The 53,676-nt window shown below is 70.8% G+C and carries 61 protein-coding genes, 2 tRNA genes and 1 pseudogene (2 of these 64 running past the window's edge); 22 read left to right on the top strand and 42 right to left on the bottom strand.

The features are described from left to right. The 3 genes from F8S09_RS04885 to F8S09_RS04895 all read left to right on the top strand — a co-directional run. A protein-coding gene (locus F8S09_RS04885) for a quinate 5-dehydrogenase (protein ID WP_152869383.1) crosses the window boundary here: on the top strand, positions 1-755 show its 3' portion. Its footprint begins 244 nt before the window's first position; the window shows 755 of its 999 coding nt (coding positions 245-999); its start codon lies beyond the left edge, outside the window; it ends in the stop codon at positions 753-755. 154 nt (positions 756-909) lie between these two features. Continuing rightward, entirely contained in the window at positions 910-1,398 is a 489-nt protein-coding gene (locus tag F8S09_RS04890; protein ID WP_152869385.1) for a general stress protein, read from the top strand. Positions 1,399-1,501: 103 nt separating this feature from the next. Then, positions 1,502-3,064, top strand: coding sequence for an acyl-CoA carboxylase subunit beta (locus F8S09_RS04895; protein WP_152869387.1), 1,563 nt, complete (start codon positions 1,502-1,504; stop codon positions 3,062-3,064). A 65-nt stretch (positions 3,065-3,129) separates the two neighbouring features. Here the strand turns inward: F8S09_RS04895 and F8S09_RS04900 are convergent, their stop codons facing one another. The 6 genes from F8S09_RS04900 to F8S09_RS04925 all read right to left on the bottom strand — a co-directional run bounded on the left by F8S09_RS04900 (position 3,130) and on the right by F8S09_RS04925 (position 6,749). Next, complete coding sequence (locus F8S09_RS04900) at positions 3,130-3,951, bottom strand: CAP domain-containing protein (protein ID WP_194165214.1); 822 nt, start codon at positions 3,949-3,951, stop codon at positions 3,130-3,132. 175 nt (positions 3,952-4,126) lie between these two features. Further along, the gene (locus F8S09_RS04905) at positions 4,127-4,804 is read right to left on the bottom strand and encodes a hypothetical protein (RefSeq protein ID WP_152869391.1); all 678 of its coding nucleotides are present in this window, start codon (positions 4,802-4,804) and stop codon (positions 4,127-4,129) included. Between the two features lie 65 nt (positions 4,805-4,869). Next, positions 4,870-4,944, bottom strand: a tRNA-Glu gene (locus tag F8S09_RS04910). 87 nt (positions 4,945-5,031) lie between these two features. Further along, positions 5,032-5,493, bottom strand: coding sequence for an HD domain-containing protein (locus F8S09_RS04915; protein WP_227978447.1), 462 nt, complete (start codon positions 5,491-5,493; stop codon positions 5,032-5,034). A 97-nt stretch (positions 5,494-5,590) separates the two neighbouring features. Further along, positions 5,591-6,568, bottom strand: a complete 978-nt coding sequence (gene trxB / locus F8S09_RS04920; protein WP_152869395.1) for a thioredoxin-disulfide reductase — start codon at positions 6,566-6,568, stop codon at positions 5,591-5,593. A 107-nt stretch (positions 6,569-6,675) separates the two neighbouring features. Next, positions 6,676-6,749, bottom strand: a tRNA-Gln gene (locus tag F8S09_RS04925). 263 nt (positions 6,750-7,012) lie between these two features. Between F8S09_RS04925 and F8S09_RS04930 the strand changes: the two genes are divergently transcribed. Together F8S09_RS04930 and F8S09_RS04935 are read left to right on the top strand one after the other, a co-directional pair. Further along, positions 7,013-8,788 carry a 30S ribosomal protein S1 gene (locus F8S09_RS04930; protein WP_152870150.1) on the top strand — a complete coding sequence of 592 codons (1,776 nt, stop codon included), beginning with the start codon at positions 7,013-7,015 and terminating at the stop codon, positions 8,786-8,788. A gap of 80 nt (positions 8,789-8,868) precedes the next feature. Further along, the gene (locus tag F8S09_RS04935; RefSeq protein WP_152869397.1) at positions 8,869-9,852 is read left to right on the top strand and encodes a Gfo/Idh/MocA family protein; all 984 of its coding nucleotides are present in this window, start codon (positions 8,869-8,871) and stop codon (positions 9,850-9,852) included. Between the two features lie 6 nt (positions 9,853-9,858). Here the strand turns inward: F8S09_RS04935 and F8S09_RS04940 are convergent, their stop codons facing one another. Further along, a complete protein-coding gene (locus tag F8S09_RS04940) occupies positions 9,859-12,096 on the bottom strand; it encodes a DNA internalization-related competence protein ComEC/Rec2 (protein WP_152869399.1) in 2,238 nt (745 codons plus the stop codon). Continuing rightward, positions 12,096-12,473, bottom strand: coding sequence for a ComEA family DNA-binding protein (locus F8S09_RS04945; protein WP_322618536.1), 378 nt, complete (start codon positions 12,471-12,473; stop codon positions 12,096-12,098). Before F8S09_RS04945 ends, F8S09_RS04940 begins: the two co-directional genes overlap by 1 nt. Positions 12,474-12,612: 139 nt before the next feature. On the opposite strand from F8S09_RS04945, the gene yedA reads away from it, so the two are divergent. Further along, positions 12,613-13,512, top strand: a complete 900-nt coding sequence (gene yedA / locus F8S09_RS04950) for a drug/metabolite exporter YedA (RefSeq protein ID WP_322618537.1) — start codon at positions 12,613-12,615, stop codon at positions 13,510-13,512. A gap of 7 nt (positions 13,513-13,519) precedes the next feature. Here the strand turns inward: yedA and F8S09_RS04955 are convergent, their stop codons facing one another. After that, complete coding sequence (locus tag F8S09_RS04955; protein ID WP_152869403.1) at positions 13,520-14,608, bottom strand: methyltransferase domain-containing protein; 1,089 nt, start codon at positions 14,606-14,608, stop codon at positions 13,520-13,522. A 77-nt stretch (positions 14,609-14,685) separates the two neighbouring features. Between F8S09_RS04955 and F8S09_RS04960 the strand changes: the two genes are divergently transcribed. After that, a complete protein-coding gene (locus F8S09_RS04960; RefSeq protein WP_152869405.1) occupies positions 14,686-16,089 on the top strand; it encodes a TrkH family potassium uptake protein in 1,404 nt (467 codons plus the stop codon). A 39-nt stretch (positions 16,090-16,128) separates the two neighbouring features. Continuing rightward, positions 16,129-16,791 (top strand): annotated as a pseudogene (locus F8S09_RS04965) (potassium channel family protein); the annotation flags it as partial. A 7-nt stretch (positions 16,792-16,798) separates the two neighbouring features. Here F8S09_RS04965 and F8S09_RS04970 read toward each other — a convergent pair. Then, the gene (locus tag F8S09_RS04970) at positions 16,799-17,242 is read right to left on the bottom strand and encodes a hypothetical protein (RefSeq protein WP_322618587.1); all 444 of its coding nucleotides are present in this window, start codon (positions 17,240-17,242) and stop codon (positions 16,799-16,801) included. A gap of 2 nt (positions 17,243-17,244) precedes the next feature. Beyond that, a complete protein-coding gene (gene trpC, locus F8S09_RS04975; protein WP_152869410.1) occupies positions 17,245-18,039 on the bottom strand; it encodes an indole-3-glycerol phosphate synthase TrpC in 795 nt (264 codons plus the stop codon). 83 nt (positions 18,040-18,122) lie between these two features. Between trpC and hpt the strand changes: the two genes are divergently transcribed. Both hpt and F8S09_RS04985 read left to right on the top strand, forming a co-directional pair. Continuing rightward, the gene (hpt, locus tag F8S09_RS04980; RefSeq protein WP_152869412.1) at positions 18,123-18,650 is read left to right on the top strand and encodes a hypoxanthine phosphoribosyltransferase; all 528 of its coding nucleotides are present in this window, start codon (positions 18,123-18,125) and stop codon (positions 18,648-18,650) included. Between the two features lie 21 nt (positions 18,651-18,671). Then, a complete protein-coding gene (locus F8S09_RS04985; RefSeq protein ID WP_322618538.1) occupies positions 18,672-19,076 on the top strand; it encodes a hypothetical protein in 405 nt (134 codons plus the stop codon). Positions 19,077-19,079: 3 nt separating this feature from the next. Here the strand turns inward: F8S09_RS04985 and F8S09_RS04990 are convergent, their stop codons facing one another. Then, on the bottom strand, positions 19,080-19,310 hold the full coding sequence (locus F8S09_RS04990) for a VF530 family protein (protein ID WP_152869414.1): 231 nt from the start codon (positions 19,308-19,310) through the stop codon (positions 19,080-19,082). A gap of 74 nt (positions 19,311-19,384) precedes the next feature. On the opposite strand from F8S09_RS04990, the gene F8S09_RS04995 reads away from it, so the two are divergent. Next, the gene (locus F8S09_RS04995; protein WP_253580185.1) at positions 19,385-19,747 is read left to right on the top strand and encodes a hypothetical protein; all 363 of its coding nucleotides are present in this window, start codon (positions 19,385-19,387) and stop codon (positions 19,745-19,747) included. Between the two features lie 56 nt (positions 19,748-19,803). On the opposite strand, the gene F8S09_RS05000 is transcribed toward F8S09_RS04995, so the two are convergent. Further along, positions 19,804-20,106, bottom strand: coding sequence for a hypothetical protein (locus F8S09_RS05000; protein WP_152869416.1), 303 nt, complete (start codon positions 20,104-20,106; stop codon positions 19,804-19,806). A gap of 105 nt (positions 20,107-20,211) precedes the next feature. On the opposite strand from F8S09_RS05000, the gene F8S09_RS05005 reads away from it, so the two are divergent. Together F8S09_RS05005 and F8S09_RS05010 are read left to right on the top strand one after the other, a co-directional pair. After that, entirely contained in the window at positions 20,212-21,480 is a 1,269-nt protein-coding gene (locus tag F8S09_RS05005) for an MFS transporter (RefSeq protein WP_152869418.1), read from the top strand. 65 nt (positions 21,481-21,545) lie between these two features. Continuing rightward, positions 21,546-22,055, top strand: a complete 510-nt coding sequence (locus F8S09_RS05010; RefSeq protein WP_152869420.1) for a pyridoxamine 5'-phosphate oxidase family protein — start codon at positions 21,546-21,548, stop codon at positions 22,053-22,055. Positions 22,056-22,143: 88 nt separating this feature from the next. Here F8S09_RS05010 and F8S09_RS05015 read toward each other — a convergent pair whose 3' ends face one another. After that, positions 22,144-22,839, bottom strand: coding sequence for a hypothetical protein (locus F8S09_RS05015; RefSeq protein ID WP_152869422.1), 696 nt, complete (start codon positions 22,837-22,839; stop codon positions 22,144-22,146). Positions 22,840-23,147: 308 nt separating this feature from the next. Between F8S09_RS05015 and sdhC the strand changes: the two genes are divergently transcribed. Genes sdhC through F8S09_RS05035 form a run of 4 tightly spaced genes read left to right on the top strand, consistent with a single transcriptional unit; the run spans position 23,148 to position 26,465 of the window. Beyond that, positions 23,148-23,504 (top strand): succinate dehydrogenase, cytochrome b556 subunit, encoded by a 357-nt coding sequence (sdhC, locus tag F8S09_RS05020; protein ID WP_152869424.1) that lies wholly within the window; start codon positions 23,148-23,150, stop codon positions 23,502-23,504. Continuing rightward, positions 23,504-23,881, top strand: coding sequence for a succinate dehydrogenase hydrophobic membrane anchor subunit (locus F8S09_RS05025; protein ID WP_152869426.1), 378 nt, complete (start codon positions 23,504-23,506; stop codon positions 23,879-23,881). Before sdhC ends, F8S09_RS05025 begins: the two co-directional genes overlap by 1 nt. Before the next feature lie 19 nt (positions 23,882-23,900). Continuing rightward, positions 23,901-25,652, top strand: a complete 1,752-nt coding sequence (sdhA, locus tag F8S09_RS05030; RefSeq protein ID WP_152869429.1) for a succinate dehydrogenase flavoprotein subunit — start codon at positions 23,901-23,903, stop codon at positions 25,650-25,652. 60 nt (positions 25,653-25,712) lie between these two features. Then, positions 25,713-26,465, top strand: a complete 753-nt coding sequence (locus F8S09_RS05035; protein WP_152869431.1) for a succinate dehydrogenase iron-sulfur subunit — start codon at positions 25,713-25,715, stop codon at positions 26,463-26,465. A gap of 81 nt (positions 26,466-26,546) precedes the next feature. Here F8S09_RS05035 and F8S09_RS05040 read toward each other — a convergent pair whose 3' ends face one another. The 8 genes from F8S09_RS05040 to F8S09_RS05075 form a co-directional block, all read right to left on the bottom strand. After that, the gene (locus tag F8S09_RS05040; RefSeq protein WP_152869432.1) at positions 26,547-27,032 is read right to left on the bottom strand and encodes a hypothetical protein; all 486 of its coding nucleotides are present in this window, start codon (positions 27,030-27,032) and stop codon (positions 26,547-26,549) included. Positions 27,033-27,109: 77 nt separating this feature from the next. After that, the gene (locus F8S09_RS05045) at positions 27,110-27,649 is read right to left on the bottom strand and encodes a cyclin-dependent kinase inhibitor 3 family protein (RefSeq protein WP_152869434.1); all 540 of its coding nucleotides are present in this window, start codon (positions 27,647-27,649) and stop codon (positions 27,110-27,112) included. Further along, entirely contained in the window at positions 27,646-28,638 is a 993-nt protein-coding gene (gene hemB, locus F8S09_RS05050; protein WP_152869436.1) for a porphobilinogen synthase, read from the bottom strand. The genes F8S09_RS05045 and hemB overlap by 4 nt, the downstream gene beginning before the upstream one ends. A 53-nt stretch (positions 28,639-28,691) precedes the next feature. Beyond that, positions 28,692-28,937 (bottom strand): hypothetical protein, encoded by a 246-nt coding sequence (locus F8S09_RS05055; protein ID WP_152869438.1) that lies wholly within the window; start codon positions 28,935-28,937, stop codon positions 28,692-28,694. Continuing rightward, positions 28,937-29,506, bottom strand: a complete 570-nt coding sequence (locus F8S09_RS05060) for a type 1 glutamine amidotransferase family protein (RefSeq protein ID WP_152869440.1) — start codon at positions 29,504-29,506, stop codon at positions 28,937-28,939. Before F8S09_RS05060 ends, F8S09_RS05055 begins: the two co-directional genes overlap by 1 nt. Next, positions 29,503-29,715 (bottom strand): hypothetical protein, encoded by a 213-nt coding sequence (locus tag F8S09_RS05065; RefSeq protein WP_152869442.1) that lies wholly within the window; start codon positions 29,713-29,715, stop codon positions 29,503-29,505. The genes F8S09_RS05060 and F8S09_RS05065 overlap by 4 nt, the downstream gene beginning before the upstream one ends. Then, on the bottom strand, positions 29,712-30,077 hold the full coding sequence (locus tag F8S09_RS05070) for a DUF3208 domain-containing protein (RefSeq protein WP_152869444.1): 366 nt from the start codon (positions 30,075-30,077) through the stop codon (positions 29,712-29,714). The genes F8S09_RS05065 and F8S09_RS05070 overlap by 4 nt, the downstream gene beginning before the upstream one ends. Then, the gene (locus F8S09_RS05075; RefSeq protein WP_322618539.1) at positions 30,077-32,962 is read right to left on the bottom strand and encodes a hypothetical protein; all 2,886 of its coding nucleotides are present in this window, start codon (positions 32,960-32,962) and stop codon (positions 30,077-30,079) included. Before F8S09_RS05075 ends, F8S09_RS05070 begins: the two co-directional genes overlap by 1 nt. 117 nt (positions 32,963-33,079) lie before the next feature. On the opposite strand from F8S09_RS05075, the gene F8S09_RS05080 reads away from it, so the two are divergent. Next, positions 33,080-33,787: a hypothetical protein gene (locus F8S09_RS05080; protein ID WP_152869446.1), complete on the top strand. Its 708-nt coding sequence runs from the start codon at positions 33,080-33,082 to the stop codon at positions 33,785-33,787. 53 nt (positions 33,788-33,840) lie between these two features. Here the strand turns inward: F8S09_RS05080 and F8S09_RS05085 are convergent, their stop codons facing one another. Next, on the bottom strand, positions 33,841-34,776 hold the full coding sequence (locus F8S09_RS05085; RefSeq protein ID WP_322618540.1) for a diacylglycerol/lipid kinase family protein: 936 nt from the start codon (positions 34,774-34,776) through the stop codon (positions 33,841-33,843). A 91-nt stretch (positions 34,777-34,867) separates the two neighbouring features. Between F8S09_RS05085 and F8S09_RS05090 the strand changes: the two genes are divergently transcribed. Continuing rightward, positions 34,868-35,203, top strand: a complete 336-nt coding sequence (locus F8S09_RS05090; RefSeq protein ID WP_152869448.1) for a DNA-binding protein — start codon at positions 34,868-34,870, stop codon at positions 35,201-35,203. 6 nt (positions 35,204-35,209) lie between these two features. Here the strand turns inward: F8S09_RS05090 and wecB are convergent, their stop codons facing one another. From wecB to F8S09_RS05115, 5 genes are all read right to left on the bottom strand, one after another. Further along, the gene (gene wecB / locus F8S09_RS05095) at positions 35,210-36,355 is read right to left on the bottom strand and encodes a non-hydrolyzing UDP-N-acetylglucosamine 2-epimerase (protein WP_152869449.1); all 1,146 of its coding nucleotides are present in this window, start codon (positions 36,353-36,355) and stop codon (positions 35,210-35,212) included. A gap of 56 nt (positions 36,356-36,411) precedes the next feature. Next, entirely contained in the window at positions 36,412-37,569 is a 1,158-nt protein-coding gene (locus tag F8S09_RS05100) for an MraY family glycosyltransferase (protein ID WP_152869451.1), read from the bottom strand. Positions 37,570-37,642: 73 nt separating this feature from the next. Next, positions 37,643-38,266 carry a uracil phosphoribosyltransferase gene (gene upp / locus F8S09_RS05105; protein ID WP_152869453.1) on the bottom strand — a complete coding sequence of 208 codons (624 nt, stop codon included), beginning with the start codon at positions 38,264-38,266 and terminating at the stop codon, positions 37,643-37,645. A 38-nt stretch (positions 38,267-38,304) separates the two neighbouring features. Beyond that, positions 38,305-39,162 (bottom strand): phosphotransferase family protein, encoded by an 858-nt coding sequence (locus F8S09_RS05110; protein WP_322618541.1) that lies wholly within the window; start codon positions 39,160-39,162, stop codon positions 38,305-38,307. Between the two features lie 42 nt (positions 39,163-39,204). Then, positions 39,205-40,251 (bottom strand): HD-GYP domain-containing protein, encoded by a 1,047-nt coding sequence (locus F8S09_RS05115; RefSeq protein WP_322618542.1) that lies wholly within the window; start codon positions 40,249-40,251, stop codon positions 39,205-39,207. A 34-nt stretch (positions 40,252-40,285) separates the two neighbouring features. Here F8S09_RS05115 and F8S09_RS05120 point away from each other — a divergent pair, with 34 nt between their 5' ends. Further along, on the top strand, positions 40,286-41,053 hold the full coding sequence (locus F8S09_RS05120; protein WP_322618543.1) for a YkgJ family cysteine cluster protein: 768 nt from the start codon (positions 40,286-40,288) through the stop codon (positions 41,051-41,053). Positions 41,054-41,233: 180 nt separating this feature from the next. Here F8S09_RS05120 and F8S09_RS05125 read toward each other — a convergent pair whose 3' ends face one another. From F8S09_RS05125 to F8S09_RS05140, 4 genes are all read right to left on the bottom strand, one after another. Then, the gene (locus tag F8S09_RS05125; protein WP_152869455.1) at positions 41,234-41,878 is read right to left on the bottom strand and encodes a phospholipase A2; all 645 of its coding nucleotides are present in this window, start codon (positions 41,876-41,878) and stop codon (positions 41,234-41,236) included. Positions 41,879-42,031: 153 nt separating this feature from the next. Then, complete coding sequence (locus tag F8S09_RS05130; protein ID WP_152869457.1) at positions 42,032-42,496, bottom strand: phospholipase A2; 465 nt, start codon at positions 42,494-42,496, stop codon at positions 42,032-42,034. Positions 42,497-42,501: 5 nt separating this feature from the next. Then, positions 42,502-43,452 (bottom strand): electron transfer flavoprotein subunit alpha/FixB family protein, encoded by a 951-nt coding sequence (locus F8S09_RS05135; RefSeq protein ID WP_152869459.1) that lies wholly within the window; start codon positions 43,450-43,452, stop codon positions 42,502-42,504. Beyond that, complete coding sequence (locus F8S09_RS05140) at positions 43,449-44,210, bottom strand: electron transfer flavoprotein subunit beta/FixA family protein (protein WP_152869461.1); 762 nt, start codon at positions 44,208-44,210, stop codon at positions 43,449-43,451. The genes F8S09_RS05135 and F8S09_RS05140 overlap by 4 nt, the downstream gene beginning before the upstream one ends. Before the next feature lie 246 nt (positions 44,211-44,456). Between F8S09_RS05140 and F8S09_RS05145 the strand changes: the two genes are divergently transcribed. Beyond that, on the top strand, positions 44,457-45,149 hold the full coding sequence (locus tag F8S09_RS05145) for a hypothetical protein (protein ID WP_152869463.1): 693 nt from the start codon (positions 44,457-44,459) through the stop codon (positions 45,147-45,149). Here the strand turns inward: F8S09_RS05145 and F8S09_RS05150 are convergent. The 3 genes from F8S09_RS05150 to F8S09_RS05160 form a co-directional block, all read right to left on the bottom strand. Then, on the bottom strand, positions 45,146-45,559 hold the full coding sequence (locus F8S09_RS05150) for a carboxymuconolactone decarboxylase family protein (RefSeq protein WP_152869464.1): 414 nt from the start codon (positions 45,557-45,559) through the stop codon (positions 45,146-45,148). The two genes, F8S09_RS05145 and F8S09_RS05150, sit on opposite strands and share 4 nt — an antisense overlap. 79 nt (positions 45,560-45,638) lie before the next feature. Next, complete coding sequence (locus tag F8S09_RS05155; RefSeq protein WP_152869466.1) at positions 45,639-46,115, bottom strand: OmpH family outer membrane protein; 477 nt, start codon at positions 46,113-46,115, stop codon at positions 45,639-45,641. A gap of 106 nt (positions 46,116-46,221) precedes the next feature. Further along, the gene (locus F8S09_RS05160) at positions 46,222-46,719 is read right to left on the bottom strand and encodes an OmpH family outer membrane protein (protein WP_152869468.1); all 498 of its coding nucleotides are present in this window, start codon (positions 46,717-46,719) and stop codon (positions 46,222-46,224) included. A 127-nt stretch (positions 46,720-46,846) separates the two neighbouring features. Between F8S09_RS05160 and F8S09_RS05165 the strand changes: the two genes are divergently transcribed. Next, positions 46,847-47,482 (top strand): CBS and ACT domain-containing protein, encoded by a 636-nt coding sequence (locus F8S09_RS05165; RefSeq protein WP_152869470.1) that lies wholly within the window; start codon positions 46,847-46,849, stop codon positions 47,480-47,482. 66 nt (positions 47,483-47,548) lie between these two features. On the opposite strand, the gene F8S09_RS05170 is transcribed toward F8S09_RS05165, so the two are convergent. The 7 genes from F8S09_RS05170 to F8S09_RS05200 all read right to left on the bottom strand — a co-directional run. Continuing rightward, a complete protein-coding gene (locus F8S09_RS05170; RefSeq protein WP_152869472.1) occupies positions 47,549-48,712 on the bottom strand; it encodes an aminotransferase class V-fold PLP-dependent enzyme in 1,164 nt (387 codons plus the stop codon). Between the two features lie 42 nt (positions 48,713-48,754). Beyond that, the gene (locus F8S09_RS05175; protein WP_227978448.1) at positions 48,755-49,144 is read right to left on the bottom strand and encodes a bleomycin resistance protein; all 390 of its coding nucleotides are present in this window, start codon (positions 49,142-49,144) and stop codon (positions 48,755-48,757) included. A 148-nt stretch (positions 49,145-49,292) separates the two neighbouring features. Next, positions 49,293-50,354, bottom strand: coding sequence for a WD40 repeat domain-containing protein (locus F8S09_RS05180; RefSeq protein ID WP_322618544.1), 1,062 nt, complete (start codon positions 50,352-50,354; stop codon positions 49,293-49,295). 69 nt (positions 50,355-50,423) lie between these two features. Next, the gene (serA, locus tag F8S09_RS05185; protein ID WP_152869474.1) at positions 50,424-52,052 is read right to left on the bottom strand and encodes a phosphoglycerate dehydrogenase; all 1,629 of its coding nucleotides are present in this window, start codon (positions 52,050-52,052) and stop codon (positions 50,424-50,426) included. Positions 52,053-52,094: 42 nt separating this feature from the next. Further along, the gene (gene aat, locus F8S09_RS05190; RefSeq protein ID WP_152869476.1) at positions 52,095-52,736 is read right to left on the bottom strand and encodes a leucyl/phenylalanyl-tRNA--protein transferase; all 642 of its coding nucleotides are present in this window, start codon (positions 52,734-52,736) and stop codon (positions 52,095-52,097) included. Between the two features lie 22 nt (positions 52,737-52,758). After that, positions 52,759-53,169, bottom strand: coding sequence for a PaaI family thioesterase (locus F8S09_RS05195; RefSeq protein ID WP_152869478.1), 411 nt, complete (start codon positions 53,167-53,169; stop codon positions 52,759-52,761). A gap of 23 nt (positions 53,170-53,192) precedes the next feature. Beyond that, positions 53,193-53,676, bottom strand: the 3' end of a protein-coding gene (locus F8S09_RS05200) for a LysM peptidoglycan-binding domain-containing M23 family metallopeptidase (protein ID WP_152869480.1). Its footprint extends 629 nt past the window's final position; 484 of the gene's 1,113 nt are visible here — the last part of the coding sequence; the start codon falls outside the window, past its right edge; its stop codon occupies positions 53,193-53,195.

A 53,676-nucleotide genomic window follows, 5' to 3' on the forward strand; every position in this document is an offset into this window, starting at 1 on the left:
GGCGGCGCTACACCTTCAGCAACGTCCGCAAGCTGGTCTCGCACGCGCGGCTGACGCCCGTGCTGGACGGCAGCGGCCTGAAAAACACCCTGGAGCGCGACGCCATCGCGCAGCTTGACCCGGTGGTGGGGTGGCGGGAGCAGCGGGTGCTGATGGTCAGCGCGGTGGACCGCTTCGGGATGGCGGAGGCGCTGGCCGGGGCCGGGGCGGACGTGGTGTACGGCGACCTCGTCTTTGGCCTCAATGTCAACGTGCCGCTGCGGTCCATCGGGGCGTTGCGGCGGCTGGCGCGGCTGGCGCTTCCGGCCTTGACCCGGCTGCCGCAGGACTGGTTTTACCCGACCGGCGACAAGCAGAACTCCAGCGTGCAGGGCCAGGGCACCCGTTACTACGCCTGGGCCGACGTGATCGCCGGGGACACCCACTACGCCAAGCGCTACGCCCCGCGCGACCTCGCGGGCAAGACGGTCCTCACCCAGACCATCACGGAGGCCGACCGCACCTGGATGGAGGAACGCGGCGTGGCCCGGTTGATCACGACCACCCCGCGCATCGGCAAGCGCAACTTCGCCACCAATGTGCTGGAAGCCTTTTTCGTGGCGCTGAGCGGCAAGCAGGAGGCCCTGAGCGAAGGAGAGTACCTGCGTTATATCCGCGAGGTGGGCTTCCGGCCCGAGGTCACCGAACTGGGGCAACGGGCGCAGGGGCACGGCCCGGCCGTCTCCAGCGCCGTTCCCAGCGCGTCCCCACGCTGAAGCCCGGAGTCTTGTGCCCGGCGCGAGGTCTTCGCCGGGTGAACGGTGACGGGGGCCTGCGTCCCTCCCCTCTCCCCGAGCGTGAGGACCTCTCAACCTGACGCTCAGGTGAAGGCTGTGCCCACTGCCTACGCTAGGGCCAAGGACGTGACCCATGACCCAGCGAGATCCCCGGCTTGACCTGACGCCCGACCAGCGCACCCGCACCAATGTGGCGACCTACCCGACCTACGTGGAGGCGCAGCGGGCGGTGGATTACCTCAGCGACCAGAAGTTCCCGGTCGAGCGCACCGCCATCGTGGGCGAGGGCCTGAAGATGGTCGAGCAGGTCACCGGGCGCCTGAGCTGGGGCCGGGCGGCGGGCCTGGGTTTCGCGCAGGGGCTGATGATCGGTCTGTTCGTGGGCCTGCTGTTTGGGCTGCTGGGCCTCACGGCGGGCAATTTCCTCTTTGCCGTCGCCTACGGTGTGGTGCTGGGCGGTATCACCGGGCTGGTGTGGGGATTGATCGGGTACGCGCTCAGCGGCGGGCGGCGCGACTTCACGTCCGTCGGCGGCATGAAGGCCGACCATTACGTGCTGCTGGCCGACCCCGAGGTGGCCGAACAGGCCCGCAGCCTGCTCTCTGCCATGCCCCTGCGCTGATCGCTCTCACTGCCCCCACGCCCCCCGACACCGGGGGGCTTGTCCATGAACCCAGCCGCTGTTCCCGGCGCAGGAACGGGGCGGGCACGGGTAGCATGGCCGCATGACCCAGGCCGCAACCGAGCTTCAGGAACTTATCGCCGAGATGGAACAGCGCCGCGCCAAGGTCGAGGCGGGCGGCGGCCCCGAGCGTCAGGCCAAGCAGCGCGAGGGCGGCAAGCTGACCGCCCGCGAGCGCATCGAGACGCTGCTGGACCCCGGCTCGTTCCTGGAACTCTCCACCTTCGTCGAGCACGGCCGCAACCGCCTGATGGACGGGGTGGAGGCTCCTGGCGAGGGCGTGGTGACGGGCCGGGGCACCATCCACGGGCGGCAAGTGTTCGTGTTCAGCCAGGATTTCACGGTGCTGGGCGGCTCACTGGGCAAGATGAACGCCGCCAAGGTCACCAAGGTGATGGACCTCGCGGCCAAGACGGGCTGCCCGGTGATCGGCCTGAACGACAGCGCGGGCGCCCGCATTCAGGAGGGCGTGGATTCCCTGTCAGGCTACGGCGAGATCTTCTACCGCAACGCGATCTACTCGGGCAGCGTGCCGCAGATCAGCGCGATCCTGGGGCCGTGCGCGGGGGGCGCGGTGTACTCGCCCGCCCTGACCGATTTCGTCGTGATGAGCCAGGGCAGCTCCTACATGTTCATCACTGGGCCAGAGGTCATCAAGTCGGTCACGCGTGAGGAAGTCACCTTCGACGGGCTGGGCGGTGCGGACGTGCACACCCGCAAGTCGGGCGTGGCCCACCTCTCCTACGAGGGCGACGAGGCCGTCCTCGCGGGCATCCGCGACCTGCTGACCTACCTGCCGCAAAGCGCCCGCGAGGAGACGCCCGCGCAGCCCTGCGCCGATCCCGCCGACCGTCCCACTCCCCGGCTGCTGGAGATCGTGACGCCGGACCAGCGCAAGCCCTACGACATGCACGCGGTGATCGGGGAACTCGTGGACGAAGGCAGCTTTCTCGAAATCCAGCCGAATTGGGCGAAAAACATGATCTGCGGCTTCGCGCGGCTGAACGGCCGCTCGGTCGGCATCGTGGCGAACAACCCCAAGGTGATGGCGGGGACGCTGAACATTGACGCCTCGGACAAGGCCGCCCGCTTTATCCGCACCTGCGACTGCTACAACATTCCGATCCTGACGCTGGTGGACGTGACCGGTTTCCTACCGGGGGTCGCGCAGGAACACGCGGGGATCATCCGGCACGGGGCCAAGATGCTCTACGCCTACGCCGAGGCGACCGTCCCCAAGATCACCCTGATCACCCGCAAGAGCTACGGCGGGGCCTACCTCGCCATGAACAGCCGCGACATGGGCGCGGACGTGGTGTACGCCTGGCCCACCGCCGCCGTCGCCGTGATGGGCGCAGAGGGGGCCGCCAACATCGTCTACCGCCGCGAGATCAAGCGGTCCGAGAACCCGGAAGCCACCCGCGCGGCCAAGATCGCCGAGTACAAGGAGACCTTCGATAACCCCTACGTGGCGGCCGCCAAGGGCTACATCGACGACGTGATTCCGATGGAAGACACCCGCCGCCGATTGATCCAGACGTTCGAGATGCTGCGCGGCAAGGAGGAAGTGCGGCCCTACAAGAAGCACGGGAACATCCCGCTCTGAGCCACCCGGAAAGGAGGCGCGGCGGGGTTGATCAACCCCGCCGCGCCCTTCTTGATCTCAACGCCTCAGCGAGCGCCGAAGTTCTGGACCCAGTAGTGGCGATAGCTGCCGCCCTGGGCGTAGCCCACGCCGAGTTCGCGGAAGCTGGGGTTCATGATGTTGCGGCAGTGGCCCTCGCTGGCGAGCCAGCCCGCCACGACCTGCTCCGGGGTGGTCTGCCCGGCGGCGATGTTCTCGCCAATCGTGCGCCACGCGTACCCGGTCGCGGAGATGCGCTGGGCCATCGTGCGCCCGTCCTGGCTGGTGTGGCTGAAGTAGTTGCGGGTCGCCATGTCGGTCGCGTGGCCCTGCGCGGCCTGCTCGAGCTGCGCGTTGTAGGTCAGCGCGGGCGCTGCCGCGAAGCTGGTCGCGCCGCAGGTGCGGGCCTGGGCACGGGCGGCGTTCGTCAGCTCCAGCACGCGCCCGGCGTAACCACTCGGCGTGGTGGGCGTGGGAGCAGGCGCCGGAGCGGGGGCGGGGGCGGTCGCCGCCGTCACGGTCAGGGTGAAGTCCACGTAGGCGCTGCGGTAAGAGGTCAGAGCAGCACGGATCACAGCGTTTCCGGCACCCCTGGCGGTGACCAGCCCCGTCTGGGACACGGTAGCGACCGCCGCGTTGCTCGTGGTCCAGGTCAGTTCGCCGGGCTGCGCGGGGCGGCCCCCCACGGACACGGTGAGCTGCCGGGTCTGGCCCACGACCAGGGTTCCGGCGCTGGCCTGCGCTTCCAGCCGCGTGGTCACGGCGGGGTTCGCGGCGGGCGCCTGTGCCGAGGGAGCGGAGGGCGCCGAGCCGCACGCCGCGAGTGTCAGGAGGCCACCGACCAGCAGAACTTGCTTCAGAGCAGACATAGGCCCCATCACATCAGGCCAGGGTAGGTAGGGCATGAGTTGAGACTTCTCATCTCTCATGCTGAGCAAACGGTGTTGACGACAGTGACGGCGACCAAAAGCTGGGTTTTTAACTTAAAGAATCTCTAAGCTTCTCACGCAGGCTGTGAACTTTCCACTGCTGGGGCAGGCAAAGTCACGGATTTCCGTCGCCCTTCATGAGGAAGAAGCTCACCTCCTCCGCCTCAACGACCGAGATCGGGGAAGTGGACGGCACGCTGGCGAGCAGGAACTCTCCCAGGGTCGCCGCGCCGTTCAGCAGGGCACCGTCTACCGCCGGGTCCAGGGTGCCCCACAAGTGCGCCCGCCCCCCGGCCCCGGCGGCCTGCCACAGGAGCGCCCCCACCGCCTCGCTCCCTGCATAGGCCAGCAGCAGGGTGTAGTCGCGCCTGCCCTCCAGAACGCGGCCCAGGTGGCGGGCCAGGGCGCTCCCCCACTCGGGCGTGCCGTGGGCCTCGGCGATCACGGCGGCCCAGCGCGGCAGGTGCAAGCGCGACACCTGCTCGGCGGTCAACGGGGAGGGCGAGGGGTCGGCCCGGTAGACTCCGCAGCGCAGGCTGGCGATCTCCTCTCCCGCTCCTCCCACCCGGCCCGGCACGGCGACCAGCGGCGGGTACCCCCGCGACCGCTGCCACGCGGCCGCCTCCCGCAGCCGCTCCGGAGCTGCGCCCGGCAAAAAGGCGGCATTCAGCCCCAGGACATTCACCCCTGGGGTGTGCAGCGCGACCCCGCCCGCCACCTCCGCTCGCTCCGAGGCGAGCGGCCCGAAGTAAGCGAGGAGATCGGCCAGGGCAGGAGGGGCAGGGGGCAGCATCCCCGGCAGCCTAGACAAAAATGAACAAGAACGCGCCGCCTCCGGGTGGGGAGGCGGCGGCGTGGTGGTGACCCCAACGGGACTTGAACCCGTGTCTGCGCCTTGAGAGGGCGCTGTCCTGACCGCTAGACGATGGGGCCGTTCGGTGTGCGGGAAACCGCCCGTGGGCGGGGTCAGGCGCGAAGAGTAAGTGTAGGGGTGCGGGGGCGGAAAAGTCAAGTCCCTCCCTACTCCAGGTCATCGTAATGGTGCAGCAGGGCCGCCTCGGGGTCGGTGCCCGCATGGTGGTGCCGGGCCACCAGGCGGGCCACACGGGGCCGCGCTCCCGCCCGCGCGAGGAGTTCGGCGCCCAGCTCGGGGTGATACGCCCGCACCGACAAGGCCCCGAAAGGAAGCAGCCGGGCCAGCCGGTTGGGCACCAAGCCCACCAGCACCCGCTCGACGACCCGGTAGGGGCGAATGCTCTTGCCACAGTCGTGCAGCAGCGCGGCGGCCACAACCTCGGGAGGGGCGGCGGGGTGGTCGCGCAGCAGGTGGCGGGTGACCCGGCAGGCGTGCTCGCGGTCGCGGGGGTCCATTCCCAGGAAGACGCGGGCCTCCGCCGGGGTGAGGTGTGCCGTGGCCCAGGCGTCCCGCGGGGAGGCGAGGCGGGGGCTGAGGCTGCGGGCCAGCCGACCCGCCTTACCCAAATACCCCCGCGCCTTGCGCTGGACCCGTGCGGGGAGCGACAGACGGGGAACCCGGTCCAGCCCCAGTGCGTCAGCCCCAACCGGGCCGCCGTCCGGGTCAGTCCGCAGCGGCGTCTCCCGCGCTGACCTCCAGCGCCGCCAGCGCCCGCTCCGCGCTCATGGCCGCGCGGGTGCCCGCCCCCACGCTGGTGGCGAGCTGGCGGTACACGTGGTCGGACACGTCGCCCGCTGCAAAAAGCATCGGCACGCTGGTGTAGATCTCGTCGGTGACCTCCACGTAGCCGTCGGAGCGCAGGGCCACCACGTCCTTCACGAAGTCGGTGTTGGGCACGTGCCCGATAAAGATGAACACCCCATCGGTGGGCATCTCGGTGACCTCGCCCGTCTCCAGGCTCTTCAGGCGCACGCCCGTCACGTGGTCCGCCCCCTGAACCTCCTCGACGACCGTATTCCAGATGTACTTCATCTTGGGGTTGGCGAAGGCGCGGGCCTGCGCGACCTTGTTCGCCCGCAGCGTGTCGCGGCGGTGAATCAGGGTGACCTCGTCCGCAAACTTGGTCAGGAAGAGGCCCTCCTCCACCGCCGCGTCCCCGCCCCCGATCACCACGACCTTCTTGCCCCGGTAGAAAAAGCCGTCGCAGGTCGCGCAGGTCGAGACGCCCTTGCCCCAGAAGTGCTCCTCGCCGGGGATGTTCAGGCGCCGGGGGTTGGCCCCGGTCGCCAGAATGACGCTCTTGGCGCGGTAGGTGCCGCCGTAGCCCCGCACCGTGAAGGGGTATTCGTGCGCGTACTCGTCACGCTCGATGGCCTCCACCTCCTCCATCTCGATGCGGGCGCCGAACTTCTCGGCCTGCTGCACCATGCGTTGGGCCAGCTCCATGCCGGGGATCGGCTCGGGAAAGCCGGGGTAGTTCTCGACCTCCTCGGTCTGGGCGATCTGGCCGCCGGGCAGACCCTTTTCCAGCACCAGGGTGCTCAGGCCGCCCCGGCCCGTGTAGATGGCCGCCGTCAGCCCGGCGGGACCGCCGCCGATAATCACCACGTCGTAGTCCTGAGGGGCGGGGGTACTCGTCATGCCTCCGAGCGTACCACCACGCACATTTGGGCATGGTCAGGCAAGCACACTTTATTTTCCAAAGCATCAGCGGCAAAAAAAGCCCCCGCACGCGGCGGGGGGGATATTGGCTGGGGCACAAGGACTCGAACCTTGATTAACGGTGCCAGAAACCGACGTCCTGCCATTAGACGATGCCCCAACGGAGACTGCTCTGGCGCTCGCCCGGCCCCGTAAGGCTGAGCGTGAGGGAGTATAGCGGCCCACCCCAGGGCCGTCAACTGCGGGGCAGCGGGGATGAGCAGGCCACGGCGGCCGGAGTGCGCCCTGGCCGGGGTCGCACCTGCGCTTGCCCCCCCTATGGGGTGATGTTACACTGAGGTGTTGCCGCGCCCAAGCGCAGGTACAGGTATATGTGGGGCCGCACCCGAGCTGGAGGCGGACCCGCAGGAGGAGCAGGAGTTCATGGAAGACCAGACCCAGACCCCCGCCGCAGAGGGCGGGACCACTCAGCCCACGCCGGGCACCGAGCAGACCAGCACCGGGCAGACCGGCAGCGAGCAGACCGCTGCCCCGCAGGCTCAGGCGAGCAGCACCCCGGCCAGCACCGAAGAGCGCGAGTACCCCGCCATGACCATGGAGGACGTGCTTGCCAGCGAGTCGACCGAGCACCAGATGGTGTCTCGCGGCGACATCGTCGACGGCACCGTGGTGTTTATCGGCCAGGAGGGTATCGCGGTGGACGTCGGCGCCAAGGTAGAGGGCACCATTCCCCTCAACCAGATCGGCGACGAGCCCGTCACGCTGGAAGAAGCCCAGCAGATGTACAAGCCCGGTGACAAGATCGAGGCGTACGTCGTGCGGGTGGACCTTGCCAACAGCCAGATCGTTCTTTCCAAGAAGCGGGCCGACCAGGACAAGGGCTGGCGCGTGCTGGAAAAGATGCAGGAGAACGACGAGGCCTTTGAGGTCGAGGTGCTCGAAAAGGTGCGCGGCGGCCTCGTCGCGCAGGTCGAGGGCATCCGGGCCTTCCTGCCCGCCTCGCAGGTCGACACCCGCCGGGTCAACGACCTTGATCCTTACGTCGGCAAGCCCCTGATGGTCAAGCTGATTGAGCTCAACCGCAAGCGCAACCGCGTGATCATCAGCCACCGCGCCATCATGGAAGCCCAGAAGGCCCAGGCCCGCGAGCAGACCGTGGGCAAGCTGGTCCCCGGCGCCCAGTTCGAGGGCGAGGTCGTGGAAATCACCGACTTCGGCGTCTTCGTGAACCTCGGCGGCATCGACGGGCTGGTGCACCGCAGCGAGCTGACCTACGGCCGCTTCAACCACCCCCGCGACGTGGTCAAGGTGGGCGACAAGGTGCAGGTGCAGGTCATTGACGTGGACGAGGGCCGCGAGCGCATCAACCTCTCCATGAAGGCCCTGACCCAGGACCCCTGGGAGGGCGCGGTGGACCGTTACTCCATCGGCCAGCGCGTGAAGGGCAAGGTCACCAACCTGACCAACTTCGGCGCCTTCGTGGAGCTGGAGAGCGGCCTCGAAGGGCTGGTGCACGTCAGCGAGATGAGCTGGACCAAGCGCGTGCGTCACCCCAACGAGGTCATGAAGGAAGGCGACGAGGTCGAGGCCGTCATCTTGCGTATCGATCCCAAGGAGCGCCGCATCTCGCTCGGGATTCGTCAGACCACCGACGATCCCTGGAGTGCGCTGCCCGACCGTTACCCGCCCGGCACGCCCGTCAAGGGCAAGATCACCGGCATGACCGACTTCGGCGTCTTCATGGAGATCGAGGAGGGCATTGAGGGCCTGATTCACATCAGCGAACTCGACACGCAGCGCGTGAACAACCCCGCCGACCTCTTCAAGAAGGGCGACGAGATCGAGGCCGTGATCCTGAACATCGACCCCGTCGAGCAGCGGGCGAGCCTCTCGCGCCGCCGGGCGATGGGCGGCGGTGGCCCCGTGCGCGACTTCGTCAGCCAGGGCGGCGGCAGCCGCAGCGACCGTTACAGCGGTGGCGGCCAGGGCGGCGGACGCAGCGGCGGCCGTGGTGGGCGCGGTGGCGGCGCCGACTACAACTACAACGCCAAGGACGCCCAGCAGGGCGGCAAGATCAGCACGAAGCTGGGCGACGTGTACGCCGACCTCTTCGCGCAGTTCGGCCTCGGCAGCGACAAGAAGGACGAGGGCAGCGCCCCCGCCGACACTGCGGAAGGCACCGAGAAGCAGGGCGAGTAATCCCCTGACGTTCGGCGAGAGGCCCACGGGAGCGATCCCGGCGGGCCTCTCCCCTTTGGGCTTTCGGGTACGCTCGCCGCATGACCATCATGACCTGGGGCCTCCTGGGCGCGGCCCGCATTGCCCGTGCCCTCATCCCGGCCATCCGCGCTGCCGGGGGCGAGGTGACGATGCTGGGTGCCCGCAAGCCGGACTCGGAACGGGTACAGGCCTTCGCGCGGGAGTGGGGCATCGGGAGGGTGGGCACTTACGCCGACGTAATCGCCTCGGACGTGGGGGCCGTTTACAATCCGCTGCCGAACGATGCCCACCTCCCCTGGACCCTGGCCGCGCTGCGGGCGGGCAAACACGCGCTGACGGAAAAGCCGCTGACGCTGAACGAGGGAGAAGCGCAGACGTTGGCGGACACCGCTGACGAGACGGGCCGGGTGCTGCTGGAAGCCTTCGCCTACCGCTTTCAGCCTCACGTGGCCCGCCTGCGCGAGATCGTGGCGTCGGGGGAACTGGGCGAGGTGCGGGCCTTCCGGGGGGCCTTCGGCTTTCCGCTGACGAACCCGGACGACTTTCGCTGGGAGGCTGAGATGGGCGGGGGAGCTCTCTATGACGTGGGCTGTTACCCAGTCAGCCTGGCCCGGCTGCTGCTGGGCGAGCCGCGAGCGGTGACAGCGCAGGCCCGGTGGACGTCGGGGGGCGTGGACCTGGGCCTGAGCGGAACGATGGATTTCGGGGGGGCACTGGCGAGTATCGACTGCGCCTTCGACTGGGGTCCGGCAGCCACACAACGGCTCACGGTGGTGGGGACACTGGGAAGCCTGGAGATGGACGGTGCCTTCGAAAGCCACAATGGAGTGCCCCTGACTCTGCGGGTCCGTACCGGTGCGGGTGAACGTACCGAAACGTTCGCTCCCCACAACGGCTACGCGGCGATGGTGGCGCACTTTGGGCGGGCGGCGCAGGGCGAGGAAACGCCCCTTTTCCCGCCGCAGGACGCCGTGCGGCAGGCGCGGGTGCTGGACGCACTGTTCGCGGCGGCGCGGGAGGGGCGGACGGTCACGCTGGAGTGACGACCTTTACGGCAGCGGCCAGCGCACGGTCCCAAGTTGATCGGTCCGCCAGACCTTCGCCCCCGCAACGGTCAGACGTTCCAGCACATCCGGGTGCGGGTGCCCGTAGGTGTTGCGGCCCACGCTGATCAGCACGTCGGCGGGCGTGCTCTCCTTCAAGACGGCTTCCCCCGTGCTGTGGCGGCTGCCGTGATGGGCGGCTTTGAGGAGGTCGAGGTCGCCCACGCCCACCCGCGCCTCGCCCCAGGCATCCAGGTCGCCCAGCAGAGCGGCGCGGAAGTCGCCCGACTCGACGGTCAGGGCGACGCTGTTGTCGTTGTCCTCGGTGGACCAGAAGCGGCCCTCAGGCCAGAGGACGGTCAGACGAACGTCCCCAGCCTCCACCCGGTCGCCCCGGCGGACCTCGCGGACGGGGACGCCCTCCTCACGGGCCACGTCGAGGAGTTCGGCCAGCACCGGATCGTCGGTCTTGCGCTGGCCGATCCAGAGTTCGCCCACCGGAAGCGAGCGCAGGACGCCAGACAGCCCCTCAATGTGATCCGTGTCTGCATGGGTCGCCACCACGATGTCCAGTTCCCGCACCCCCAGCGCCCGCAGCGCGGGGACGACCGTGCGGGTGCCCACGTCGTAGTCGGAGCCGACCGAGCCGCCGCCGTCCACGAGAACCTCCAGCCCCCGCGACCGGATCAGGGTGCTGTCGCCCTGGCCCACGTCCAGAAAGACGAGTTCGTGGGCGGGGCGAATCCAGCCTGGCAGGGCGGTCAGGAGAGCACAGGCCAGCGCGGTCCCCAGCGCCACGGGTGCCCGCACCCGCCCCAGCAGCCACAACACTCCGGCGAGCGCGGCCACCCCGTAAGCCACGAAACCTCCCGCACCCACACTCCCCCAGGTCAGCACCGGGGCCTTGCCGAAGACCTCTACCACGAGCAGCAGCGCCCAGGCGAGCAGCCCCGTCAGCGGGCTGAGGACCACGCCGAGCGGTCCCAGCAGCCCCGCCAGAAAGCCCAGCGGCACCAACGCGGCCATGATCACCCCCGCGACGAGGTTGGCGGGCAGGCCGACGAGCGGCAGTTGCCCGAAGGTGCCCGCGATGACGGGCAGGGTGGCGAGTTCGGCCAGCACGGTGGCAACGAGGGCGAGTCGCAGGGCCATCGGCCAGCGCTCGGGCAGTCGGGCGGCCAGCTTCCCCGAGAGGGTCAGCCCCAGCACCGCGAGGAAGGAGAGTTGGAACCCCACATCCAGCAACCACAGCGGGAAGGGCAGCAGGCAGGCGACCGCCGCGAGTGCGACCGTGCCGTAGGGGTCGGGCTTCCCGCGCCCGAGGGCAAAGGCGACGAGCACGGCAAAGCCCATCAGGACGGCCCGCAGGATGCTGGGCGAGACGCCCACCAGCATCAGGTAGGGCACCAGCAGTCCGGCGGCCACCACGTAGCGCCACGCCACCCGCACCCGCAGACGAATCAGCAGCCACACGACCACTCCGGTCAGCAGGGCCACGTTCTGCCCGCTAAGGGCCATCAGGTGCGAGAGGCCCGAGCGGGCAAAGGCGTCGCGCACCGAATACCCTTCCGCGAACTCCTCGCGGCCAATGTCGCCCCGGTCCCCGAGTTCGATGGCCTGCATCAGCGCGGCCTGCCGTTCCCCCAGCCCGGCGGTCAGGCCCCGGCGGAACCAGCCGCGCCCCCCTCCTTCCGGGGTATGAGCACGGACCCTGGCGGCGACGAGCACGGCCGTCGGCGTGGGCACCAGCAGCCCGCCTTGCCCGCGCAGCCACGCGGCCTGGTCGAAGCCGCCCGGAATGCGCCGCCCGTCGGGGCGGACCAGGCGCCCACTGACCGTCAGTTCGCCGGAAGACTGGGTCGGCTTGGGCGAGAGGGCTATCCGCGCCGGGGGATCGTCCAGCCGCAGGAATTGACCGTCCCACTCGCCGCGCAGGGTGACGAGGGCGCCTACCCAGGGGGTCATGGGGTCGGGTTTCGCCGCGTTCAGACGCTCGGAGCCGAACCCCAGCCCCAGGCCCACGACTGCGAGGAGGCCGAGGAGGGGGCGGCGATCCAATGCCGCGAGCACCATGCCTGCCAGCATCACCAGCCCTCCCCAGATCAGCCCCAGTCCCAGCAGGATGCCGCCAATCACGCCGAGCGCGAGGGGAACAGGCCAGGCGAGGCGCCCGGCAGTGGCCCGCGTTCCGCTGGTGGAACTCGGCACCGAAACGACTGGAGAACCTGCGTGCCGCCCCAGCATCAGAACGTGACGAGGGGCGCGAGGTCCTCCAGGGTGGAGGGACCTATGCCCTTCACCCCGTCCAGGTCGGCCAGCGAGCGGTAGGGCCGCCCCGCCACAATCCGGGCCGCGAGGGCGGGGCCAACGCGTGGGAGGGCTTCGAGCTGCTCGGTGGTCGCCGTGTTCAGGTTCAAGCGGCCCGAGATCAGCGGCGTCACGCTGCTGGTCGTGGGGTACTCCGGCGCGGCCTCGGGCGGGGTGGCAGGCGGCGGCAGGGCCACCCGCGTCACCGTCGGAACGGTCACGGGCGGGCGCAGGGCAGGTCCCAGCGTCAGCGCCCCCACAGCCAGCAATCCACCCGCGAGCAGGGCCGTCCAGTGCCGTTCGGTGGGAAGCACGCCGGGAGTGTAGGGCGGGGGTCATGGCGGGGAGGCGCACCTGAGGCGGCCAATGGGGGGAGTCGGTGGGGGTGGTCCCCCGCCCGCGATGCGGGACGCCCGCGCGGCCCTCACCCCCCGGTCAGCCTATGCTCGGCGCGTGACCTCCGTCCCCGCCTCCCGCACCGCCCGCCTGACCCCCACCGTCCTGCTGTGCCTCGCCCTGGTGTATGTGCTGTGGGGCAGCACCTATTTCGGCATCAAGGTGGCGATCGGGAGCCTGCCGCCGATGGGCATGCTCTCGCTGCGCTTTCTGGCGGCGGGGGCGCTGCTGTACGCGTTTCTGCGCTGGCGCGGGGCGCCGAGGCCGACCGCGAGGGAGTGGCGGGCCTCGGCGCTGGTGGGCCTCTTGCTACTGGGCGGCGGCACTGGGCTGGTCACCCTGGCCGAGCGCGACGCGAGCAGCAGCGTGGCGGCGATGGTGATCGCGGTGTCTCCCCTGTTCGCTTCCCTCTTCGCGCGGCTGTGGGGCGAGCGCACCAGCGGGCGCGAGTGGGTGGGTATCGGGATCGGGCTGGTGGGCATCGTACTGCTGAACGTGGGCGAGCTGCGGGCCACACCGCTGGCGGCCGGGCTGCTGATACTGGCCCCTCTGTGCTGGACCTTCGGCAGCCAGTGGTCGCGCCGATTGCCCCTCCCCGCCGGACTGATGGGCAGCGCCGCCGAGATGCTGACCGGCGCCGTGCTGCTGGGAGGAATGAGCCTCGTGATGGGGGAACGCTGGGGCACGCCCACCCCGGCCAGCCTGTGGGCGCTGGCGTACCTGGCGGTGTTCGGGAGCCTCGTCGCTTACAGCGCCTACATGTACCTCGTGGCGCACACCCGCCCCGCACTGGCGACGAGTTACGCCTACGTCAACCCGGTCGTGGCCGTGCTGCTGGGCGTCGGCCTGGGAGGAGAAAGCCTGACCGGGCTGGGGTGGCTGGCGCTCGCCGTGATTCTGGCGGGGGTAGTGCTGGTGGTGTGGCCGCGTGGGGGGGCGGTGGGGCCAGAGGCGTGAGGACGCCTCACCGCTTGCTGAGCAGATACCCCTTGGGATGATGCCCGCCGCTGTAGACCTGAAACAGTTCGCGGACATGCCAGCGGTCCTGATCGCGCAGCAACCCCTCGAACAGCCGGATCTCGTGGGTGACCACCGCGAGGCGGCCGTGCCGCGACAACAGGCGGTGCATCTCGGTCAGGAAGGCGGGGTAGAGCGCGGCGTTGGCCCGGTGCGAGCCGATGGCGTCGCCCCAGGGCAGGTCGCAGACGATCAGGTCGAAGGAGCGGGGCGGCAGGCCCGTCGCCAGGGCGTCCACCTCCGCGACCTCCACCTCCCGCCCGGCGGCCTGGAGGTTGGCGCGGGCGCAGGCAACGGCCCCCGGGTCGATGTCGACACCCACCATCGCCGCCGACGGTCCCAGCAGGGCACGTTCCACGAGGAGGGTGCCGCTGCCCGCCATCGGGTTGAAGACGCGGTCCTCCTCGCGTACCCCAGCGAGGCGGTGCAGGGCGTAGGCAATCGTCGCGTTCAAGCCACCGCCCCGGTTGCACACCCGCCACGCCCGCGCGGAGAGGGGCCGGGGAGTGATTCGAGCCAGCACCTCCCAGCCGGGGCCGCCCTCCTGGGGGCGCAGCCGGACGAGCAGCTCGCCTTCTTCCGGGTCAAAGGGGAGGTCCAGCCCCCGCGACAGTTCTTCGGCCAGCCGGATCATCACCGCCGACTCGCGGCCCGCCGCCGCCAGCCGGAAGGACCGGTGCCCGCCCCAGCGCACGACTTCCCCCAGAAAGGCCGTCAGCTCCCCGAGTTGCTGGTGCCCCAGCAGGCCGCGCGGCCGGGGCACGTCCCAGGCCCGCACCCGGTAGGCCGCGACCGCCCCGCGCAGCCGGGTCAGGCGCTCGGGGTCGCCGGGATACCAGAAGCGCAGGCCCCGCAGGTCGCGGGCCAGCGGCACCCCGCGCAGTTCCTCGGCGGCGACTTCCTCCAGGCCGGGCAGGGCCTCCAGGGCGTACTCGTGGGCGGGTTGCCGGGCGCGGTGGTCGCCCTTGGGCTTTTGTGGCCGGGTGAAGGTCGGATTTTTCTGGCGGGACGGGTTGACGCGGGCGGGGCGGGGCATAGCAGGGCAGTATACGGGGCGGGCCGCCCTGCCGGGGCCTTCAGAGTCTGCGCGGGTGTAGAATCGCGCGTTCCCGCATGACCCGCCCCCCGCATCCCCCCTCCACCTCGTGGCCGCGCGCCTCCGGGCGGCCCCGCCGGGCGCTCGTGGCCCGCTTCACGCCGCCGCAACTTATCGCGCTGGTGTACCTCGTGGGCATCGCGCTGGGCACGGCGCTGCTGCACTTGCCGGGGGTGGTCGCACCGGGGGCGGAGTTGAACTTCGTGGACCGCCTGTTTACCGCCACGAGCGCGATCTGCATCACCGGGCTGGTGGTCGCCGACACGGGCGAGGCGTTTACCCGGCCCGGCCAACTGCTGATCCTGCTGCTCTCGCAGGTGGGCGGGCTGGGCATCCTGACTTTCGGGACGCTGTTCGCGTTCCTGACCGGGCGGCGGGTGAATTTCTCCGAGCGGCAGCACCTCGTGCAGCAGATCAACGCGCTGGACGTGGGCGGAGTCCTGCCCCTGATCCGCACCATCTTCCTGTACACCTTCGTGGCCGAGGCGGCGGGGGCCGCGCTGCTCGCCCTGCGCTTCGTGCCGCAGTTCGGGCTGGGGGAAGGGCTGTATCAGGCCGTGTTCCACTCGGTCAGCGCGTACAACAACGCGGGCTTCGTGGTGGTGCCGGGTGGGATGGGGCAGTACGCCGCCGATCCCCTCGTCAGCCTGACGGTCAGCAGCCTGATCGTGCTGGGCGGGCTGGGCTTTCTGGTACAGCTCAACGTGCTGGGGCACCTGCGCCAGCCCCGGCGCACCCGGCTGCTGACCTACTCCAAGATCACGCTGGTCACGACCGGGCTGCTGCTTCTGCTGGGGGCCGTGCTACTGCTCGCGCTGGAGTGGGGCAATGCCCGCACCTTCGGTCCGCTGGACACGGGGGGGAAACTGCTCGCCGCCTTCTTCCAGAGCGTGACGCCGCGCTCGGGCGGCTTCGCCACAGTGGACATCTCGGCCATGACGAGTGCCAGCCTCTTTCTGCTGATGGGGCTGATGTTTATCGGAGCCAACAGCGGCTCGACGGGGGGGGGCATCAAGACGAGTACCTTCGCCATTCTGGTGGGCAGCGCGTGGAACATGGTGCGGGGGCGGGGCGACCTGATCGTGTTCGGGCGGCGCATCCTGCCCGAGAACCTCGTCCGGGCCGCCACGGTGACCACCCTGTATACCCTGATGGTCGCCACCGCCTTTTTCGCGCTGCTGGCGACCAACCCGAACCTCGGCTTCACGCACCTGCTGTTCGAGACGGTGAGCGCGGCGGCGACGGTGGGCCTGTCCATGAACACCACCCCCCTCATCAACGATCCCGGCCTGATCATCCTGACCGTGCTGATGTACCTGGGACGCATCGGGCCGGTGACCTTCGCGGTGGCCTTCAGCCTGCGCAGCCAGCAGAGCCGGGCAATCAAGTACCCGCCCGAGCGCGACATCCTGGTGGGGTGAGCGCTCACCCGCTACCCTGTCTCCCAGCATGAGGCCGCACGCATGAAAACCAAACAATGCCTGGTGATCGGGCTGGGCCGCTTCGGGACCGCCGTGGCAACCACCCTCTACGAGATGGGGCACGAGGTGGTCGCCGTGGACCGCAGCGAGGAGAACGTGGAGCGGGTGATGAACCTCGTGACGCACGCGGCCGTCGTGGACGCCTCCGACGAGCGGGCGCTGCGGGCCATCGGGGTGGGCGACTTTGACGTGGTGGTCGTCGCCATCGGGACCGACGTGCAGGCCAACATCCTGGCGACCATGAATGCCAAGAGCCTGGGGGCGCCCTACGTGGTCACCAAGGCGGTGGACGAGATGGCCCGGCGGGTGCTGGAGCGCATCGGGGCGGACCTCGTCATCCGGCCTGAGCACGATATGGGCGTGCGGCTGGCCCGCCAGATCGCCACCCCCAACATCGTGGACACGCTGGACCTCGGGGGCGATTACGCCATCGTGGAAATTGAGGCCAACGAGCGGCTGCGTGGGCGGCTGCGCGACCTCAACCTGACCGGGCGCTTCGGCGTGCAGGTCATCGCGGTGAGTCGGGGCGGCAAGATCGAGGTGACCCCCCGCGCCGAGGACGAGCTGCGACCGCACGACAAACTGGTCGTGATCGGGACCGGGCACTCGCTGGACGAGTTGCGGCGCTATCTGGGGGACTGAGGGGCGCTCAGCCCTCTTCCGGCACCGCCCGCACGTTGGGGCACGTCAGGCCCCGGAGGGTCAGGGCCCCCACGATCTCGGTGGGAGGAAGGGCACCCTCCACCCGCGTCTCGCCGGTCAGGGGGATGGGCTGTCCGGTGGTCCGCAGCTCGCTCCTCACCCCGAGGCGCAGTGCCCGCTCCACGCAGGCCGCGTCTGCGGCGCTCAGGGTCAGGGTGGTGCGGCGAACGCCGTGGACGAGGACGACGGGAACGGGGGCAGGCGCGTAGCCCTCCAGCACCCGCACGGCCCGCGACTGACCCGCGAAGGCGCCCGCCAGCGCCGCGAGCAGGGGCAGCCCCGCCGCCAGTCCCCAGACCACGCCCGCCCGCGCCGAGCCGGGGCGTAGCAGGAGCGCGACCAGCGCCCCAGCGAGAGCAAGCGCGAGCAGCAGGTAGAGGGTGGGCAGCACAGTCAAGCGTCCCCCGCCAGCAGCGCCCGCGTCGCCCCCTCCAAGTCACCGCTTCCGGCGAGGCTGCTGCCCACCAGCACCGCGTCGGCCAGCCCGCGCACGCCCGCGAGGTCGGCGGCACTCCGGTAGCCACTCTCCGCGACGAGCAGGCCCATGAAGCCCGCCTCCCGCGCCCGGCGAATCAAGCGGGGGCTGACTGACAGGTCAATCTCCAGGGACCGCAGGTCACGGTTGTTCACGCCGATGATCTCGGCCCCAGTCGCCAGCGCGACCTCCAGTTCGGCCTCGTCGTGCACCTCGACCAGGGCGTCGAGGCCGACGTGGTGGGCGGCCCGCAAATACTCTCCCGTCGCCTCCCCCAGCACGCTCACCATCAGCAGCGCGGCCGAGGCGCCCCAGTCGGCGGCCTCGCGCAGCATGGCGGGGTGAACCACGAAGTCCTTGCGGAGTGCTGGAGCAGTGACAGACCCCACGACCTCGCGCAGCGCCTCCGGGCTGCCGCCGAAGTGCCTCGGCTCGGTCAGCACGCTGATGGCGGCGGCCCCGCCCGAGACGTAAGCGCGGGCGGCGTCAGCGGGGTCCAGCGGCGCGATGGCCCCCTGGCTGGGGCTGGCCCGCTTCACCTCTGCGATCAGGGCGAGGCCGGGGCGCGACAGGGCCGCGTGGAAGGCCCGCGCCCGCGTCCGCCCCGGCCCCAGCCGGGGGTCGGCCCCCTGGTAATCGGCCACCCGCTCGTGCACGATGCGGCCCAGGACGCCGGGAATGGAGGGGGACTCGGGCAGCGGCTGGGCGGTCATATGGGCGGGAGTATAGGGCGGTGGGGGGGCTTCCTCCCGCCGGGCGCCCCGTACCGGAAGACCCGTGTTAGCCTGAACCCCATATGAGCCTCGCCCCCGGCAACGGCCCCGTGCAGATCACGCAGGAGCAACTTCAGGCCCGCATTCAGGAACTCGGCGCCCGCATGCGGCAGGACTACGCGGGCAAGGACCCGCACCTGATCTGCGTGCTGAACGGCGCATTCATGTTCCACGCCGACCTCGTGCGGGCCATCGGCATGCCCTGCACCATCGATTTTCTCCAGGCCAGCTCCTACGGGGACGCCAAGCAGTCCAGCGGCGAGGTCAAGCTCGTCAAGGACCTGCAATTCCCGATCAGTGGGCGGCACGTCGTGCTGGTCGAGGACATCGTGGATACGGGCATCACCATGAACTACCTGCTGCACTACCTCCAGGGGCGCGGCCCGGCCAGCCTCAAGGTCGCGGCCCTGCTGAGCAAACCCAGTCGCCGCCGGGTCGAGGTGCCGGTGGAGTACCTGGGCTTTACCATCCCCGACGCCTTTGTCTACGGCTACGGCTTGGACCGCTCGCAGTTCGACCGCAACCTGCCCTTTATCACCAGCCAGGCCTGAGCCGTGCGCTGGGGATGGCCTGTGCTGCTGGTCGTCCCCGCGCTGCTGGCGGGAGTGGGCGTCTGGCAGGTGAGCGAGAGCCGCTGGCGGGGGCCGCTGTACTGCATCGAGGAACCGGGCCGGGTCTGGGGCGTCTCTCCCCTGCCCGCCGGGGCCGCCCCCGCCTGCCCGGAGAGCCGTTCCTACCGGGAGGAAGTGCGCTCGGGCTACGCGCGGGTCGAGCAGTACGTGCTGCCGGGCTGGCGCCCCCGCGTGCTCATTCCCGCCCTGGAGGCGGGCGGCTATGTCCCCCAGGGCGGGCCGGAAGGCCTCTACCGCGACGACGACGAATTCGCCGCGCTGCTGAACCGGGGCAGCGAGCAGATTCAGTACGTGGCCGAGCGGCTGCCGGGGCCGCAGACGCGGGTCACCCTGAGCGGGCGCTGAGGCTCAGGTTTCCCGCTCGTCGCGCACCAGGGCCACGTACAACGCCTCCACCTTTGCCCGTGCCCACGGCGTGCGGCGCAGAAATTTCAGGCAGGAGGACACCGACGGGTCGTTCTGAAAGCAGCGGACGGGCACCCGCCGGGCCAGTTCCTCCCAGCCGTAGTGCCCGGCGAGGCGCTCCACGACCTGCTGGAGGGTGACGCCGTGGAGGGGATCGGGCGAGGAATGGGTCATCCGGCCATGTTGTCACAGGGGGCGGGACCCCGTACCCCGGCCCCCCGACTGAATGCCTGTGACAACATGCGCGGGTGAATCCCCTGCTCCTGCGCTCCATGATCGTGACGGGCCTGCTGATTGCGGCCCTCAACGTGCTGTTCGCCGGATTTGAACACGGTTTCGGCAATCTGCCGCTGTGGTTCTGGCTCTCGCAACTGCTGCTGCTGCCCGCCATGCTGCTCCCCGCCCGCCTCTTCCCCGTCGCGGCGAGTACCCGGCCCTTCCTGCGCCGGGCGTCTATCTACGCGCTGGGGTGGCTGGCCCCTTACGGCGTGTTCAAGGTGACGGGCGACGCGCTGCGGCCCGACTTCAACCTCGACGCGTCCCTGATCGGCCTGATCCTGCTGTGCTGGATTTTCGGGCTGGTGTTCGCCACGCTGCGCAAGCCGATCTGAGACTTCAAGCAAAGGGCCGCCTACAGCGACGTGGGCGGCCCTCTTCATGGCAAGAGTCAGACGACGATGCGCCGGAAGGCCCCGTCCTCGCCCACGACGGGAAGCTGGCCGTACATCAGCTCCTGCTCGACGACGCGGGCGATGTCCTCGCCGAGCTGCTGGGCATCTCGCTCCTCGGTTTCCAGCGGCTGGGCGATCACGTCGAAGCCGCGCAGGGCGTTCACGTCCTGGTGACGCACCTCGACGCGCAGCTCGTCCCCGGCGACTTGCGGGGTGATCTGAATGCCCTCCGGATGCTCGTAGGTGAAGGCGGTGCGGAAGGCGGCGAGGGCTTTTTCGAGGTTCACAGGCGCAGTCATGCGGGCAGTCTGCCGCGCCACCGTGAGCGCCGACTGCTGTTCGCAACACACCCCTATGGGCGGGTGAAGGGGCGGTAAAGGCCCGGCGCCTATACTCGGCCCCACATGACCGCAACCCAGCCGCCCGTGCGTCCGCCCGCCGTCACTCCCGTGAGCCCGTGGGCGCTGTCGGCCTTCTGGTTCGGGACCGCCTTTCACTGGCTGCTGCTGCTGCTGATCCTGATGCCCGCCGACGTGGTGCGCTTCGTGGGCGAGGAGCAAAAAGGCAGCTATCTCGGTGCGCTGGTGGCGGTCGGGGCCGTGATCGGGCTGGTGCTGCCGCCCATCATCGGGGCCAGGAGCGACCGCAGCGGGCGGCGGCTGCCGTATATCCGGCTGGGGCTGGCGGTCAATCTGGCGGGGCTGGCGGTGATGGGCTTCGCGGCGACGGCCCTGGCGGGAGTGGGCGGCTTCTGGGTGTACGTGCTGGGGTTCATGCTGGTGCAGTTCGGCAACAACTACGCGACCGCCCCCTACAGCGCCCTGATTCCGCAACTCGTCGCGCCCCAGCAGCGTGGGCGTTACAGCGGCGTGATGGCGATGCTTCAGGCCTTCGGGCAACTGCTGGGCGCGGTCGCCGCCTTCGGGCTGGGGGCGCTGGGGCTGCCGTCGTGGGCGTCCTTCGCGCTGATCGCCCTGTTCCTGCTCGTCCCAGCGCTCGTGACCCTTCGGGGCGTGCCCGCGCACCTCGACCGGGTCGAGGGGGCGGAACAAGCCCCGAAGCTGAGCTGGGCGCAACTCTTCGCCTACGCGCCCTTCTTCTGGGTCTTCGTGACACGGGTGCTGTTCGCGCTGGGGCAGTACAGCGTGCAGCCCTTCCTCCAGTACTACAACGCGGACGTGCTGCGGCAACAGGACGCGGGGACGAGTACCTCCATCATGCTGGCGTGCATCATCGTGGGGAGCATCGCCTCGGCGCTCGTCGGCGGGCGGATGAGTGACCGGGTGGGCCGCAAACCGGTGATCTACGTGGCGGGCGGGCTGATGGCGGCGGCGGCGCTGCTGCTGCTCGTCGCGCCCGGCTTTCCGGCGGCGCTCGCGCTCGCAGTGGTCTTCGGGCTGGGCTTCGGGGCCTTTACCAGCGTGGACTGGGCGCTGGGCAGCGACGCGATGCCGAGTGCGGGCAGCTACGCCCGCGACATGGGCATCTGGCACGTGGCCTTTGTCGCGCCGCAGCTCTCCAGTGCCCCGCAGGGTGCGCTGCTGGACTGGGGCAACGCGCAGGGCGGCAACCTGGGCTACACGCTGGTGTTCGGCCTCGCCGCCCTCTTTTTCTTGGCAGGAGTGATCCTGGTGCGGAACGTGCCCGACCGGGTGCATGAGAGGGCCGCCTGAAGACAACCTTGAGACGGTACGGCTCCCCCTACAAAGCGGGGGGGACGCTGTGGCAGGGTTCGGACATGAGCCAAAGTAGCGACCACCCCACCCGCGAGGAAACCATCAAGGCGATGGCCGCCGTCATGAAGGGCGTCAAGTTCGCCATGCTGACGGTCGAGACCGAAGACGGCCACCTTCAGGCCCACCCCATGACCACCCAGCAGACCGAGTTCGACGGTGACGTGTGGTTTATCGGAGGCAAGGACACCCAGCAGGTGCAGAGCATGATGGTCCGGCCCAACGTGAACGTCAGCTACTCGGACCACGGCGGCGGCAACTACGTCAGCATCAGCGGCGTGGCGCAGCTCGTGGAGAACCGCGCCAAGCTCGAAGAACTGTGGAGTGACTTCTACAAGGCGTACTTCCCCGGCGGCATCGACGACCCCAGCGTGCAGCTCATCAAGATCGAGGCGCAGGGCGGCGAATACTGGGGCAGCGACGGCAAGCTCAAGAGCATGCTCCAGATGGCCCGCGCCGCCGTGACCGGCAAGCCCGCGACTGACCTGGGCACCAACGAAACCGTCGAGTTCTGAGCCCGGGATTCAAGCCCACGGAGAGAGGCGAGGGGGGATTCCCCGCCTCTCCTTTCTTTTTTCTTTGCTGCCTGCTTGCCCCCGCCCCTCAGTCCAGCTTCAGGTCGAAGGTCGGCACGGCGGGCTTGGGTTCCTCGGTGGGTTTGGTTTGTGTGGGGCCGTCCAGCACGAGGTCGTCTGCGGCGGCGGTCGCCGTCTCCGGGTCTGTCCTCTCCTCCACCTCATCCGGCCCGATGACGATGGTCTGGGCGGGCGGCTCGACCGACCCGGCTTCAGGTTCAGGCACCTGCGGGGGCACGGGGCTGGCTTCCGGCGCCTCCAGAGCGGCAGAAGGGACCGTGCCGTCCCCCACCGTGTCTGGCCCGAGTTCGGTGGGCTGGGAGGGTGCCTCGACCGTGAGCGGTTCGGGGGACTCGGTCGCCTGCGCCTCGCCGGAGGAAGGGTCAGGCACCTCCTCCACTGCGTCCACGGCGGGCGGCGTGCCGACCTCCGGTTCGGCCTGGAGAGCGCGGGCGTGGGCGTGGAAAGTCAGTGACGTGGCGGGCTGAACCGTGACCTGCATGGCCGGGGCCGCCAGGGGGCGGGGGGCGGCCGGGGCCGGAGTGGCGACGGGCGCCCCCTGGGCCGCGCGGCGGGCAGCGATCAGAACCGCGTCGACCTCGTCGGCACTCAGCAGCCCTTTGGCTTGCAGGGTGCTCAGAATCGCCAGCGAGAGCTTGCGGACGTATTCCACCTCGGTGGCGGAGGGGGCGGGCGGGGGGACTTGCGCGTCGGGCCGCGTCATGGGGGCACCCTAGCGCGTCCGGGCGGGGCGTGACGAGGGGGCAGGCGGGGGCAGAGGCGGAGACTGTGGGGTCGGCGTCAGCTGTGGGCAGCAGGCTGCTCTAGAGTGAGCGGGCATCCGCAGGCGACATGAATATGGCCGCGAGGCAGCTTCGCTGGGCGGTGGTATCGTGTGGCCTGTCTGCAACGGCGCGGCGCGGCTTCTCCTCTGTAGGAAGTGGGAAGCACGCGGACCGCCGGGCACGCCGCGGCCCCCGCCCTGCCAGAAGGAATGCAGGGAAGGCACCAAGGAAGAGGAGGACTGAGGGAATGTACCGAGGAAGAGAAGGGCAGTGGGCGTGGCTGCTTCACCGCCTGTCGGGGCTGGCGATTCTGGCTTACTTCCTGCTGCACGTGGTCAGCATCAGCCTGATTATGTTCGGCGAGGACGTGTATATGGCGGTGCACCACCTGTACGACCTGTGGCCGTTCCGGGTGGGGCTGATTCTGGTGACGGCCGGGGTGGTCTACCACGCCCTGAATGGCCTGCGCATCATGGTGATGGACTTTACCGGCCGGGGCGTGGCCTACCAGCGCCAGATGTGGTACGGCGTCATGGCCCTGACGCTGATGGCGACTGCCTACACCACCTGGGTGAACATCCCGCGCATCCTGGGGGGCTACTGATGATTCGCGCACGCACCTTCACCGACGCCCGGCAGCAGTCGCACTCCAACGCCGAGCTGAACTGGTGGATCTTCATGCGCATCAGCGGCCTGATTCTGGTCTTTCTGGTGCTGGGGCACATCTACATGACCTTCATCCAGGTCAGCGAGTCCGACGCCACCTACACGGCGGTCGTCGCCAAGCTGCAAAACCCGGCCTGGAAGTTCTACGACTGGACCATCCTGGCCCTGACCATGCTGCACGGGGTCAACGGGGCGCGGTATTCCATCGAGGACTACGTGCGCTCGCGGCCCAACCGGGCGTGGGTCAAGACCATCTTCTACACGATCAGCGCGGTGATCTTTACGCTGGGCACCGTCGGGCTGTTCTCGATCTAAGGCTTAAAGGACGGAACCAATGCACCATCGTTTCGACGTACTGGTGGTGGGGGCGGGCGGCGCAGGACTGATGGCCGCCCTCTACGCCGCCAAGGGAGGCGCCTCGGTCGCCTGCATCACCAAGCTGTACCCCACCCGCTCGCACACCGGGGCCGCGCAGGGGGGCATCGGCGCGGCGCTGGGCAACGTGCAAGAAGACCACTGGGAATGGCACATGTTCGACACCATCAAGGGGGGCGACTACCTGACCGATCAGGACGCCGCCGAGGTGTTCGCCAAGGACATCATTGACGCGGTGTACGAACTCGAGCACATGGGCCTGCCCTTCTCGCGCACGCCGGAAGGCAAGATCGCCCAGCGCAAGTTCGGCGGCCACACCCGTGACTTCGGCAAGGCGGCGGTCGAGCGAAGCTGCTACGCGCAGGACCGCACCGGGCACATGATCCTCCAGACGCTGTTTCAGCAGAACGTCAAGGAAGGCACCACCTTCTACAACGAGTTCCATGTCACCGACCTGATTATCGAGGAGGGGCGCTGCCGGGGCGTCGTGGCCTACCACTACGCGACCGGGGAGATCCACACCTTCCACGCCAAGGCCGTGATCCTGGCGGCGGGCGGGTACGGGCGCATCTTCAAAATCACGTCCAACGCGCTGACGCTGACGGGCGACCTGATGAGCATCTACTACCGCAAGGGCCTGCCGCTGGAGGACATGGAGTTCTACCAGTTCCACCCGACCGGCCTCGCCAAGCTGGGCATCCTGGTCACCGAAGGCATTCGCGGCGAGGGCGGCATCCTGCGCAACGCGGACGGCGAGCGCTTCATGGAGCGCTACGCGCCCACCATCAAGGACCTCGCGCCGCGCGACATTGTCTCGCGCTCGATCATCACCGAGATCCGCGAGGGCCGGGGCGTCGGCGCGGACAAGGACGCCGTGCATATCGACCTGACGCACCTTCCGCGTGAGGTGATTGAGGGCAAGCTCGCGGAGATCACCGACCTGGCGCGGACCTATCTGGGGCAGGACCCGGTCAAGGACCTCGTGGCGATTCAGCCGACCGCGCACTACGCGATGGGCGGCATCCCGACCGACATCAACGGGCTGTGCCTCAGTGACGGCGCGGGCGGCAGCATCGAGGGGCTGTACGCGGCGGGCGAGCAGGCCTGCGTGTCGCTGCACGGGGCCAACCGCCTGGGCACCAACAGCCTCGGGGACCTGATCGTGTTCGGGCGCCGGGCCGGGACCGCCGCCGCGCAGTACGCCCGGCAGGTCGAGTACGCGGACATGCCCGCCGACCCCGAGCGCGAGAGCGTGGCGACGCTGGAAGCCCTGCGTGCGGCGAGCGGCAAGGAGAACGCCGCCGTGATCCGGCGCGAGCTGCAAGAGTCGATGATGAACAACGTCGGCATCTTCCGCAACGGCCCCGACATGGCGCGGCAGGTCGAGATCATCAAGGACCTCAAGGACCGCTACCGCCACGTCAGCGTGTCGGACCCCGGCCGCCGTTACAACAGTGAGCTGATCGAGGCGATGGAACTCGGCTTTATGCTCGACTGCGCCGAGGCCATGACCGCCAGTGCGCTCAACCGCACCGAGTCGCGCGGCGCCCACGACCGCGAGGACTACCACGAGCGCGACGACGTCAACTGGCTCAAGCACACCATGGCCTACAAGGATTTGAACAAGCCCGGCGAGGTGCTGATCGGCTACAAGGACGTGGCCCTCAAGGGGTACACCCACGCCTTCGAGCCTAAAGCCCGCGTGTACTAACCGGGGTGGGGGGAGGGAAGGCACCCGGCCTCCTCCCTCCCCCACTCCTGAGGAACAGAAATGGCAGAACAGCACATTCCCCTCGATACCCACACCACGCCCCCCATGCGCGTGAATGTCAAGATTCTGCGCTTCAACCCGGAAACCGACAAAAAGCCCCACTGGGAAACCTACCCGGTAGAGGCGCAGGCCAGCGACCGCGTGCTGGACGTGCTGAACTACGTCAAGTGGTACGTCGAGCCCACGCTCACCTTCCGGCGCTCGTGCGGGCACGGCATCTGCGGCAGCGACGCGATGATGATCGCGGGCCGCAACCGCCTGGCCTGCAAGGTGCTGCTGCGCGACGTGGTCAAAGACGGCGGCACCCTGACGGTCGAGCCCATTCGCGGACTGAAGGTCGAGAAGGACCTGCTGGTCGACATGGACCCCTTTTTCGACTCGTACCGGGCAATCATGCCCTACTTCATCAACGAGTCGCCGCCCCCCGCCGGGGAGCGCATCCAGTCGCCCGCTCAGGCCGACCGGATGCAGCACTCCAGCAACTGCATCCTGTGCGCGTGCTGCACGACCTCCTGCCCGATTTTCTGGGTGAACGGCTCGTACCTCGGCCCGGCGGCCATCGTGCAGGCGCACCGCTTTATCTTTGACAGCCGCGACGAGGCCACCAACCAGCGCCTGAACATCATGAACCAGAACACGGGCGTCTGGCGCTGCCGCACCGCTTACAACTGCACCGAGGCCTGCCCCCGCGACATCCCGATCACCACGATCATCGAGGAAGTCAAGCGGGCGGTGATGTACCAGCAGTCGTAAGGAGAGCGGCCAGCCGCCAGCAAAAAGAAGCAGAGGCCTCACGGCTTCTGCTTTTTCGTGTTCTGGCTGGCGGCTGGTCGCTCAAAACTGCATCACGTACCGCACCCCGGCCTCGTCCCGGCACTCCCCAAAGCCGCGCTCCCGCTCATCCACGGTCAGGGTGCAGGTCAGGGTTCGGGGCGAGGGGCCAGCGGTGCGGGCGATCAGGCTGCCTGCGCGGAGGGTGCCCTGGGGCTGCGGGGCGGGGCCGAGGCGGGCGCCCCAGCCGAAGGTCGAGCCGCCCGTGCCCGCCGTGCCGCCCACCGCCACGCTCAGGGCGAGGGGCGCGGTGGCAAGGGTTCCGTCCAGCACGGCCGCGCGGCCCGTGTAGGTCTGCCCGCCGATGTTCAGGACCACGTTGTCGGCCCCCGTCGCAGGTGAGCCGGGGCGCAGGCTGCCCGCCGCGAAAGTGACGGTGCCCTCCTGCCCGGTCGCAGCATTGACGACGCGGCCCGGCGGCACCGCCGTGAATGCGGGCGCACACGAGGCCAGCAGCGCGGCGAGGGCCACGGCAGTGAATTGTTTCATGGCCCCAGCGTAGTCCGGCACGGCGCAGGCTTGGTGACGCCCGCCACACCGCCGAACCCGCACCGGGAGTGCAGGGCCTACAGCTCGGCGAACTCGTGGACGAAGCGGGCCTGCGCGTCCGTCTCGATGGCCCCCTCGCGGGCCTCGCGCACGCGGGTGATGGCCTGCTCCGGCGGCATTCCCGCGCGGACCAGCAGGCAAGCGGCGACCAGCCCCGCCCGGCCCAGTCCGCCCCGGCAGTGCAGGACGACAGCGCGGCCGTCCAGCAGATGTTCCATCAGTTCATCGAGAAAGGAGTTGAACGTGTCGAGGTCACGCGGCACGTCCACGTCGCGGATGGGGCAGCCCACCAGCGTCAGCCCGCGTTCCGCGACTCGCTCGTGGTAGTCAGGGATGCCCAGCAGCCCAAACTCGTGGTCTTCCAGCAGCGGCGCGATGACGGTGGTCCCCTCCTGCGCGAGCCGGGTCAGATCGGCGTCCAGATCGCGCTCGTGGGTCACGCCAGGTTGGTAGAGGCTCTCGCCCTTCTTGCCGGGAGCGATGGTCAGGCCCAGACGTCCCGGCCACAGCCCGGTGTCCACCCAGTCCACCCGTAGGGGGGAAGTGGCGCTGGTCATGCGCCCCCCTCCTCGCGCAACCACCGGGCCGCGTCCAGCGCGTGATAGGTGATGATCGCGTCGGCCCCGGCGCGGCGCATCCCGGTCAGGGTCTCCAGCACGGTGCGGCGCTCGTCCATGTACCCGGCCTGGGCCGCCGCCTTGATCAGCGAATACTCGCCGCTGACGTTGTAGGCGACCAGCGGCAGGTCGAAGTTCTCGCGCAGCGCCCGCAGCATGTCGAGGTAGGCCAGCGCGGGTTTGACCATCAGGAAGTCGGCGCCCTGTTCGGCGTCCAGCCGGGCCTCGCGCAGGGCCTCGCGCTCGCCGCCCGCCGGGTCCATCTGATACGACGCCCGGTTGCCCACGCTGGGGGCGCTGCCCGCCGCGTCGCGGAAGGGGCCGTAATAAGCGCTGGCGTATTTGACGGCGTAGGCCATGACGGGCACGTGCTCGAAGCCCGCCGCGTCCAGGGCAGAGCGAATCGCGCCGACCTGTCCGTCCATCATCGCGCTGGGGGCCACCACGTCGGCCCCGGCGCGGGCCTGCGAGACGGCGGTGCGGGCGAGCAGCTCCAGCGCGGCGTCGTTGTCCACGGTCCAGTCACCTTCCCCCGTCTGGCACAGCGGCCCGCAGTGGCCGTGGTCGGTGTACTCGCACAGGCAGGTATCGGCAATGACGGTCACGCCCGGCACCTCCGCCTTGATCGCCGCCGCTGCCCGCTGAATGACGCCGCCCTCGGCGTAGGCCCCGCTGCCCTGGGGGTCTTTCTGGGAGGGAATGCCGAACAGGATCACGCTGAGGATGCCCAGGCTCAGGGCTTCCCGCGCCTGGGTGACCGCCCCCGCGACCGGGTGGCGGCTCACGCCGGGCATGGTGGCGATGGGGGTCTCGCCCTCTTCCTCGTGGACAAAGATGGGGTGGATGAAGTGGTGGGGCGCGAGACTGACCTCGCGGGTCAGGGCACGCAGGCCAGCGCTGCGGCGCAGGCGACGAGGACGCTCCAGCATGGGAGGCAGGCTAGCGCAGCGGGAATGCGCGGAATGGAACGCGGGTCAGCCCATCAGACGACGAAGGCCCGTACTCCCCGCGCCAGACACGCCCGCAGCAGGTTCTGCCGGGTGCGGGCGACAACCTCCGGGTCGGGGTGGGCGACCGCAATCACTACGCGCGAGCGGCCTGCCGCGTCCTGACCGCGCTCCAGGCTTAGACAGGCACCGCCCGGCATGTCCAGCAGCGCAGTGAGGGTGGCCTCGTCGGGCGGTTGAGGCAGAGTGACGTACTCGCGGTCCTCTCCCCCACCGGGCATCAGGCGTGGCCGAGGCGCTCGGCGGCCTCCCACGCGGCGGCTTCGCCCCAGACGTGGGCGGCGACCGCAAGGGCCGCGTGCAGGGCAGGCAGGCCAGAGGGGGTCGTCGTGAGGAGGCCGTCGGTCACCACCTCGCCGGGGCGCACGTCGGCGGGCGCGTGGCCCCAGAGCGTGTCCGCGAGGTCGGCGGGGCCGCCCACCACCCGGCCCGCCAGGGTGCCCGCCGCGCCGGGGAGCAGCAGGCCGCTGCCACTTGCCCCGGTCGGCAACGCCGCGTGCCCGGCGAGAAACTCGCGCAGCAGGGGGTCGCGGGCCGCCTTCGCCGCGCCGGGACCGCCGGGAATCAGCAGGGCGGCGGGTTCGGGCAGGGCGGCGTACAGGACATGGGGCGTGCTCACCAAGCCCCCGGCGGTCACGATGCTCGCCCGCGAACGGCTCACCGTGCGTGCCTGACCCTCACCCCCGCACAGGCGGCAGACAGCGACCATCATGCCGAGTTCCAGTTCACTGACTCCGGCGTAGACGGGAATGGCGACGACGGGGCCTTCGGTGGCAGGAACTTCGGTCATGGCCGTAGCCGCTCCACCCGGTAGCCCCGGCGGGCGTGGGGAGGGCCGACCTCGCCCTGCCTCAGCAACAGGTCGGCGGCCTCGGCGGACAGGCGCTCCACCCGCAAGAGGTAATCGCGCAGCGTCTCGGGCGCGTCAAAACGGCGGGGGTGAGGGTCGCCCTCCACGCGCAGGTCCAGCCAGTCAGGGGCGCGGCGCTCGGCAGTCATAGCTCGCGCAGGTCCTCCCACAGTTGCCAGCCCACGCCGGGGGGCGTGGCGTCCAGCAGCGGGTTCAGGGCGTGGCTGGCGGCCTCGGCGTGGGCGTGCATGGTGTCGGCGTCCGGCTTTTCGTCGTACAGGCGCAACACGGTGAACTGGTAGAAGGTCTGGGAAGCGGTCGGCTCGCCGTTCTCGAAAAAGGCGAAGGGCGGCTGCACCGCGTCCCACAGCGCGTGCGCGTCGTCGAGGTCGTGGGTCAGGAACTGTTCGAGGTCCACGTCCAGACTCTCGGGATGCCACAGGTAGCCTTGCAACAGGCGCACGGCGGCGCGGCCCCCGGCCGGAGCGCTGGACTCTTCGGGAGAGGTCATCAGGGGGCAGCATACCCGCTGGCTTCGCCGTCCGTCCGCGATGAGGCGGTCTCCAGCAGCACCAGCGCGTCGCACACCCGCCACGGCCCCGGCTCCCAGCCGGGATGCAGCGCCCGCAGCACGGCCTCCGGCTGGGGGTGCCGCTCCTCCAGCGCCCGCCCCGCCTCGCGCCACACGCCGGGGCGAAAGGGGGCCAGGGCGGGGTCGGCGGCGAGTGCCCCGCGCAGCCAGCGCAGGGTGGGGAGGCCGTCAGTGATGGTCGCGCGGGCCTCCAGCGCCAGCAGGCCCGCCGTCAGGCCGGGGTCGGCATCGGGGGGGCCGGGCAGCCCGGTCTGCACCCGGCGCAGCAGGGCGTGGGCACGGTTGATGTGCCCCAGGGCCTCCTCCTCCCGCCCCGCCCGCAGCAGCGCCTCGGCGTGGAGGGCGTGGGCCTGCGCCCCCGCGTAGGGGTGGTCGGTCAGGTCCAGCGCCCGCCCGGTGAACTCCAGCGCCTGCCGGGGGTCAGGGTCGGCCAGAGCGCGGCTGAGCCACTGGTCGAAGCGCAGCACCTCCTCCCGGTCGCCGGGAGCGGCGGGCGCCGCGAGGAGGTGGTCCAGCAGGGCGCGGGCGTGGGCGAGGTCGGGGTGGTCGGCCGTCGGCCCGGCGAAAGGCTGGAGGTAGGGCAGCCCGGCCCCCCGCGTCAGGTAGGCCAGCGCGACCCGGTAGTCGGTGCGGCGGGTGCGGTAGGCGGCCTCCGGGCGGCGCGGGCCGGGGCGGGCGAGCAGGCGGCGGGCCTCGGCGGCGAGCGCGAGCGCCTCGTCCGGGCGGGCCAGCGCGAGCAGGAGGGGCACCCCCTCGCTAAGCAGACGGGCACGGGGCACCGCGTCGCCGTCCCAGGTGCCGTCCCCGAGGAGGGCCAGCGCCGAGCGCCAGCGTTCCAGACCCTCGGCGGGGCGGCCCAGTCGCCGCAGGGCAGTCGCGGCGCGGGCCAGGGCGCGGGCCTGCTCCTCGGCGCTGCCTCCGGCCGCCTCCAGCCGTCCGGCCGCCTCGGTCAGGGCGTCCAGCGCCCCGTGCGGCTGGCCGAGGCGCAACCTGAGATCGCCCTCCTGGTAGCGGGCGCGGGCCGAGAGCAGCGGGCTGGACTCGGGCACCCCGCGCAGGCCGCGCAGCGCCGCCTCCCAGTCGCCCCGGTCCTTGGCGACGAGGCCGCGCCACAGCTCTGCCCGCGCCCCCCCCGCCGCCGTGCGCGGGTCGGTGACGGCGCGGGTGGCCGCCGTCAGGTCGCCGCGCCAGCGGGCCAGGGCCGCCTCCACGAGCAGCGCGTCCGCCTGCGCCGCCGCCTGCCAGGGGTCGGGGGGTCCGGCGAGGGCCGCGCACAGGTCGGGGTGGTTCAAGCCCGCCTTGGCCGCCTCGAAGTTGCCCGCGTCCACGCTGCTCTCGGCGAGCTTGACCCGCGCCCAGGCCCGCACCGCCGCCCGCCCGGACTCCAGCAGGGTGAAGAGGGCGTCGCGTGCCCCCGGATCGTCATACTCGCCGCGCCCGGCGTGGTGGGCGGCGACCGCGCGGGCCAGCGCTTCCCTCACCTCGCCCGCCGCCCCCCGGCGCACGCGCGGCCACAGGGGGGGAAGGTGCCGCGCCTCGTCGGGATGGGCCGCGAGCCAGCGGGCGAGAGCCTCCCACTTGCCCAGCCCCGCGAAGGCGGCCAGCCGCGCCGCAGCGAGGGCCGGGTGGGGCGGTGCGGCGGTCAGGCGGCGGCGGGCCGCGTCCCGCTCGGCGGTGGGCACCCCGGCGAGGGCGGCGGCGAGGGCCGGGGCCGGGGTCCACCCCTGCGGGTGTGGGTGCAGCAGGGCGCGGGCGTGGGGGGGCAGGGCCGCCACCTCCACCCCCAGCGCCGCCCCGAGAGGCTCGGGGCACAGGGTCCTGCCCTCCAGCGCCGATACCGCCGCCGCCAGCCGCCGCACGTCGGGGTCGGAAAGGAGGCGGGCGGGGGGGGCCGCCGGGTCCGGGTCCCCCCCCGCCGCCAGCAGCGCGAGGCGGTCGAGGTGCCGCCCCGTCTCGCGCACGAGGGCGTCGGCCCGTTCGCGGGACACCCCCAGCCGCGCCATCAGGTACGCCCGCGCCTCGGCGAGGGTGGGGGGCCGCAGGTCGATGACCTCGGCCACGCCGGACGGCAGCCCCGCCGCGTCCTCCAGCGCGAGCAGCACCGCCACGCCGGGGGGCGCGGGGCGCAGGAGGTGCTCGGCCGCCCACGCCGCCGGGGTGAGGGGACCGTCGGGCGAGCGGGGCGACTCTCCCCCGAAGCGCACGTCCGCCGTCACCCGGACGAGCAGCACGCCCGGCGCGGGGGGCAGGGCGCGGCGGGCCGCCTCCGCCTGCGCCGCCGCCTGCCCCGCCCACGAGGTGCCCGCCGGAACCAGACCCAGCACGTCGGCCACCTCCCCCTCCAGCCCCAGCCGCCGCACACTCAGCCCCGGCACCTCCCCCAGCGCCCACTCCAGGTGGTCGAGCAGCACGGTCTTGCCCGCGCCCGGCCGTCCGGTCACGATCAGCCGGGGCGAGCGCCCGGCCCGCACCCCGGCCAGAAACTGCTTGTAGGCGCGTTTCTTGGCGCGGCCCAGCAGTTCAAGTTCGGGGGACAGCGGCGCGGGCGGGGCCGGGTCAGGGGGGGCGGCCTCCAACGGACGGCCCGCCTCCCGCGCGAGGTCGGCCAGGATGCCGCGCAGCAGCGCCTTGTCGCGGGGGGTGCCCACGTCGCGGTAGACGATGTTGCGCAGCGCCGCCGGATTGCCGCCCCGCTCGCGCAGTTCGGCCTCCAGCCAGCGCAGGCTGCCGCGCAGGCCCCGGCCCGGCTCGTGGCGGGGCGGCAGGTGCAGGCGCAAGTCGGCCAGGGTCGCCTTCCAGTCCACGGTGAGCCGAGCCTAGCACCCCCCCCGGTTTCTGACGGGCGCGTCAGACAGACAGCGCGGGGGGCTGTGTATACTCGGTCCAGTTTTCCCACAGTTCAGACCCCAGGAGGAACACCCATGTCCCAGAAGTTTGCCGTGCCTGCCCTGCTGACCCTCGCCCTTGCCGCTGCCGGAAGCGCCTCGGCGCAGTCGCTCGCCGCCGCCGAGTCCCTGTACGACCAGGGCAAGTGGCAGGAGGCCGCGACCGCCGCCGCCGCCCTGAAGACGAGCGCGGGCTACGCCCTGGCCGCCGAAGCCACCACCGCCGGTGCAGGCCTGAGCGCCGAGAGTGCCAAGAAGGGCCTCTTCCAGAAGGCGCAGGATTACGCCCGTCAGGCGATCAATGCCGACAAGAACAATCCCGACGCCTACTTCGAACTTGCTCGCGCCCAGGGCCGTCTGGCGCAGTACAGCGGCATCCTGAACAGCCTGGGGCTGGCGGGCGACATGAAGAAGAACCTCGACACCGCCATCAAGCTCAAGCCCAACATGGCCTCGGCCTACGTGGCGCTGGGGCTGTGGCACGCCAACCTCGTCTCCAAGGGCACCGTGGCGACCCTGGCGACGGGCGCCAAGCGCAACCAGATCAACCCCAACTTCGAAAAGGCCATCGCGCTGGAACCCAACGCGGCCGTGCACCGCATCGAGTACGCCAACGCCCTGCTGCTTCAGGGCAACAAGGCGGGCGCCCGCACCCAACTGGAAAAGGCGGTCAGCCTGCCCGCCGACACCTTCTGGGAGAAGCGCGATCTGGAGCAGGCACGCAAGACCCTGGCCGGGCTGTAAAGCTCCGCATCACCCGACAGGCCCCAGCCTCGGCTGGGGCTTTTTGCTGCCCTTCAGCGCCCCAGCAGCGCCACCGCCCCCGGCAGCACCTCCACCCGCACCCCGGTCGCCCGGCCCACCACATCGCCGTCGAGGTGCAGCCAAGTCGGTTGCGCCCAGGTCAGCTCGGCCACCCGGCCCGCGCGGTGATGGACGCCGGGGTCGCCCAGGTGACGGCCCGGTAGCACCAGCGCCATCAGCCGCAGCACCTGCCGCCGCCCCAACGGACCGCTGACGACCACATTGAGGAGGCCGTCGCGTGGGTCAGACTGGGGGCTGATGTGAAAGCCGCCCCCGTAGCGGGTGCCATTCATCGCGGCGGCGAGGATGCTGGGGCCTGCATAGAGACGTTCGCCGTCCACGTCGGCCGTGACGGGCGTGAGGGTCAGGTGGCGCAGGGTGGTCAGGGCGGCCCAGGCGTAGCGCCCCAGCCCCGGCAGCCACGCGGGAGCCTCCGGCAGCCGGGCGGTGAGCTGCGCGTCGAAGCCCATGCCCAGGCCGTTGAGGAGCAGCCGCGTCTCGCCCGCGCCGCCCTCCCCCTGCACGGTCACCCGCAGGGCGTCCACCGGGCGGGGTGCCCCCGCGATCCGCGAGAGGGCCGCCCGGAAGTCGCCCGGCTTGAGGCCCAGCATCCCCGCGAAGTCGTTCCCGGTCCCCAGCGGAATGACCCCCAGGGGCCGCCCGGTCCCCACCAGCGCGGGCAGCAGCGCCCCCACCGTTCCGTCCCCGCCGACCGCCAGCACCGCCACGCCGGGCGGGAGGGCCTGCACCCGCGCCAGCGCCGCCGGACCGCTCGCCTCCTGAATGACCTCGTAGTCCAGCGCCCGCACCCGTAACTCGGCCTCCAGCCGGGGCCAGGTGCGCCCCGCCAGGCCACGCCCGGCGGTGGGGTTGAGAACGACGGCGTAGGACCGCCCGGAAAGGGAAGACGGGGAAAGTGCCTGAGTCACGCTGCCCCCAGCATAGGGCGCGGTGACACCGTTCTAACAAAGGGGCAACGGGGGCTCACCCGCCGGACGCGGGCACCGCCGATGCTGCGGCATGAGCCAGAAGAACCCTGACCTCCGCGTCCCCAAACAGGTGCAGGACAATGCCGCGCTGGGCCTGCGCCTGCGCGACGAACACGGCTACGGCGGCACCGAGGTCGGTGAACACATGGCTGAGAAGCTCGCAGCGGGAGGCGACCTCTCCCCGGAGGAGGTACGGCACGTCGCCCAGTACTTCCCCCGCCACGCGCACGACAACCTGGAGCAGACTGGCGAGGACGGCGGCAAGCCCTCACGCGGCTATATCGCCTGGCTGCTGTGGGGCGGCGACGAGGGCCGCGCCTGGAGCGAGCAGGTCAGCGCCCAGCTTGACGAGGCCGAGGAGAACTGACCGTCCCTACGCCCAGTTCTCCGGCCTCTCTCCCAGCCCGAAGTGCCACGCCACCGCCGCCGCGATCCGCCGCGCCGCGTGCCCGTCCCCATAAGGATTGCGGGCCGAGCGCATCCGGGCGAGTTCGGCCTCGTCCGAGAGCAGGCGGCCCAGCACCGCGCGGAGGTTCTGCGGGTCGTTTCCGGCCAGGGTCAGCACGCCCGCCTCCAGCCCCTCGGGGCGCTCGGTGACGTTGCGCAGGACGGCCACTGGGACGCCGAGCGCCGCCCCCTCCTCCTGAAGGCCCCCGGAGTCGGTCGCCAGCAGCGCCGAGGCCGCCATCAGCGGGGCCATCTGCGCGTAATCCAGGGGGTCGGTGAGTTCAAAGTTGGGCAGTCCCTGTAAGGCCGGGCGCACCGCCTCCTGCACCGCCGGGTTGAGGTGGACCGGGTAGACAAAGTGCGTGTCCGGATGGGCGCGGGCCACGTCCGCGAGGGCCTCGGCCATCTCACGCATCATGGGCAGGTTCTCGCGGCGGTGCATGGTGACGGTCACCAGCCGCCCGCCCGCGTCCAATTTCGCCTGCCACTCGGGGCGCAGCGGCACTCGCCCGGCGACCTCACGCACCGCGTCCACGGCGGTCTGTCCGGTCACGAAGAGGCCCAGTTCGCCCTTGCCCTCCCGGCGCAGGTTCTCAGCGCTGCCGGGCGTCGGCGCGAAATCCAGGTCGCTGAGCACCCCGGTCAGGCGGCGGTTGGCCTCCTCCGGAAAGGGCTCACGCATACTCCCGCTGCGTAGCCCCGCCTCCACGTGCGCCACCGGAATCCCCTCGTAAAAGGCGCTGAGCGCCACGCAAAAGGACGTGGTCGTGTCCCCGTGGACCAGCACCATGTCGGCCTCCATCTCGCGCAGCTTGCGCCCCGCCTGCGGCACGATGCGCCCGGTCAGGTCGGCCAGCGTCTGGCGGTCGGTCATGACCTGGAGGTCCTCGTCGGGCGTCAGGCCGAAGACGGCCAATGCCTCGTCGAGCATCTGCCGCTGCTGCCCGGTCGAGAGGATCAGCGGCGTCAGGCCCGGCTGCGCCCCGATGGCCGAGTGCACCGGGGCCATCTTGGTGGCTTCCGGGCGGGTGCCGAAGGCGAGGACGATGCGTTTGGGGGCGGGGTCGGTCATGGAAGCTCCAGGGGTCAGGACAGCGCCCCGGCGGGGGCGGGGCGAAGAGAGGAACGTCAGCGGTGGTCGCCTTGTGGTGCGGGAGGAACAGGCGGCACCGTTTCGCGCCCGTGCGCCCGCACCCGGCGGTGCGCGACGAACCACAGGCACAGGGCGCAAGCAGCCACGGTTCCCGCGATGGCGGCGAGGGGCACCCCCTGCGCCAGCATCCCGATGACCCCGCACCACAGGGCGACGATCCACAGGATCACGGCGGTGCGCCGGGCGCTGGAGGTCCGCGCCAGCACCCGGTGGTGGATGTGGGTCTTGTCCGGGTGCCCCAGCGGATTGCGGATGCCACGCGCCAGCCGCCCGATCACCACCTGCGTGGTGTCGAGGATGGGCAGCGCCATCACCAGCAGCGGCACCAGCAGGCTGGCCCCCGCGCTGAACTTCAGGGTCCCCAGCAGGCTCACGGCGGCCAGGGTGTAGCCGAACAGGTACGCCCCCGCGTCCCCCATGATGATGCGGCTGGGGTTGAAATTGTGCCGCAGGTAGCCCAGCGCGGCCCCCGCCAGCCCCGCGAGCAGCACGACCGCCGCCGCCCGGTCGGGAAACTGCGCCGCCGTGACCAGCAGCACCATGCTCGTCACGAAGCCCACGCCGCCCACCACCCCATCCACCCCGTCCATCAGGTTGACGGCGTTGGTCAGGCCGACCACCCACAGGATGGTCAGCGCCACGCTGAGCGGCCCGTTCACCGCGTCCGGCAGCACCGGCAGGAAGGGAATCGCGTTGAAGTCGAGCGTCAGCCCGTTGACGACCAGCAGCACGGCCGCCAGCGCCTGCACGATCAGCCGGAACAGGGGCGAGAGGCCGAACTGGTCGTCGATAAAGCCGGTCAGCACCAGCACCGAGGCGCCCAAGAGGATCGCCAGCACCTGAATGTTGACCTGCTCGATCACGATGGGCCGCAGCGCCCACGCCACGACCACGCTGACCAGAAAGCCCGCGAAGATCGCCAGCCCGCCCGCGTTGGGCAGCGGCTCCTTGTTCAGCCGCCGCTCGTTGGGTTGGTCCGCCCAACCCACCTTGATGGCGAACTCGCGCACGCGCGGGATAAACCGCCAGGTGAACAGCCACGCGGTCAGAAAGGTGAGCAGCACGCTCAGAAAGCCGCGCCCGGTGATGTTGGCGATGCCGAGGCTGGCGGCGAGGTCCCTCAAGGAATCCATAAGCTGACGGGATTGTAAGGGTCAGGCATGAGGAAGGCGACCGACGAAAGGTGCAGCCTCTTTCCCGCCCCGCCTACTTCGTGCCGTAGATGCGGTCGCCCGCGTCGCCCAGGCCCGGCACGATGTAACCGTGGTCGTTGAGGCGCTCGTCGACGGCGGCGACCACGATCTCCACGTCGGGGTGGTCGCGCTCAATGACGGCCACGCCCTCGGGGGCGGCGAGGATGCACATCAGCTTGATGCTCTGGGCACCGGCCTCCTTGAGCGCCGTGATCGCCGCGCTCGCGCTGCCGCCCGTGGCGAGCATGGGGTCGGTCAGGAAGACGCGGCGTTCGGCGATGTCGGCGGGCAGTTTGTTGTAGTAGGCGACGGGTTGCAGCGTCCCGGGGTCGCGGTACATCCCGATATGCCCCACCTTGGCGGCGGGCACGAGGTTCACGATGGCGTCCGTCATGATCAGCCCGGCCCGCAGGATGGCGACGAGCGCGAGCTTCTTCCCGCTGAGCATCGGGAACTCGCCTTCCTCAAGGGGGGTCTGGAGGCGGGTGGGCGTCACTTCCAGGTCGCGCATCGCCTCATAGGCGAGCAACATGGACACCTCGGCGGCGAGTTCGCGGAACTCCTTGACCCCGGTGTGTACGTCGCGCATCAGGGAGAGTTTGTGCTGAATGAGGGGGTGGGTGACGGCCGTGAGCATGGCCCCACGATACCCGTCCGGCGGTGGGTGCCCCAGTCCTACCCCGGCAGCCGCGCCAGCACATGCCGCGCCAGCCGCTCCTTGACGGGCCGCTGGCGGTCGAACTCATAGGGTTCGTTCATCAGGAACCAGTACAGGTCGTGCAGGTAGGTGTGCGCGAGGTACGCCCGCAGTCGGGTCAGGGTGGCGGGGGCACGGTCGGGGAGGAAGGTCAGCGCCGCGCCCAAACTCTCATCCGGCGGCAGCAGGTCGAGGGTGCCCGTCTTGAGGAGGGCGAGGTCACGCAGGGGGTCGTCCCATCCCGCCTTCGTCCAGTCGATGACGAGGACCTCGCGGCTGGCCCCGTCCGCTTCCCCCGGCGGCGTGATCAGGCCCGGCTCAATCAGAATATTGTCGTGCCACAGGTCGAGGTGGCAAAACGCGGCGGGTTGGTCTAGCAATCCGCGCTCCAGCGGCTCCTCGACCGCGTCGAACAGGTCGTCGAGGGGATAAGCCGCCAGTGCCGAGCGGAAGCGCCGCAGCCGCTCACGCACCCGGCGCAGGTCCACCGTCCCGAGGTGGTCCTGGTGCAGCGCCCCCAGAATCTCGCGCAATCTTGGCAGCGCGGCGGGAACGTCGGCGGCGGTCAGGGGCCGACCCGGAAAGCGGCGCAGGATCAGGGCCTCCACCCCGTCGGCCTCGACCGCGTCCACGACCCAGGCCCCCAGGTCGGCGCGGCGCATATTCCCGGCCTCCAGGCGGTGTTCGCCGCGCTGGGTGCGGTACACCTTGACGACCACGTCGCCGCCCGCCGCCGCGTAGACCCGGCTCTGCATCCCCGCGTCCATCGGGGTCAGGGGACCGAAGCGGGCTTCCAGCACGGGGAAACGGTGGGATGGCAGGCCGCCCGAGGTCACGCGGGCATCATAGCGGGGCCGCGCCGGGCCGGGCGGGACCGGTCAGGCTTCCGCGCCCGCCGGGGCGGGGGGCAAGCTGGCGAGCAGCTCCACAAGCTGAGGATCGAGGACCGTCCCTGCCTGCGCCTGCACCGCGGCGAGGTTCCCGTCCGCGTGGGCCGAGGCGTTCGCCACCGCGAGGAGGCGGGCATACAGGGGAATCTCCTCGCCGGAAAGGCCGTCGGGCTCGCCCTGACCGTCCCAGCGTTCGTGGTGGTGCCGGATGGCCCGCTGCGCTTCGGCGAAGTGGGACACGCTGTGAAGGAAGTTGGCCCCCATCTGCGCGTGCCCCGGCTCACCGTGAATCTTGCCGAGGTCGTGCAACAGCGCGGCGTACCACAGCTCCTCACGCTCGCGCGGCGAGAGGCCCGCTGCCTCGCCCAGACGCACGGCGAGGTCGGCGACCGCCTCCCCGTGCCCCAGGGCGTCGAACTCCAGGCTTTCCACGGCCTCGACAACGGCCGAGGCGATCTGCCGGGCCGTCTGCCGCCACTCGCGGCGGCTTTCCATCACGGCGACGAGGGGCGCGACCGACGCTGCCCACGCGGTCACCGCCGACTGCGCGGCCGGGCTGAGGGACGTGCCCGCCGGACAGTCCAGCACCAGCGCCCCCAGCGTGCGCCCGTGGTCGGTCAGCGGCACCACGAAGGTCAGCGGCGCCTGCCGCGCCCCCGCCGCCTCCAGCCGGGCGAGCGCTTCGGGGGGATTGGCCGCGTAGAGATCACGGCCCTGGAGAAGCTGAGGACGACCACCCGCCGTCACCCACGGGCCTTCCAGCGTGGTGCCGGCAAGCGTGCGGGGGTAACCGTGGACCGCCACCACAGGAGCAGCCCCACGGCCCAGCACCGCGTAACCCTTGGCCTCACTGCCCAGCAGCGCGGCGGCGTGGGCCAGCGCCCCGTCCAGCACACTGGCCGCACTGGGCCGTGCGAGCAGGCGGGCCAGCAGCGCGGTCGCGTCGGCCGGGGCGCTGCCGGAAGCCGGGGAGAGGGTGACAGGAGCAGCCTCGGACCCGGAGGGAGGCTGCGGCGGACGGGGGCGCCTGAACACGTTGCGGCGAGTATACCCGCGCTACCCTGCCCCGGTGACGCGCCCACGCCCCACCCCCCTGGCCCCTGCCCCGCCCTCCGCCGCCCGGTTCCGCTCCGTCACGGCGGCCGTCGAACGTGGCTACGCCCGTTACGCGCGGCAGGCCGACGGATGGCTGACCCGTTACCGGGAGCGCGGCGGGCAGGTCTACTGCGGGGCCGGGTGCTTCGCGTGCTGCGACATGCCCATCCGGGTGAGCCTCGCCGAAGCGCTGGTGACGGCGGCGGCCCTGGACGGGGAGGCGGCGGCCCGCGTGGAGGCGCACGCCCGTCAGGTCCTGCACAACGCCCGCACCGCCCCCGACGAGGCGACTTACGTGGAGCGCCACCGCCGCGAGGTGGGGTTTTGCCCGCTGCTCGACCGGGAGACGGGCGGATGCAGCCAGTACGCCGCCCGGCCCACCCGTTGCCGCGATACCTTCAGTGCGCTGCCTGCCCGCTACTGCGCCGCCGGAACCTGGGAGACCCTGACCCGCCGCGAGAAGGCCGACTACGCCCGCGAGGTCGCCCGCACCCCCGGCACCGACGGCGAGCTGCATTACGTGGCACCGCTGGAGCACCTCTCCGAGCCGATCTGGGCCGCCGCTGCCCGCGCCATGCGCCAGGAATGGGGCCTGGAGGTGTGGGGCGACTTCTGGACGCTGACCACCCTGGCCCGCCGCGAGGACTTCATGGAGCGGGTCGCGCGGGGGGACGCCCGGGGCGCGTGGCAGGTCGCCCGGCGGGCCGGACTAGCGCACGAGGTCGTGCTGGAGATCGGGTAATCGGGGAGGAGTTTTTCTGCCCTCCCCGGTGCCTGCCGCAGTGCATTGACAGATCAGGTTCGGTGCGAAAGACCCCTCACCCAACCCTCTCCCCCAGGAGAGGGCTTTTCGACCCCTCTAACCAGGGGGAGAGGGGCCTCGCGCAGCGAGGGGGTGAGGGGTCCCCTTCCATCACCTGATCTAGAAGCTGCCCGCGCCCCCCACCCGAACGCCCTGGTAGTAGGCGTAGGCCGCGCTGTAACAGGCCGGGCGCACGTACCAACTCTTGGCCGCGCAGATGGCCTTCATGTTGGCGTAGAAAGCGTCGTCGGTGTTCAGGCGATTGGCCGAAGTCCGCTCGTAGACCTTGAGGTTGCGGTAGCCGAAGTCGTGGACATGGCAGGCGGGCCGGAAGTCCTCGCGGTAGCCCAGGCCCACACCGTCGGGAGCGCTGCATCCGTCGCGGGTCCAATCCAGGCCGGAGTAGGGCCGCGCCGTGCCCGCGTAGGCCGTGTACTGCCCGTTGTAGGCCGCCACCGTTCCCCAGGCTACGCGTTTGACGTACGCGAGGCGGTCGGAGGCAAGGTCCTGCCCGGTCAGCAGCGGAACCTGCGGGCGCGAGAGATCGGCAGGCCGCTCGCCGTAAGCCTCCTGAAGCGCGGCGAGCAGACCGGGATCGTCGCCGTACCGCGCCAGGATGGCCTGGCTGTCCGGGTCCTGCAACTCAGGCCGGGCCGCGTAGTCGGCCGTCAGGCTGGGGGCCGGGGCAGGCGGGGGCGCCCCACACGCGGCGAGGGCGAGCGGCAGCAAGGCGAGGGACAGGGCGGGGATAGGCCGTCGGTGCATGGGACCTCCTGAGAGCAGGTTGTGGGTACGACCGGAGTGTACCGTGCTCAGCCCGCCGGACAGCATCGGCACTCCTCGCTCTGACCAGCCACCCCAAATAAAAACAGCCCCCGCCGGAGCGGAGGGCCGTTCATGCTGCCTTCCTGGTCTGCCCTACGTGCCCGGCGCGAACCGCGTGTGGCCCCGCAGCCGCACCGCCCGGTAATACGCCTCCGCCGCCGAATAGCAGGCGGGCCGGGCGGCCAGCGCCTTGCGGGCACAGATCGCCCGTAGGTTGACGCGAAAGGCCTCGTCGCTGGCGCGGCGGTTGCCAGCGGTGGGCTCCAGCACCCGCAGGTTGTGGTACGCGAAGTCGTGGACCACGCACGCCGAGTCGAAGTCGTCGCGGTAGCCCAGACCGAGGCCCTGCGGAGTGCTGCACCCGTTGTTTTCCCAGTCGAGGGCGGGCCACAGCGGCTCAAGGCGCGGTCGCGCCGCCGCGAACGCTTCCGGCGTGCCCCACCCCAGCCGCTGAACAACCGCCACCGGGCTGTCTTCCCGGTCGGGCACGGACGGAAAGAGCGCCGGGGCACACGACCCCAGCACTCCGGCCAGCAGCACCAGTCCGGCGCGGCGCAAGGCGTTTACTTGCGGGCCGCCTCGATCAAGGCGGGCACAATCTGGTTCACGTCGCCCACGATGCCGTAGTCGGCCACCTTGAAGATGGGGGCCTCGGCGTCCTTGTTGATTGCCACGATGTACTTGCTCTTGCCCATGCCCGAGAGGTGCTGCACTGCGCCGCTCACGCCCAGCGCGACGTAGGCCTTGGGCTGCACGGTCTTGCCCGTCTGGCCCACCTGCTCGGCGTAGGGCCGCCAGCCCGCGTCCACGACCGCGCGGGTGGCGCCCACGCCCGCCCCGAGGCGGTCGGCGAGGCCCTCCACATAGGCCGTGAAGTTCTCGGGGCTACCCACCCCGCGCCCGCCGCTCACGATCACGTCGGCCTCGGTCAGGGCCACGCGGCTGGACTTCTCCACGCTCTTGCCCGTCACTTCTACACGGGAGGCGGGGAGGTCAAGTTCTACGTCGTACTGCTCGCCCGCAGCGGCAGCGGGCTGGGCGGGAGCGAAGGAGCCGGGCTTCACGGTCACCACGATGACCGGGGCCTCGGCCTCCACCGTCTCGGTCACGCGGGCGAGGTAGGTGTAGCGCTGGGCCTGCAGGGCCGCGCCGTTCGCCTTCAGGCTGATCGCGTCCTCGAGGTAGGGGGCGTCGAGCTTCACGGCCACGCGCGGCGCGAACTCACGGCCCGAGCGGCTGCCGCCGATGATGACGGTGTGGGCCTCGCCCTCCTGGGCGATCTGCGCAGTCGCAGCGGCCCACAGCTCAGCGTTGTACTGCGCCAGCGCGGGCAGATCTGCCACGAGCACCTGATCGGCGACAGCGGCGGCGGCGTTCGCCACATCGGCGGTGCCCTGGCCCAGCACGAGGAGGGTCACCGGTCCCTCACGCCCGGATTCACGGGCGGCAGTGACCATTTCGAGGGTGGCCTTGGCGAGCTGGCCCCCCGAGTGTTCAGCGACGATCAGGATCATGCGAGCACCTTCGCTTCATTGCGCAGGAGGTCGAGGAGTTGTTCGGCGGCGGCCTGCGGGTCCTTGCCGTCGATCATCTTGTTCAGGCGGGCGCGGGTCTGGATCTCGCTGCCCACCACGCGCACCGTCGGGGCCGCGCCGTAGCTGTCCAGCATGTCCTTGCGCAGCTCCTTTTTCTTGGCCTTCATGATGTTGGGCAGCGTCGGGTAGCGCGGCTCGTTGAGGCCCTGCTGGGTGGTCACCACGGCGGGCAGGGAGGCGCGGAAGCTCTCGTTGCCGTCGTCCACATCGTGGCGGCCCGTGAGGGTGTCGCCATCGACCTTCAGCTCATTGGTCCAGGTGAGTTGCGGCCAGCCCAGGCGCTCGGCGGTCGCCGCCCCCAGCGCCTGGCTGTCCCAGTCGGCCTCCTGCCCGCCGACCAGGATCAGGCCTGCGCCTTCCGCCTGCGCCACCTGCGCGACGACGCGGCTCAGCGCGATGGGGTCGAGCTTCTCGTCCGTCTCGATGTGGATGGCCCGGTCGACGCCCATCGCCAGGGCAGTGCGCAAGGCATCCTCGACCCGCTTGGGGCCGACGGCCAGCGCGACGATCTCCTCGACGGCCGTGCCGCCCTCGCGCAGACGCAGGGCCTCCTCCACGCCGTACTCGTCCATGCCGTCGATCACCAGGGTCGCCCCCTCCAGATCGACGTGGCCCCCGCTGATCTTCACGCGGGCCTCCGCGTCGGGCACTTGTCTTACCAGGGTCAGGATCTTCATGTGGCCTCCAAGATAAAGCGGGGTGGGGCCAGGCCCTCCCCCTCATCGCTACAGTTTGCTGTTCGCCGTCCAGGGCAGGCGGACTCCAGGAGGAGCGCCGCGCTGTTTGGACTCGGTGCAAGTTTAGCAGGCTGGTTTATGGGCAGGGAATCTCACCCAGGCCCCCCGACCCATCTCCCATTCATAAAGCCGCCGTCAAACTCATGAGGGGCGGGGCTCATCTTGGTCGCCGAGGCTGCGGGGGATATGAAACAGCTTCTTGCCCTGACTGCCGCCGCCGCCCTCGCCACGGCGGGTGCCCAGACCACCACGACCACCGTGAACGCGATTCCTGCCACGCCCATCAGCACGGGCCTGAGCGGCGTCGAACTCGGCCTGACCGGCGGGTATGCGGGCGGCCTGAGCGGTGAGGTCTTCCTGCACGTGCCCAACGTGGCCGGACCTTTCGGCGTGAAGGCGGGCGTGTCCTTCTCGCGCTTGGATCTCCTCGACGACAACGCGGCCCTCGTCACGCTGGGCGAGGACGACGCCATTACCCTGGGCGAATTCAAAGACATCTTCGACGCCACCGAGTCGGGCAGCGCGACCATTTTCAGCCTCGACGGCACCTACGCCCTCGGGCAGGTCGCTCCCGGCGTGAACAGCCTGGTGTACGCGGGCGGGCGCTATGGCCTGTTCCGGGGTGCCCTCAGCTATGAGGGGGAAAGCACCACCTACTCCAGCAACAACTTCGGCATCGGCGCGGGCGTGATGGCGAGCTACGCGATCGGGTCTAATCTCAGTCTCGTGGGCGACCTGGGCATCGATCAGTTCTTCGGCAGCGCGGTCAACGTGCGCCAGTCGAGCGGCGCGGACACCGACGCGGGCGCAGCCGAAGGCATCTACCGCCAGCCTGGCACCGTCTTCAAGGCCCGCATCGGCATCAAGACCGGCTTCTAACTCTCACTTCCCTGCCGCCCCTCGTCCCCGGTGGACGGGGGGTCTTTTGCGGTCACTTCCAGAAGGGTTTCAAGCTGCGTAAAGGCCGCCACCACACGGGGAAATCCCAGGTACGGCACGCAAAAGAGCAGCGCCTCGCGCACCTCAGCCTCGGTCGCGCCCGCCCGCAACGCCCCGCGCAGGTGGGTCTTCAGCTCCGGGGGGCTGCCCAGCGCGGCCAGCAGCGCACAGGCGATCAATTCTTTCGTCTTGAGGTCCAGGCCGGGGCGCTCGTACACCGTGTCGTAGGCGAAGTCGCGGATATACGCCATCAGGCTGGGGTCGAGGCGGGCGAGCCGCGCGAGAATGCGTTCCTCCTGCGCTCCAAAAATCTGTGTGCGGGCGGTGGCCTTGTCGTCGGAGTCCGGCATGTCAGGCAGGCTAACAGCGGGCGGGGCGGCCCCTCCCCGAAGGAAGAAGGCCGCCCCGCTGGAACGCGTTGACTTCTGTTTACTTCTTGAGGGCCTTGACGACCGCCGGGGTAAGGTCGGTGGCCGACGTGTTGGCGTACACCACCACGCCCGACTGCGCGGCGACGCGGCGGTCGAGGACGACCGTGAACCCGCTGCCCCGCGCCACCGAGGCCACGACCGAGTTCAGGCGGGTCTGGAGCGGCTTGAACTCCTTCGCCAACCGGGTGTCGTGGTTCCTCTGGGCCGTGACCAGGCTCTGCTGCGCTTTCTGGTAGGCCTGCGCATCGGCGGCCTTGCGGGTCTTCTGGGCCTGCGCCGCGAGCTTCTGGAGGTTGGCCTGTTTGGCTTTGAGGTCGGCGTCCACCCGCTTTTGCAGGCTGAGGTAGCCTGCCGAGTTCGGCATCGCGGCGACCGCCTGCTGCACGTTCACGAAGCCGACGCGCGAGCGGGCCTTCTGGGCCTGCGGCACCGTGCTCAGCAGGGCCAGCGGAAGGAGGAGAAGGGCGTAACGCATGGGCACTTCCTTTCGGGATGTGGGCTTTCGGGAGGGGAAAGGCGGCTTCAAGGCGAAACCCCCGCAGGTGCGGGGGCCGTCAGCCTGCGCCGGGGTCGGACAGCGCTTACTTCAGGGCCTTGACGGCCGCGTCGGTGAGGTCGGTGCCGTTCTCGGCAAACACCACCAGGCCGCTGGTGGCCGCCACGCGGCGGTCCATCACGATGGAGTAGCCGTTGGACTTGGCGACAGTGCTGATCGCGGTGTCGGCTGCCTTCTCGGCGGCCGTCACGCGGGCCTGCATGCCCTGAATCTGGGTGTCGTAGGCCTTGGCGCGGGCCTGCAGGGTGCCCACGAGCTGGGTGCGCTTGTCCTTCTCGGCGGCCGAGGCCTGAGCGCCCTTGGCGTCAATGTCACGAATCTGCTTTTCCAGGCCGCTGAGTTCGGTTTCGGCCTTCTTGCGCAGGTCGGTGAGCTCCTTGCCGACCGGCTGGGCGTTCATGATGGTCTGGACATCCACGAAACCGACCTTCTGGGGAGTGGTCTGCGCGTGCGGGGCGAGGGTCCCCAGACCGAACGCGGCCACGAGGGCCACGGGAGCGAGCGCCTTGGCGTTGATCTTCATGGGGCGCACGCTAGCACGGCCCTTTCTGAGCCGAATGAAGTTCTGTGCATCCGCTTCACATGGGGAATCAGCAGTGCGTCAGCTTGACAGGGGCTTCCATCCGCCGCCAGGAAAGGTAAGCTGAGTCATGCTTGTCCGCGACTGGATGACGCGTGACCCGATCACGGTCACGCCCGATACGCCCGTGATGGACGCCCTGCGCATTCTCAAGGAACGGGGCTTCCGCCGTCTGCCGGTGATGGAGGGGGGCCGGTTGATCGGCATCACCACCCGCAAGGACCTCAAGGACGCGATGCCCAGCAAGGCCACCACCCTGAGCGTCTGGGAACTGAACTACCTGCTGAGCAAACTGACCGTCTCGGAGATGATGGCCCGCCCGGTCATCACCGCGCACGAAGACGAGTACATGGAAGACGCCGCCCTGCGGATGCAGGAGCACGGGGTCGGCGGCCTGCCGGTCGTGGACGCGGGGGGCCGGGTCACCGGCATCATCACCATCACCGACGTGCTGCGGGCCTTTGTCGACATCATGGGCATGAAGGAGGGGGGCACCCGCCTCACCCTCGACATGCCCGATACCCCCGGCAGCCTCGCCCGCGCCGCGCAGGCCGCGCAGCCCAGCAACATCATCAGCGTGGCGACCTACGGCCACAGCGCCGAGGGAGGCCAGCCCCACCGCCGCTTCGTGATGCGCGTGACCGGCGAGGGGGCCGGGGACGTGAAGGCGCGGGTCCGGACGGCCGGAATCGACGTGCTGGACTGAGGAACCCTCACCCCCTCGCGGTGCGAGGCCCCTCTCCCCTACGGAGAGGGGTTTTCTACCTCTCCTCTACCCCTCGGCCAGTGCCCGCCACGCTGCCGACACCGCCGCGCCGCGCTCAAAAGAGACGCCCAGGTTGGCGAAGCAGTCTTCCAAAATGCCCGCGATGCCCAGCGCGTCGTAGCGGTCGGCGTACCCCAGGGTGGAGACGCGAAACACCGTGTCCTCGTGTGGGGCCTGACCGGGAAGCGCCCGCTGACCCATCTCGGCGAGGCGGGCGGCCACCTGACGGCCGGTGAGGGGCGTGGGGGGCCGCAGCACCGCGACGGCGGGCGAGGTGCGGGCGGCCCACGCCGGAGCCCCCAGTGCCTCCCCGGCCGCAATCAGCGCGTCGGCCTGCCGCCGTTTCTCGGCCCACAGCACCTCGCGCGGCACGGCTAGCAGGCGGTCAAGCGCGAGCGACAGCGCGAAGATCAGGTTGATGGCAGGCGTCTGGGGGGTGTTGCCGTCCTTCTGGCCGCGCAGCTCGCGGGTCAGGTCCAGGTAAAAGCCGCGCCCGGTGGCCCCCAACATCCGCTGCTGCACCTCGGGGCTGAACAGCACGAAGCCCAGGCCGGGGGGCGTGGCGGTGCCCTTCTGGCTGCCGCTGACGATGGCGTCCACCCCCCACTCGGCGGGGCGCAACTCAGCCACCCCGTAGGACGTGATGCAGTCGGCGATCACGATCAGGTCGGGATTCCGCGCCTTGGCTGCCCGCGTGATCGCCGCGAGGTCGTGCAGCGCCCCCGTGCTCGTTTCGCTGTGGGTGACGAGCAGGGTGTGGGCATCCACGCAGGCGTCCGCCACTTCCTCCGGGTCGAGCAGGTCACCCCAGGGGTTGGAAACCAGTGTGGTGTCGTAACCGAGCCTGTGCGCCATCTCGCCCCAGCGCTCGCTGAACTTGCCCGCCTGCGCGTTGACAACCTTCGCGCCCTCCGGCGTCAGGCTGACGAGCGCTCCCTCGAAGGCCCCGGTGCCGCTGCTGGTGGTGATCACCGCGTCGTAGGGGGCGCCCAGCAGGGCCGTGAGCTTGGCCCGCGCCTCTACCAGGGCCGCGATGCCCTCCGGCGAGCGGTGGTGCGGCTGCGGGCGGGCGAGTTCCAGCAGCACGCGCGGCTCGACCTCCACCGGGCCGGGCGCGATCAGGCGCGGGCGGTTGAGGGGGAGGTGGGCGTCGTAGCTAGGATCAGGCATGGGTTCATGGTAGGGGCTGAGGTGGCGGTGCCCCGCGCCGGTCTAGCCCGAACGGCCCCCCTCCTCGCCTGGGCCGATGAACCGCAGAAGATACCCGTCTGGATCAAGGACCAGAAATTCGCGCTGAACATGTTCCGTCTCGCCCTCCAGGTAGCGGGACGTGGTGAGCGGCACCTTGATCGGATAAGACGCTGCCAGCAGGCGCCCGTAGAGGCCGTCCACGTCCGGGGCCTCGATCTGAAAGTTGATGCCGCGTCCGAAGGGATACTCCAGGGTGCCCGTCTGCCAGGCATTGGCCTCCCGGACCTGCTCCAGCATCCACTGGACCGGCCCCAGGCTGAGGTAGGCGAAGCCGGGCCGCGTGTAGTGGACAGTGAAGCCGAAGAGCCGGGTGTACACGTCCAGGCTGCGGGCCAGGTCACGGACCGTCAACTCAGGCACCAGGGGCGCCCAGACGGTAACGGCTTCCAGAGACTCTGCTCCATTCCCCATCTCCGCACCCTAGCAAGCTGGGCGGGGTGTAGAAGGCGCCGGAGAGCCGCGCCAGAACAGGGGCACCACGGGCAACGTCAGCTCCTTCCTACCTCGGCGGCGCCAGCGGCAGCAGCCGCACCCCGCCTTCCCCGTCGCCGCCGATCAAGGTGGTGCCGTCGGGGCTGAGGGCCTCGGGCCAGCCGTCCCAGACGCGGGTAATGGCGCCTAGGGTGCGGCCCGTGGCGACCTCGCGCAACTCCAGCCACTCGCGGCCCTGCACGTCCACCCCGGTGCGGCGCACGAGGACCCGGCTGCCGTCCGCGCTGAAGCCGACCACGCCGCTGGTGCCGGCGAGGTAAGCGGGCGCAGGGAGTTCCTTGCCGTCCGAGAGGCGAATCAGTCGCCCACGCGAGGCCAGCATCCCGGCGCTGTCGGGCGTGAAGGTGCCGTAGCCCACCCCGTTCAGGGTGGCTCGCAGCGCCCCCGTGCCGCTCTCGAAGAGACGCGTTTTGGTCTGTCCCCGGAACAGGGGCGCGAAGAGGCGGCTGTCGGGGCTGAAGGGCAGCGCGGTCGGCTCGCCCCCGCCCTGGCTGGTCACGGTGGTCACGCGCCGGGCGGCCGTCCAGTCCCACAGTTGGGCGTAGCCGTTGCGGTTGCCCGCCGCCAGCCGGGTGCCGTCCGGGCTGAAGGTGAGTCGGGTCGTCCCCGTCAGGCCGCCTGCGACGAGCAGCTTTTGAAAGGTAAGGGCCGACGCGGAGGTCTGATAGGTGCTGAGCACCCCGACCCGCCCAGCGCGGGTGAGGGGGTCGGGCGTCAGCGCCACGGCGATCCAGCGCCCGTCGTGGCTGAGGGCCGGGGGCACGTCCAGCAGGGCCTCGGGGGGCAGCATGACCGAGCGGCGGCCCTCGCCGGTCGCGGCGTCCAGCAGCCGGACGTGGGCGCTGTAGCGGCCCCGCACCGCGACCAGGCCAGCGGAGGCCCCCGGCGTCACGGGCAGCGCGGCGGGGGCAATCCCCACCACCACCAGGGGGTCGGGCGGCACCCGGCGCTCGCTCGCCGCCGTCTGAGCGGCAGTCAGGGGCGCCAGAGCGAGCAGGGCCAGCAGGGACCACGCCCGCCGCGCCGTGAAACGAGCGCCGCCGGGCCGGGCGGAGGGGTTGAGCTTCACGCGGTCAGGCTAGCGCGGGGGCGGGGCCGGGAGGTGTGCGGGATTCGGCCTCCACGCTCCCGTACCCCGCTACACCTGCACCAGATACGCCGAGTCGATCATGCCGAGTGCCCGGATGGCCCCGAGCTGCTCGGCGCTCAGGCTGTCGTCCAGCGTCAGAGTGAACAGGGCCTGCCCGCCCCGCTCGGCGCGGCCCAGCGCCATGCCCGCGATGTTGACCCCCCAGCCCCCCAGCAGCGCCGAGAGCGCGGCCACCGCGCCGGGCCGGTCCTGGTTGGAGGCGATCAGGATGAAGCCCTCGGGGGCGAGTTCCACCCGGAAGTCGCGCAGCCGGGTCAACCGGGGGCTGCGCCCGAAGACGGTGCCCCCCACCGTGCGGGTGCGGGGGCGGCCCCCCTCGCCGTGGGCGGTCGCCCGCACGATCACCTCGGTCTGGTAGTCGGGACTCTCGGCGTCCTCGCGCACGGTCAGGGTCAGGCCCCGTTCGCGGGCGAGGGCGCGGGCGTTGATCAGGTTGGGCACCTCGTCGGTGCTGCCCGAGAGATAGCCCACCAGCACCGCCGTCACGACCGGCGCGGGGTCGGCGGGAAAGTCGCCCCGGAAGGTCACCTCCAGCTCGTGCGCTCCCGGCAGCAGTTGGGTCAGGATGCGCCCCAGTTTCTCGCCCAGGTCGAGGTAGCCGCCCAGCGCCTCCAGGGTGCGGGGGTCCAGCGCGGGCGCGTTCACGGCGCCCCGGCTCACGTCCCCGTGCAGGGCCGCGAGGACCCGCCCCACGATCTCGGCCCCGACGCGTTCCTGCGCCTCGGCGGTGTTCGCGCCCAGGTGCGCGGTGACGCTGAGGTTGGGGGCCTCCAGCAGAGGGTGCCCCGGCGCGGGCGGTTCTTCCACGAACACGTCCACGCCCGCGCCCAGCAGGTGCCCCCGGTGCAGGGCCGCTGCCAGCGCCCCCTCGTCCACGATGCCGCCCCGCGCCGCGTTCACGACGACGGCGCCGGGTTTCAAGCGGGCGAGTTCGCGCTCCCCAATCAGGCCCCGCGTCTCCTCGGTCAGCGGGGTGTGGACGGTCAGGAAGTCTGCCCGGTCCAGCAACTCGTCCAGGGTGGCGGCCCGCTCCACGCCCAGCCGCCCGAACTTGCTCTCCGGCACGTAGGGATCGTGGGCGACCACATTCAGCCGCAGCCCCTGCGCCCGCTCCGCCACGACGGACCCGATGCGGCCCAGACCCACGATGCCCAGGGTCTTGTCCTTCAGCTCGGTGCCCAGAAACGTCCGGTCCCACTGCCCCGCCCGCGTCCGGCGGTCCGAGCGCGTCAGCCCCCGCGCGGCGGCCAGCAGGTGCGCGAGGGCGAGTTCGGCGGCCGAGACGGTGTTGCTCTCGGGCGCGTTCAGCACCAGGATGCCCCGGCGCGAGCAGGCGTCGAGGTCGATGTTGTCCACCCCCACGCCCCCGCGCCCGATCACCCGGAGTCTCGGCCCCGCCGCCTCCAGCAACTCGCGGTCCACGCGGGTGCGGCTGCGCGTGATCAGGGCGTCGTAGTCGGGCAAGCGGCGCAGCGTCTCCTCGCGCGGGAGGTTGCCCTCATAGTCGATCTCGAAGCCCGCGTGCTCCAGGAGTCCGGGATTCATCTCGTCGCAGATCAGCACCCGCAGGGGCGCGGCGGGGGACGGGCCGGGACGGACGGGCAGCGGCAGCGTCATGCCCCAGCGTATAGGGTTCTCTCACCGGAACGCTGGGGCTGGCTAGGGCGTCTTCGGCGGCCCGTGCAGGTCCACGTCCAGCACCAGCGCCGACCGCAGCAGCCGGGCGTACTCGCCCCCCCCCACCTCGTAGACCCCCAGCCGGGCGAGATGGGGGTTCTGAATCTGCGCGTCCAGCAGTGCGAAACCCCGCGCGTACAGGTGCCCGGCCAGCCGCACGAGGGCGACCTTGCTCGCGTTGGTGACGCGGTGAAACTTGCTCTCGGCGATAAAAGCCCCGCCCAGGCTCAGCCCCAGCACCCCGCCCGCGAGTTCACCCTCCCGCCAGACCTCGAAGGAATGAGCCAAGCCGGTCCGGTGCAGGTGCGCGTACAGTTCGGCCAGCGGCGGGCTGATCCACTCGCCGTCGCGCTCGGGGGACCCTGGCAGGCGCCCCCGGCACCCCTCCACGACCTGCGCGAAGGCCGTGTCCACCCGCACCTCGAAGCGCCCCAGCTCCCGCCGCAGCCGCCGGGCCACATGCAACCCTTCCGCCTCGGTGAGCGGCACTAGCGCCCGCGTCTCCACCGCGTACCACCCCACCCCGTCCCCGTTGTCCATCAGGAAGGCGCCCGACGCGTATCCCCGCGCGACCTCGCGGGTCAGGGGGTCGGGGTGCTGGAGGAAGTGGGAGGCGCTGGGCATCAAGCTCGTTCCGGGCGGCCCCTCATCGGGGGTACAGCACCGCCTGGGTGCAGCGGAACAGAGCCATCACCCGGCCCTCCGGTCCCCGCACCTCGGCGTCCCAGACCTGGGTGGTGCGCCCGGCGTGGACGGCGCGGGCCTCACAGGTGACCACCCCGTCGCGTGTGGTCGAGAGGTGGTTGCTCTTGAGTTCGATGGTGGTGAAGTTCTCGGCGCCCTGGGGCAGCAGCATCCGGGTGCCGTAGCCGCAGGTGGTATCGGCCAGCGCGATCACCGACGCCGCGTGCAGGAAGCCGTTGGGCGCCAGCAGCTCGGGCCGCAGCGTCAGCTCGGAGCGCAGCAGCCCGCGCTCGGCGTGGGTGAAGCGGATGCCGATGAGTCCGGGCAGGTGGCCCTCGCCAAAGGCGTTGAGGTGGTCGAGCGTGGGAAGCATGGGGGGAAGGTAGCAGCCCGGCGCTACCTGGGCCACAGGCGGTTCATCCACCCCGCCGGATTGGTGCCCTCGCCCCGTACCCGCATCTCCAGATGGAGGTGCGGCCCGGCGCTCAGGCCGGTGGAGCCGACCTCCCCGATCTTCTGGCCGCGGGTGACCTTCTGGCCAACCTTGGCGGTGACCCGGCTCTGGTGGAAATACAGGCTGGTCAGGCCCGCGCCGTGGTCGATCACGACCAGGCCGCCGCGCACCGGGTACGTCCCGGCCATAACGACCGTGCCGTCGTTGACCGCCAGCACGGGCGTGCCCACCGGCGCGGGGTAGTCGGTGCCGTAGTGGTACTGCACCGGGCCGCCCGCCACGTAAGTGCGCGGCTGCCCGAAGGCGCTGCTCTGGGCCTTGACGTTCACGGCGGGGGCAAAGGGCCGGGTCCACACCTGGGGCGTACGGCGGGCGTAGGCCTGTTCCACGGCGGCGTCCTCCGCCTTGCGGCCGGGGTCTTCGAGC

This window comes from Deinococcus terrestris, from assembly GCF_009377345.1.
GTDB classification, from domain to species: Bacteria; Deinococcota; Deinococci; order Deinococcales; family Deinococcaceae; genus Deinococcus; species Deinococcus terrestris.

Coding starts and splice junctions, on each gene's coding strand:
- F8S09_RS05160 (WP_152869468.1), bottom strand. CDS start 46,719: ATGAAGATCAACGCCAAGGCGCTCGCTCCCGTGGCCCTCGTGGCCGCG.
- F8S09_RS04900 (WP_194165214.1), bottom strand. CDS start 3,951: ATGTCTGCTCTGAAGCAAGTTCTGCTGGTCGGTGGCCTCCTGACACTC.
- F8S09_RS04895 (WP_152869387.1), top strand. CDS start 1,502: ATGACCCAGGCCGCAACCGAGCTTCAGGAACTTATCGCCGAGATGGAA.
- F8S09_RS04890 (WP_152869385.1), top strand. CDS start 910: ATGACCCAGCGAGATCCCCGGCTTGACCTGACGCCCGACCAGCGCACC.
- F8S09_RS05070 (WP_152869444.1), bottom strand. CDS start 30,077: ATGACCTCTCCCGAAGAGTCCAGCGCTCCGGCCGGGGGCCGCGCCGCC.
- trpC (WP_152869410.1), bottom strand. CDS start 18,039: ATGACCGCCCAGCCGCTGCCCGAGTCCCCCTCCATTCCCGGCGTCCTG.
- F8S09_RS05170 (WP_152869472.1), bottom strand. CDS start 48,712: ATGCCTGATCCTAGCTACGACGCCCACCTCCCCCTCAACCGCCCGCGC.
- F8S09_RS04955 (WP_152869403.1), bottom strand. CDS start 14,608: ATGCCCCGCCCCGCCCGCGTCAACCCGTCCCGCCAGAAAAATCCGACC.
- F8S09_RS05060 (WP_152869440.1), bottom strand. CDS start 29,506: ATGACCGAAGTTCCTGCCACCGAAGGCCCCGTCGTCGCCATTCCCGTC.
- F8S09_RS05005 (WP_152869418.1), top strand. CDS start 20,212: ATGACCGCAACCCAGCCGCCCGTGCGTCCGCCCGCCGTCACTCCCGTG.
- F8S09_RS04940 (WP_152869399.1), bottom strand. CDS start 12,096: ATGCTGGGGCGGCACGCAGGTTCTCCAGTCGTTTCGGTGCCGAGTTCC.
- F8S09_RS04960 (WP_152869405.1), top strand. CDS start 14,686: ATGACCCGCCCCCCGCATCCCCCCTCCACCTCGTGGCCGCGCGCCTCC.
- F8S09_RS05125 (WP_152869455.1), bottom strand. CDS start 41,878: ATGCACCGACGGCCTATCCCCGCCCTGTCCCTCGCCTTGCTGCCGCTC.
- hpt (WP_152869412.1), top strand. CDS start 18,123: ATGAGCCTCGCCCCCGGCAACGGCCCCGTGCAGATCACGCAGGAGCAA.
- aat (WP_152869476.1), bottom strand. CDS start 52,736: ATGCCCAGCGCCTCCCACTTCCTCCAGCACCCCGACCCCCTGACCCGC.
- serA (WP_152869474.1), bottom strand. CDS start 52,052: ATGACGCTGCCGCTGCCCGTCCGTCCCGGCCCGTCCCCCGCCGCGCCC.
- F8S09_RS05135 (WP_152869459.1), bottom strand. CDS start 43,452: ATGATCCTGATCGTCGCTGAACACTCGGGGGGCCAGCTCGCCAAGGCC.
- F8S09_RS05055 (WP_152869438.1), bottom strand. CDS start 28,937: ATGCCCGGTGGGGGAGAGGACCGCGAGTACGTCACTCTGCCTCAACCG.
- F8S09_RS05040 (WP_152869432.1), bottom strand. CDS start 27,032: ATGAAACAATTCACTGCCGTGGCCCTCGCCGCGCTGCTGGCCTCGTGT.
- wecB (WP_152869449.1), bottom strand. CDS start 36,355: ATGACCGACCCCGCCCCCAAACGCATCGTCCTCGCCTTCGGCACCCGC.
- F8S09_RS05080 (WP_152869446.1), top strand. CDS start 33,080: ATGTCCCAGAAGTTTGCCGTGCCTGCCCTGCTGACCCTCGCCCTTGCC.
- F8S09_RS05195 (WP_152869478.1), bottom strand. CDS start 53,169: ATGCTTCCCACGCTCGACCACCTCAACGCCTTTGGCGAGGGCCACCTG.
- F8S09_RS05165 (WP_152869470.1), top strand. CDS start 46,847: ATGCTTGTCCGCGACTGGATGACGCGTGACCCGATCACGGTCACGCCC.
- F8S09_RS05045 (WP_152869434.1), bottom strand. CDS start 27,649: ATGACCAGCGCCACTTCCCCCCTACGGGTGGACTGGGTGGACACCGGG.
- F8S09_RS05010 (WP_152869420.1), top strand. CDS start 21,546: ATGAGCCAAAGTAGCGACCACCCCACCCGCGAGGAAACCATCAAGGCG.
- F8S09_RS05065 (WP_152869442.1), bottom strand. CDS start 29,715: ATGACTGCCGAGCGCCGCGCCCCTGACTGGCTGGACCTGCGCGTGGAG.
- hemB (WP_152869436.1), bottom strand. CDS start 28,638: ATGCTGGAGCGTCCTCGTCGCCTGCGCCGCAGCGCTGGCCTGCGTGCC.
- F8S09_RS04930 (WP_152870150.1), top strand. CDS start 7,013: ATGGAAGACCAGACCCAGACCCCCGCCGCAGAGGGCGGGACCACTCAG.
- F8S09_RS05025 (WP_152869426.1), top strand. CDS start 23,504: ATGATTCGCGCACGCACCTTCACCGACGCCCGGCAGCAGTCGCACTCC.
- trxB (WP_152869395.1), bottom strand. CDS start 6,568: ATGACGAGTACCCCCGCCCCTCAGGACTACGACGTGGTGATTATCGGC.
- F8S09_RS05155 (WP_152869466.1), bottom strand. CDS start 46,115: ATGCGTTACGCCCTTCTCCTCCTTCCGCTGGCCCTGCTGAGCACGGTG.
- F8S09_RS05140 (WP_152869461.1), bottom strand. CDS start 44,210: ATGAAGATCCTGACCCTGGTAAGACAAGTGCCCGACGCGGAGGCCCGC.
- F8S09_RS04990 (WP_152869414.1), bottom strand. CDS start 19,310: ATGACCCATTCCTCGCCCGATCCCCTCCACGGCGTCACCCTCCAGCAG.
- F8S09_RS04935 (WP_152869397.1), top strand. CDS start 8,869: ATGACCATCATGACCTGGGGCCTCCTGGGCGCGGCCCGCATTGCCCGT.
- F8S09_RS05090 (WP_152869448.1), top strand. CDS start 34,868: ATGAGCCAGAAGAACCCTGACCTCCGCGTCCCCAAACAGGTGCAGGAC.
- F8S09_RS05145 (WP_152869463.1), top strand. CDS start 44,457: ATGAAACAGCTTCTTGCCCTGACTGCCGCCGCCGCCCTCGCCACGGCG.
- F8S09_RS05015 (WP_152869422.1), bottom strand. CDS start 22,839: ATGACGCGGCCCGACGCGCAAGTCCCCCCGCCCGCCCCCTCCGCCACC.
- sdhC (WP_152869424.1), top strand. CDS start 23,148: ATGTACCGAGGAAGAGAAGGGCAGTGGGCGTGGCTGCTTCACCGCCTG.
- F8S09_RS05100 (WP_152869451.1), bottom strand. CDS start 37,569: ATGGATTCCTTGAGGGACCTCGCCGCCAGCCTCGGCATCGCCAACATC.
- F8S09_RS05035 (WP_152869431.1), top strand. CDS start 25,713: ATGGCAGAACAGCACATTCCCCTCGATACCCACACCACGCCCCCCATG.
- sdhA (WP_152869429.1), top strand. CDS start 23,901: ATGCACCATCGTTTCGACGTACTGGTGGTGGGGGCGGGCGGCGCAGGA.
- F8S09_RS04905 (WP_152869391.1), bottom strand. CDS start 4,804: ATGCTGCCCCCTGCCCCTCCTGCCCTGGCCGATCTCCTCGCTTACTTC.
- F8S09_RS05150 (WP_152869464.1), bottom strand. CDS start 45,559: ATGCCGGACTCCGACGACAAGGCCACCGCCCGCACACAGATTTTTGGA.
- upp (WP_152869453.1), bottom strand. CDS start 38,266: ATGCTCACGGCCGTCACCCACCCCCTCATTCAGCACAAACTCTCCCTG.
- F8S09_RS05000 (WP_152869416.1), bottom strand. CDS start 20,106: ATGACTGCGCCTGTGAACCTCGAAAAAGCCCTCGCCGCCTTCCGCACC.